Consider the following 57,671-nt stretch of genomic DNA (forward strand, 5'->3'; position numbering starts at 1 on the left):
TTATCTCCGGATGGGGCATATAGATATTGTCCCGGGTAATTCACAGATTCAAAGGAATAACATAGATTATTGCTCATTCCTTTTCTCACAGTAAATGTAGCATCTATACGATCTCTTGCATCACTCTTAGAGTCAATTTTGCCTGTCCGGCCTTGTCCATCTGTACCTCTAAGTACATGATCAGTAAACCCTGAGGTCGTTGCCTGAAGCGAGATTGGTTTGTCTAACGCCAAATTGGTTACGGGCTCTACATTCCATAATGGGGTAACAATCTTCCACAACATAGCTTTATCAGAAAAACCTCCAGCTGGTGATGCCCAAATTTTGTCATTTTCATGCCAGATAAATTTCGGTTTTTCATATATTCCTTTTTTATTTACACTTAAATTTGTAAACATAATCTCATCTTTAGAATTTTTAAAAGCATGAAATGTTGATGCTGCGGCATTAGGGTTATTACTCATTTGAACTTTGTTATCTTCTGCAACATATAAATAGTTCCCCGGTCTATTTATTGATTCAAATGCGTATCCATTATGGCTTGCACGAATAATAAATGTAGCATCAATACGATCTCTTGCATCACTTCCAGAATTAATTGAGCCAAACCAGGCTTTGCCATCCGTACCTCTAAGCACATAATCTTTCAATGAGGAATCCGCAGACTGTAAAGTTATGGCCTTATTTAGCTCCAAATTGGTTATAGGCTCTACATCCCATAACGGATCTATGATGTCCCACTGGGCATTCTTTGGGAAATTAGGTTCACCACTCGATGAATTCGCTGCCCGAAGCGCCCGTCCTTTATCTAAATATTGTGCTTTCATCAGATAAAGTCCGTCATTTTCAAGCATAATTCCCTTACCTTTATTTTTATCTTTAATCATACAGAATGTTGAAGCTTTGGCATCCGCTGTTCTTCCAAGCTTAACCTGCCTGTATTCATGCTTGCGATTCACATACAGCCATTGTCCCGGGTAATAAACGGCTTCCAGTGAATAACATGATTTATCAGAATTACCTTTCCGTAAAATAAAAGTTGCATCCATACGATCCTGCATCGAACCGGAGCTATTAATCTCATCCACCCAGCCTCTACCATCCTGTTGCCGGATCTTCCAACGTGGATTATCCGTCATTTGCAAGGTTACTACCTTATCGATAGGAAAAAGTCCGGTGGTGGTACAAACCTTCAGAGCTCCGGTTACCTGTATATCTCCGATATTCTGCCCCCCATCAGGGTCTGATATATAAACATCCTTCAAGACTCTTACCCCATTTCCCGAGGCCAGACATTTATTATGTGGAGCATCATCATTTACCTTTATTTTCGGCATAAACTTGATTAATTCCTCCTCCTTTTTATTTCCCGATCTGTCACCCAAGGCTCCTTTCCACTCAAATTTATGATTTTTATTATCGATCCCTACTTCCTCACAGGTAAGGACTTTACCAAGCTCTGAAACTACACAGTTCTCCAGGGCCTTAACGTTCCCAATCCCATTTACTGACATAGCAGTCACAGATCTTTGCTGTGGAAATGTTGTCTGCTCCGGAGCGGTGAACCTCACCATATTCCGTTGGGCAGTCAACTCATAACCTGTATTACCTACCACCCACGGCACTATTCCTTCACTACCGGGAGCAAGTTTTACAATCTCAGACCTGTCTACGGCACCAGGGAAGCCGGTAGTACATACTTTTAAAGCACCTGCTACCGATACATTTCCCAGCTTCTCTACTCCATTAGAGGTAGTCACCGAAGTATTAACCAATGTCTCTACACCCCGGCCTACTGTACATTTTCCTTGAGGAGCATCTTGATCTACCATAAGTGATACATCATACCAAAAAGCTTCTTTCTTTTTATTTTTCCCCTCTGAGTCTCCTTGCATTCCGTGCCAAATTAAATCTTTCTGGCCCGTATCATTGCATGTCAGCTTTTTGCCATTGTCAGAAACTACACAGTCTTTAAGTTCCTGAATATCACGTTTACTTCGACCTCCACCACCAGAGATACGGATTGAGACTGTACTTGGTTCCGTGAACTTGGTTCCTTCTGGAGCTGTGAATTCCACTTTTCCTGTATGATCAGCACTAATCTGCCCTCCCTGGTTAGCTATTCCCATCGTTACTGTAGTCTTCTGTCCGGGGGTCACATTTATCTCTTCTGACTGATCTTCTAGCATTAGGGTTCTTAAAATTCCCCCAATCTCCCATTGGCGGTTGATTTCCCATTTCTTACGTTCGGCAGCATCCGCCGGCTGAGGCTTAACAGATACTATATCACTATTATTTCCCTCACGTACTAAAAACCCTAGACTTTCTTTATTCACTAGCATGGATTCCAGTATGACTGAACCATCTCCACTTGTAGCTGCACAAAATCTAACGGCTCGGTCAGCACGCCGGTTGCCTATTGTTACATACTGCTCTCCAAGTTTGACCCTATTTCCGTCACTCACGTCTACAAATAAAAATCTTCCCGGATAATTCACCGATTCAAATGAATAACACGACCGTCCTGAAACTGATTCTGCTGAACGGGTTATAAAACCGGCATCCTGTTTAGCTGACATAGGGCTCTTTTCAGAGATAAGATCTACCCGGGCCAAGCTGTGTTGATGCCTTAAAAACTTATCCTGTCCCGGAACTTTCAATGAGGTCTCTTTCCCGGCTTCCAGCTTCCGGGGAGCTACGTGAACTTTTAGAACACCGGTTACGGGTACATTTCCAAGTAGATCCCACCCGCCCGTTCTGGCTATTTGGGTATTCGTTATCATTATATTACCCCGCCCTAAAAGGTCTTCTCCCGGCTGAGCCAGATCGTCTACCCGAATCTTTGGTTCATATCGTAAAAGATACTCTTCTTTATTTTTACCTTTATCATCCCCCTTAGGGCCATGCCATCCTCGCTCTTTTCCAACATTATCACACAGCAGTTTTTTTCCTCCTTCAGACACTACACATCCTGTTAATTTATTCCAATTTTCGTTAGTTATCCAGCTTTTACCACCGTCTTTTGAAATACCCTGGCTTACTTCAGCTTGTTCTACAAAGCGGGTTTTATCAGGTGCGGTAAATACTACCTTGTTATTGAAATCTCCTTTCACATGATATCCGGTATTAGCTACCAACCATGGAACAATCCCCTCTTGTCCGGGAGCAATATTTGCGTTTTTAAAACGATCAACCGCCCCCAGGAAACCTGTTGTATGCACTTTTAATGAACCTTTTATTTTAATATCTCCCAGCTGATCCCAACTGTGAGGTCTGGCATTCAAAGCATTTTTTATCTCCAGCTCACCATTTCCTTCATCCAAATATTTTCCCTGAGGAGTATTATCATCAATCCGGATTCTTGGCTGATACCGGAAAATATTTTCCTTTTTGTTTTCTCCTTTATCATTACCCTCGGGACCCCACCAACTGTGATTTTTCACCTCACTTATATCACAGCTCAGGCCTGTTCCTCTATCAATAACTTTACACCCGGTTAGGCCGCGCTCTTCTTTCCAATTTTGTCCCCCATCCTCTGTGTAAGAAAACGGCACGGTAGCCTGTGCTGGGAAGGTAGCCCCAACCGGAGCTTTAAATTTCATCTTTCCTGAATAATCTCCCCGTAGTTCGAATCCGGTATTGGCCACCATCCAAGGGACAGTGCCCTCACTACCCGGAGCTAATCTTACAGCCTCTGAGCGATCTTCTTCTACAAAGCCTGGCGTGCATACTTTTAAAGCTCCACCTACTGATATATCCCCTAGCTGATGCCATCCACCAGTCCAGGCCTGTTGGGCATCCCTTATCTTCATCTCACCTCTTCCCAATCCTAAACATTTCCCTTTTGGGACATTGGCATCTACCTTTACTCTTGGCTGATAGCGGACAAAATATTCTGTTTTACCTTCTGTTTTATCATTTCCCAAAGCGCCCCACCAGCCTCTGTCTCTCCCGGTATCATCACAAGTCAAATATTTTCCTTTTTCTGATAGCTTACAACCAGTTAATGTTTTGTAATAGTCATCACTCTTCCAGGTCTTGCCTCCATCTTTAGATACGGTGTGCTTCACTTCATTTTGTTCTATAAACCGGGTATTATCCGGGGCTGTAAACAATACCTGATTCTGAAAGCTTCCATTTATCTGATGGCCGGTATTTGCCACCGTCCAGGGAACAATTCCTTCATTACCCGGAGCTATCTTTACCGGTTCAATCTGATCTCTCAATCCTGTAAATTCCCATTGCAACGGTTGTGTAATATTCCAGGCAATATCCCGGTCATAATCTCCTGTTCCTTTTTCTGCCTCTCCTTTTACCGCTGCCCATACTTCTCCTCCCATCCGTCGTAGATTTCCATCTGTTACATTATAAGTTTCCAGACGGGTTCTGTTTGTACCTAATTTGAATGCACAAAACGTCATGTTCCGAATATCTCCTTTCTCACGTTCAGAAAAGCCTACCTTTCTTGCGCCTTTATCAAGCTCTGAATGATAAAGGTAATTCCCCGGATTACTTACGGATTCAAATGAATAACAACTAGTCTTTGCAAGTCCCTGCCGGATAAAAAATGCTGCCCTTTGCTTATCTGAAATGGATGAAGTCTCAGACAGTTTATCAATTCGTGCACCATTAGCCCCGTAGTGTAAATATTCATCCGGCTGACCCGAAGCACCATCAACCTTGAGCATAGCAATTGTTCCCAGATTAAAATCTACATCACTAGCATACCAGGGATCAGAAATTCCCCATTGATCATAAAAATATCGTCCGACAGAAGTACCACCACTGTTTTTATGAATGTGAAATTCTTGTCTAACTACATCATACATCATAAAGGAGCCAGGACTTGAAAAAGCTTCTAATCTTGTTATAGAACCATCTACTTTTGGACAAAAAGTTGATTGTTCCAGATAGGTGTTATTGTTTGGTTTATCATTAGCCAGAGTAATCCGAGTCCACCCCGGATTGTTAACACTTCCTCTCCGAATAAATTTTCCTCGTTCCAGCTCAGATTCAAAACGGAAGCATCCTGCTTTTTTTGGACTGGCATGAACCCGAAATGTTGTTGCTTTTGCCTTTTGTTTATCATAAGAGCCAACTGGTTCCATACTTAAAGATTCTGAGTTAACATGCATATATTTGTCAACAACCCAAATTTGACCAGGTGGTTTATTCATATAGGTTGATCTATCTATTTTTAGAGAAATTAATATATTATCACGTAGCTTCCTTTGTTCACTAAACTGAGCATTAAACAGCTGAGATCCTTTAAAAAAATGTGTTATGTTATTTTCATCTTCCAATGCTGCATCAAATCCGGTTGATAAATCAAGACCTCCATAAATTTTCCATCGATTCACAGCATCCCCCACTTTCGTATCGGAATCTTTAAAATTATAAATACCAAACCGGTCTAGTGATAAAAAAGTAGCTTTTTCCCCTGTTTCATAATCAAATGTCAAAGCATCTATTTTGTCTGTGAATCTTTCGTCAATAAAAGGAAATTTTTGTTTAATAGGTATAATGCTGTCTTTTTTTGTTTTAATATTATAAGTAGCCACCTGACTTCCTTTTATTAAGTATACCAGATCCTTTTGATTCCAACTCATAGATGCAGCATCTATTCTTTGTGAAAATGATGTCCCGGCTGTGAAAGGGAAAGTCTCCGAAATATATTTTATATTTTTTTTCCCTCCTTCTATTGTATTTTCTATCGCATCATACCATAAAAATTTAGGCCCGCTAAAAAAACCTATTCTTTTATACTTTTTTTTGTCGGAATCCCAAGAGTTCACATCATAAAATGCTGCATCAATATTAGCGGCAAATACCGTTCCTACTAATCCCGGATATTTATTAGTAAGCCTCATTATTTTTAAATCTTCCCATATCAATTCTTTTTCTTTTAGTTTTTGACTATTCTTAAAAGGTATCGTAGTTCTATTGTGAACAAATGAGTTTGCTTCATATTTTGTCATAATACGCAACACTTTCGCCGAGACAAATGTCCCCCAGTTCTTTTTTATTCTATAATAGAAATCATAACTTTCCATCCTCTCTCCAACCTGTGCTTTAGTTGCCCAAGGGATAGACATGTTTATCATTTTTGAATCTTCTCCCGTTACTTCTACATCTTTAGTAATTTCTGTAGTTTCACCTTCATTATCCAGAATGACTCTTCGGGCTACAATCTGAGTTCCTGGTAGGATATTTTTCACCTCAAAGTTTACCGTAAATCCAGCTTGGGCATTGCCCTTAAAATCTTTAAGAGAAACAGGATCCAAGATTGTTTGGTAATCCTCATCTGGGATCGGAAGTGTTTTTTCAATTTTTGTAAACCAAGGACCTGCAGAGTATGCTTCAATAACCTTATCAATAAGAAACCTTGCAAACGGATAAATAAGAAAAGTAGGAGAAACTGCGGCAAGCGGAGGATAAACTATTGATACCAATAAAACTGTTACCGCAAGTGAATTAACAATAATTGCCTCCGGATCTCCACTCTGGATGGCTGCTATCAACCCTGTAGCTTCTCCGAAATATGGCACTATTCCTAAAATTGTAGCATACTTATCCATTGTTGTGCTATCTTGAGCATTAAGGAGAACTTGTGTATTATATACCCAAGCTATGAAACCAGCTTTTTGCAACGGACTTTTAAATTCAATTGTAGTTGTTTGTTTCACCCGTTTAACTATAAAATTGTAAGCGGTTTCCAACTCAGCTTTGCTCAATAGCTTTTTCCCTCGTTTTGGAAATGATCTCATAAACTTATCATCTTTGGTGATAATATCTAATAACCTGGAAGCATTGGCTTTCAAAGCACCTAAATCTATTCCGTGACAAATCCCTGCCGGACACGAAATACTCTTTGCCATTTTCATGAAATCTGCCTCTAAAGCACCACGGCTTTTATGGGTATCCAATTTATTCTTATCAAAAATTTTCACCTGGTCATTCCATCCTGATTTTTTATCTAAATACGGTGAGTATGCATTCCACATCGGGCGGTAGAATTCTGTATTTTCTATGACAGTTAACGCTCGTTTATAAAGCGGTTCCGGTTTAACATTTCCATCCGGAGTCACCTCATAGGCTGCCTCCCAGAAAGTAGCTTTTTCAATATTCCCCCCGTCGATCTTACGAATTGCACCCCATTCCTTCCGCTGCGCTGCAACTTCCAGTTCGTTAGGAAGCCCACGTGCCCGAGCTGATTCTTCAAAAGAAACAAAATAATCGGTCGCATCAATTTCATATACCCAAGCTCCACAATAGTAGATTTTGGGAGAAGATGGATGTCCTGGAATAACCCATCCACTTTTTTTTGTCGGAGCTGTCACTTTATCTACCAACTGATCAAGTGACTCAGTAGTTACCACCCAACCTGAATTATTAGACTCTTCAGAGCCTAACAATACGTCAGTAAAAACAGAATAATCCGTTCCATTAGAAAGAATTCCGTGACGGAATATTTCATTGGTGCCCCGTGAATCCGATAAATAGACCTTTTTAGGGCGGCCGATGGCCCGCTGTTCCATAAAGTCAGGATGCGTAAGTGCAGAGCCATCATATATCGGAGCATTGGGATTTTTCTTGAGAAATTCCCTCACCTTCTTAATACGGTCCCTCGTCTCATCTGTGACCTTGCCATTTGGATCAGGCTTGCAAGGCCTTCTAGCTCTATTCGGAGGACCACATGGAGGAACTGGATGTGGAATATTTCCTAACTTCCGAACCAAAGCATCCGGATCTCTCAGATCACTATTAGTAATATTTATTCCCTCTGGCACTTGATAAAGGCTTGATGTTACAAATCCATCATTCATATTCCATGCTATTCTGGCAGCGTCATCAGGAATATAATAGTGCCGACGCGGCTTTAAGCCACGTTCTTCCACAAGTATATTCTCTTTAATACCACTAACCAAACGTCGTCCGGTTTCAACATCATTAATGGCATTTATTTTCCCCCGATCATTAGGATATCTATCTGTAATTTCCTTTTTTTTATTTATAAGCTCTACATTTGACTTAATCGCAGGCCAATCTTCCAGTCGATTTTTTGTGGAACTCATTTGCGCTCCAAGGATATGTGAGTCCAATTCCCCCGTTGTCATAATCTCTGACCCTTCAATAGGCATTACAACCTCATATATTCCTCCACGTATCTTTTGCAATTTCTGCTCTACAGGAACTGTCTCATCAAACTCTGCACCTCTTAGGTTATCTGATGCATGAATCATTTCATGAGCCAGCATCAACGACTCGTTCATAGCATACCTGGAACGATCCGGATTAAAGCCCACTAACACGTTTGGCGTGTCCGGCATAATAATCATTGACTGGACACCCAAGCCGTTTCTAGCATTTAATCCACCCGTAGCAATATCATACGGAATAGTTACTGAACTTATCCCATAATACGTTCCACGAGTAATCAGAATATTCACATCCGCATGTCCTGTTGGTCCTACATTGTTTGAAACCACATCTTCAAGAGGACGCATCAAATAAATTCCATGAATCTGATTTCGTCCAAAAAAATAAGAGGCATTTTCTGTTAGTCCATCTGTAATACGCCTTACAAAACGCTTTGCTTCTAAGTCACTATCTCTTTCCACCCGGACATGATCGTCATCAACATACCATTTGTCCAGTGCTACTACAATTGTTGATCTTTCCTCAATATTAGGAACCGAAATACGCACAGCCCTTATTGTCTGCCCCAAGTTCAACACTTCTCCTTTATCATTTCTAAGCTGAGGAACGTTGACATTAATAACCGGGAATCCGTCGACGCGTTCTTGTGCATTCAGTAATCTTGTGCAAAATAATAAGAGTAACAAGAAATGTCTTAATAAAGTGTTCTTTTTCATGGTTTTTATTTTATTGTGAATTTATGAAAAAAAATGCATAAAACTGATTTGTATTCAATAAATATTGATTATTGTTTATTTTTTAATATTTATAACGCGTAATAGTGAGAATAATAAATCTAAATAGTGTGAATTGATTTTTATTTTTCGTAAAAACAATGAAATTAAATCCAAAGTAAGTGAATTGATTTTGGCTTTTCGAAAAAGTAAAAAAATAAATATAGAATATTAATGGGTGAAATTAAAAATAGGAGACTATTCTCAATAATAAGTGATGACGTATTGGACATTAATTGATTATAAATTTTGGTACAAAGTAATAAGTTATGCTGTACGTAATAAATGAATTATGCAATGATATACTTGAGTATACAATTAGATTCAAGGGTGATTTTGTAGAAAATCTAAAACATACCACAGTAAAAGCTTTTTCTCAATAATTTATTGATCTTCGTGAAGTATGGGTCTGTAAGAAAGTCTCTAAAGCCATGTTTTCATCCAATACGAATTTCTTTTTCAGTCGGTATTTGGTCATTCTCACACTTTTAGGCTCTACGTTTAGAAGATTGGCGATCTGTTTGGTATCCATTCCCAGGTAAATATAAGCGCAGTATTTAAGATCCAGAGGGGTTAATTTTTGTTTGGTCTTTTCATTGATATTTTTGAAAAAGTCGGGATGTAATTCCTGAATGGTAAATCTGATCTTTTCAAAATCATTATCCACACGGTTTTGCTCTTTGACAACGTGGCTGATATTAATATCCTTATCCGAAAGCTGGGTCTGAAGCTGCTGAAGAACCTCATTTTTATGCTGAATATGAAGCTGACCGGCCAGTACTTCACTCTGAAGTTTTTGTTGCTGCAATGTGAGCAATTCCTGTTCTGCCTTCAATCTGGCTTGCTCTTCTTTTTGAAGTTTTACCAGCATTTCAGCTTCATGTTTTTCTGTATTTAGCTTTTTCTCTTGTGCTATAGAATAGCGTAACTTATAATGATAAGAACGGAACATGAAAAATGCTCCGATTAATCCAATGATTCCTAATCCGATATAGAGAAATTTTTCTTTCTTTAGGCTTGCTGTTTTTTCTGTGAGGGATTTTAGTTCCGACTCTTTTTTCTGAGACTGAAACTGAGCTTCAAGCCTTTTGGCTGTTTCTGCCTGCCCTTCGTTATAAAGAAGACTGTTGTATTCTGTTACCTTCGCCTGATATTCGTATGCTTTTTGATAGTTTTTCCGTTTTTCATACAATTTAGCCAGATCACTTACTACATTGATCATGACATGATAGTATACAGGGTGCTGAGTAAGTAAAATCTGTTCAGCTTTTAAAAGATATCTTTCTGACAAGGAATCATTCTGATCACGGGTAGCAAGGTTACTAAGAATTCCTAAAGCTCCGGCTTGAATCCCTTGGTTTAAGGTAGTATGCTGAGTGAGTGTCAGTATTTCATTAGTATTATCCTGAATTTCCTTACGAATTTCCGGGGTGATCACCGGATAACTCAAATTGTAATTGGCTAGATTTAATAAAGCCATAGCATGAACATGGGCTGAAACCTGTCCCGGAAACTGATGATAAAGAGCAACGGCTTTTTTACACATTGCTGTAACAAGCTTTAGATCCTTTATGTCTCCGGTTTTCTCATAAGGAAAATAATAACAGACCGCCATGGCAGAATAAGCTGAGCTGAGCATATTTTTATTTCCTGACTTTTGGGCTAGTTCCACTGCTTTTTGAGCATATAATGTGGCATTTTTAGCATCATTCCATTCGGAATGAATGCCATAGAGGAGGTAATTGAGTTTTGCATTCAGTAAAACTTCTGAAGGAAGCTTTTCAACTTGTGGAAGTATTTTCTGAATAAGTTTCATGGTGATTTCTGCTTCTCCCAGGGAATTGTTATAGTAAATATTTAGATAATCAGCGTATAATAAAGCCGTTTTATCATTCGCTTTTTGAGCAGTGGCGTTAGCAGCATCAATAAGCTTGGGAACCTTATCATATTGTGATTGATTAAGCTTAATAATTCCACTTTGAACCAATGCTTTTACTTCCTCTGTATAATTATGTTCCCTTTTGGCCAGACCTATTTGCTCTTGAATATATTTTTCAGCAGCAGAATACTGATCACTGACTCTGTAATATTCTGAAAGTTCATTATAAACTTTAAATTTTTCTTCAGCAGATCCGTTGCCCTTCAATTGATTTTTAAGACCATCAATAAATGCATTTTGGGCCGGGCAAAGAATACCGATGAAAAATAGAAAGAATAAAAAAGTGAACTGCAATTTCATAAGGTGAAAATACAAAAATTGCAGATACCTATCGACGATTATCATAAAAAAACACACCACGACATTGTATTTAATCACTTGTTAATTAATTGTTTAGAATGTTTTGTAGACAATTTGTAGACACTTTTATTTTGAGCTGAGGTTGTTTTGTAGTAACATGAAAAATTGGAATTATAACTTTCTGTTGCAATTTTGATTCAGAGAAAAAATCAAAAAATATTAATTATAAAAAAAATTATCATGGACAACAAAACATTATCTATCGTATCATATATTACGATTTTCGGATGGTTGATCGCTTTTATATCAGGAAAGGAAAAGGCAGATAATCTTTTAAAGTATCATCTTAAACAGTCTTTAGGAGTAGCAATTCTTTCTTTTATTTTACCCACTATTCTTGGGATTCTTATTTCAGTTACTCACATTGGTATTTTAGGAATATTTGTTGTGCTGCCATTGGTATTGATGATTATTGGAGCGATTAATGCAGCCAATGAGGTGGAAAAACCTTTGCCACTGATCGGGAAAATAGCAGACGACCAATTTTCTTTTCTAGGATAGAAATTTCAGATACTTACAGGTATGGAAGATTTTAAACATTTAAAAAAAGAAGGAACAGGCTATCAGGTAAAACAGTACTTATCTTTACAACATATAGTGATGGTTGCGTGGTTGCTAATTTCAATCATCGTGATTATTAATACCAGTTATCTTAAAACAGGAATTATTATGCTGATATTTTCAGTATTGCTAACGATTGTTTCCTTTATGCCTCCCAATGTTTGTTTTGATCCGATGTCAAAGAGTCTTATCATTGCTCATACAGGATTAAATCGTCGGAAATTTACTTATGATCTCAGTGATTTTGAAGGGTTTGAGCTACAGACGATTCGGATGGGTTTTATTCCCTTAGGATATTATCTGTATGGTAACTTTAAAAATATTTCACATTTTAAGCGCCCGGTAATTTCACAATCTTTCAGTAAGAAAGCGATGCAGGAAATTGTGAATGAATGGGAAGACCTTAATGGACGGTACAAAATAACACCTATTTAACTTTTAATATTAGATTATGAAAAGATCATTAATCATTGCAGGAATACTCGTCATAGGACTTTCGATGACATCCTGTGATAAATTTGAGAAAATTAAAGAAAAACTTTCACAAACCGGAAATAATAATCAGGTCAATCCTTTTAGTGTTAATTCTGGGGATGAAAACAGAGATATTGTTTCTTTTAATAACAAGGTGGTGAAAATGGATGATGCCCAGGCAGATTTTATTAAAAATTTTAAGGAATCATTGAGCCAAATGGAGGAATATGTGAAAAGTGTAACGGCGAATCCACAGTATATTGGTATGTCTCCGATATTTACCCCTACAATAATGATGTGGATCAACCAGGATATTAAGGCACCAAGTGTATTGGGGAAAGAATATCAGGTTCTTGTAGATAAAATGAAGGATACGGCTACTCAGCTAGAAGTATTGAAAAAAGAACTGGAAGCTTATAAAAATGCTGAAGACTGGAAGGATGATAAAGGAAAAAAAATTAGCGAGATCAGTGAAAAGGGCAATAAACTGATTCAAGAGAATCGTAATGCAGCCAATGAACTGTTTACTAAACTTTCTCCAAAGGCTGATAAAGCGGAAATAGCAGTTCTTAAAGACCATCCATTGAAAGATCAAATCATCCATTCAAAAGAAACAATGGAGCTTACCCAAAAGATTATCGATGATTCTTATGCTATTAAGGATATCAATGTTTATAAACAGAAGTTTGCCCAGCAATATCAACAAATGGAAACCCTATATAAACGAAATGTTGATGAAAAGATTCCATCATCTGAAAAACAGAAAGAGGGAAGCTATATCGCTTTTAATAATTCGGTGAATGATTTTCTTGGAAAAATGCGAATCGTTCAAAGAAGTTTGAATGAAAACAATACCGAACTGAACCGGGATCTTGATAATCTTGAAAGTGAGGCTGGTACTGTATTGAGCCGCTACAACAATTTTGTAGATTAAGTATTGGTAACAATTAAAAAGAAATCGTATGAAAAAGATATTAGGAATTATCATGATTATTATAGGCTTTTGTTTGGCCGTTGTGGTAAAAATAGGCCCATCTAAAGAAACTTCCTGGCTATTCAGTTATGGAGAATTAATTCCATTACTTATTGCAGGAGTAATTCTAATCCCGGGATGGATCATGTATAACAAAAATAGATAACCTTGAAGGATATAAGAAGACTAGCTATAATCATGAAACTGGCTGGACTTTTAATAAATAGAGTCATGTCATTTCAAAGGATAAAGGTAATTTTACCGCCCCTTTTAAAAGAAGAAAGATAGCGTAGATTTTAGGGTGTTGAAATAATAGATAGAAGAAGCTGCAAAAAAGCTTTTTTAAATAGCATAGAGAAAGATATTTTCTTGATTTTTACTGGTTCAGATGATGAATTTGAGAAGCAGGATCTGAAAAACATAATTATCAGGCTCAATGATAATGAGTATAGAAGTGAATATCTGGAGTGGATGGAAAGCTGAGGCAATTAAAGGATGAAGAATAAAAAAACACATTTCATTATATATTATGAAGCAGGATAAAATAATTGTCTCAGACACATCTTATAAGAGTAATGATCCACAATGGTTGACAAGTCATCCTGATTTGCTGGTATTACCTATCGATGAAATGTTTTCGGAATTTTTAAAAAAACAGTCGGAAGGAAAATTGACAGATCATCATCTTTTAAACAGAATCAGCCATGGAAGATCTTAAAAAGCTTAATCTTGAATTTAAAAAATACCTGGAAGAAACCAGTATACAGCTCACAGAAGACCTGGTTCATCTGTTGAATGGAGAAAATATCGTCTATCTCGACCATAGCGGGAAAACTGATATCAAGGCATTTTATTTTGAGTATGAATATGAATATCTTGATATTGTATGCTGGGGAGTAGACCAGAAAGGAAAAATAATGACGAATACCATTTTTTTGCCTACCCAAAAGCTCAGTAGTGCTGATGAAAATGGAGATTGGGACGCGCTTATTCCTGAAAAAATATGGAAGGCTGCCTCCGATTTTCAGGATCATTATGAAGAAGACGATTTTGATGATATCCTGGATGAGTATGATGATGAAAAGTATAAGTTGTTTGAACAATGGTTTTTTGACTGTTGGAAAAAAGCTTCAGCATCCTCAAACGTTAAAATCGATGCTTACTTTTCTATTCATGATACATATTTCAGAACAGATTTAAATACCCTGAAAACGATTAATGAAGATGAAATTGCTCAACGTTATGAATAATAAATAAACGCCTTAATACCTCAATCAAAATATATATAAAACAATTTACTATGAACTCTTATCAATTTTACAAGCAGGAAGGAAATCAATACATTTTTAAAAATCAACCGGTTTTCGTCACTGTATTATGTCTTATTTTTTTAATAATAGCTGGGGTAATCTTTAACAATGCAAGAACTGTAAGTCTTATTATCATTGCTGTTGTTGCCCTTATCGTTATCAATTTTTTTACCAAGAAGTTGATCATCGATATGGATCGAAAAACGATTACCGGTAAGCATACTATTTTTGTTGCAGCCCGAACTTATAATTTAAAAGATTTTACCAATTTTTACGTATTATCTACAAAATATATGGGCTTTATTACAACCAATGTAGTGCTGTCTATTTACTTTGAAGTAGATGGAAAAGAAAAATATCTGACCATCGGCCAGGCACTCACTCAAAAAGGGATACAAAAGATGGTAAATGAAACAGAAGACATTATGAAAATTAATGATCAAAACAATGAACATAACAGATCGTTATAAATTTGAAGAGAACGGAAGCGAAATAAGCATTATGCCCAATTATAATTCCCTTCGTACTTTGGTCTGGTGGCTGGTATTGGGAATTGTTGCTGTTCCTGTCATCATATATTACTTGATGGATAAGATGTCCGGAGATAGTTTTAAAATCACCTTTGGAATCTGGGTTCTTTATATAGGATACTTCCTGTTTGATCTGTTTTTCAGAATTCCTGTAAAATATATTTTTGATAAATCAGAGAAGTGTATTTATAGGAAACTAATGCTCTCTAAAAAGCTGATGACCTTTGATGAAATGACTTATTTTATCCATAATGAAAGTGGAGGGTATTACTATTCTATCGGAAAGAAACGCAACCAGTTTGTGAAGAACTACAGAATCAGCAATTATTTTTCAGGGTCTAAGGCTTCCCATAAAAGAGAGGATGATTATATAAAAGAAATATTATGCCCCATCCTGATTGCCGTAGGAATTCCTTTTAATGAAATAGAATAATAAAAACAAACGATAAGTAGGGTAGAAGCTACAACCATGACAACTATGTGTATAACCATTCTTCTCCAATAGAGGAGTGTCAGAATTCAAAGAATTTTCGACGGCTGGTTCACATTCAATAAAACTCCAACATTGAATCACTATTCAATAAAAGACTGCGGGCTGTTTCTTAGAAACAGCCCGCAGTTATTATAATAATGCTAATGGTTAGTTAGCTAAAATTCTCTTTACAGCTTCTTTCACTGCTTCAGCATCAATCTTATACTTCTTCATCAATTCAGCTGGTGTTGCAGATTCTCCGAAAGTATCATTTACTGCTACGAATTCCTGTCTTGTAGGTCTTTTTCTTGCAAGCATTCCCGCAACAGATTCACCTAAACCACCAAGATAGTTGTGCTCTTCAGCGGTTACAATCTTACCTGTTTTTTCAACAGATTTTAAGATGATCTCTTCATCAAGAGGCTTAATAGTGTGGATGTTGATCACTTCACAAGAAATACCTTCTTTTTCAAGTTCATCAGCAGCTACAAGAGATTCCCATACAAGGTGTCCTGTTGCAACAATCGTTACATCTGTACCTTCTTGAAGCATAATTCCTTTTCCGATTTCGAAAGGCATATCTTCAGGGATAAATACAGGAACAGTTGGTCTACCGAATCTTAAATATACAGGCCCTTCATGGTCAGCAATAGCAAGAGTAGCCGCTTTGGTCTGATTGTAGTCACAAGGGTTGATTACGGTCATTCCAGGAAGCATTTTCATCATTCCGATATCTTCCAATACCTGGTGAGTAGCTCCATCTTCTCCTAAGGTAAGACCTGCGTGAGATGCACAGATTTTTACATTCTTTCCAGAGTAAGCAATAGACTGACGAATCTGGTCATATACTCTTGAAGTAGAGAAGTTAGCAAAAGTTCCGGTAAAAGGAATTTTCCCCGTAATGCTAAGACCTGCAGCAAGTCCCATCATGTTAGCTTCTGCAATACCTACCTGAATAAATCTTTCAGGAGCTTTTTCAATGAATTTTTCCATTTTCAAAGATCCGATAAGGTCTGCGCAAAGTGCTACTACATTAGGGTTTTTGTCAGCAAGTTCAGCTAGTCCGGCTCCGAATCCTGAACGTGTGTCCTTTTTTTCTGTATATGTATATTTCATTTTTATTTTTATTAATCGAGAGTTTAACAGATGGTTAGATATTAGTAGTCAGCAGGAGCTTCTAAATACAATTGTTTGAATGCAGTTTCCAATTGCTCATCATTAGGAGCTTTACCATGCCAAGCGTGAGATCCCATCATGAAATCTACTCCAGCACCCATTTCTGTGTGAAGCATGATCGCTACAGGTTTTCCTTTTCCTGTTTCAGCTTTTGCTCTTTCAAGAATACCGATTACAGCTTCAAGATCGTTACCATTCTTTTCTTCCAAAACAATCCATCCGAAAGCTTCAAGTTTAGCATGAAGATTTCCAAGGCTTAATACATCATCTGTATCACCGTCAATCTGACGACCGTTGTAGTCGATTGTAGAAATAATGTTATCAACTTTTTTAGCAGCAGCAAACATCAGTGCTTCCCAGATCTGACCTTCCTGAAGCTCACCATCTCCGTGAAGCGTGTAAACTAAAGATTGATCTCCGTCCATTTTTTTACCTAAAGCAGCTCCCAATGCTACAGAAAGCCCTTGTCCTAAAGAACCTGAAGCAATTCTGATTCCTGGAAGACCTTCGTGAGTAGTAGGGTGTCCCTGTAATCTTGAATCAAGCTTTCTGAAAGTACTCAATTCTTCTACCGGGAAGAAGTTGAATCTTGCCAAAGTAGAGTAGTATACAGGAGAAATGTGTCCGTTTGATAGATAAAAATGATCCTCATTTTTGCCTTCCATCGTAAAAGGAAGATGATAGTTCATTACTTTTCCATAAAGTGCTGTAAAGTACTCTGTACAGCCTAAGCTTCCTCCCGGGTGTCCTGAATTTACAGCGTGAACCATTCTTAAAATGTCTCTTCTGATCTGTGTAGTAAGAGATTTTAACTCTTCGATACTTTTACTCATTATATCTGATTTATTTGCACGCGAATTTACAATTTTTTACCGGCTTATGGAAATGCAAAAATCCGGACATGAAAATCCGGATTTTGTTTGATTTGAATATTTTCCAGCTTTTAACAGCCTTCATTGATGTAAACTGTAATTTCAGTCACAATATTATTAATAAATTTAAATGTTAACTGTGTTCCGGCGTCATAGTCCTCAATATTAAAGTATCCCGCATCTTTAACGCGTTTACCATTGTCATCAACCTCCGGACGAACACTAAATATAGGATAATTTCTATAAGCATTAATCAATTCATCTCTGGTACTTCCAACACCCATTCCGCTTTTGGTTTTGAATTTTTTACTGGTAGTGGTCATTCCGGCAATGGTAACCGCATCGGGTTTTGCCTCACCGCCATACCCCTGAAAAACCTCGATATTAATCAGCTCTCCATTATATTTTACCCCATTCTTCTGCTGTCCATCAGAAATTTTGAGCTTAGTTCCTGCAATTTTTTCTGCTTCACTTTTTTCCATGAAGATCTTGTAAGGCCCAATCCTTAAAGTAGATACTTCAAAATTCTCTTGCGCTGCTACAGATCCGAAGGTTAATACAAAAATGAAAAGTGAAATAATTTTTTTCATAGTTTTTAATACTGTTTTTTTATTTTAATTTTTGCCTTCAAAGATATTGAAATAGATCCCTCTATAAGGAAGAATTACCAAATATTTAAAGACTTTCTGATAAAATAGGTAGATTTTTTAATGTTTAGGAGTAAAATACAATAATTGTTTTATTGATATTTTTTATGATCTTTTATTTTTTTTAAATATTTAATTTTCAAATAATTACAATTTGTATTATTTTGTAAATCAATAGAGAATATTTGTTTTTTTGTATAGGTTTATTGTGTTAGATTTATAATTATTTTTGGCTAAATAATTTATTTTTCATCCTTTTGATTATTTATTTGAAAATTAAACCATATAAACAATGAAAATTAAACAATTACTTTATTTAGGGATATTTGTTATATCCATTTCTTTAGGGAAAGCGCAGGATTTTTTTACAAGAGTTAATGAAAGGTCTGTCGGAGCTAAACAGGAAGATAGATTGATACAACCTGAAAAATTTTTCACCTACAAATTGGATGTAGCTGGAATGAAAAGCTATTTTCAATCAGTTCCGGAGTTGAGGGATACTGATTTTAAAGATAAAGCTCCTATTATTATTTTGCCTATGCCTGATGGAACAAAAGCAAAATTCAAAATCTGGAAATCTGCAGTAATGGCTCCAGAGTTAGCTAATAAATTCCCCCAGTTGGTTACTTTTACAGGGCAAGGAGTTGATGATCAATATGCCACTTTAAAATTAGATTTTACAGAATTAGGATTCCATGCTCAGATAAAATCTGTGGTGACAGGGGATACTTATATTGACCCTTATGCAAAAAATAATATAGATCATTATATTATTTACAAAAAAGAGGATTTAATTAACAAGAACCCCATGATTTGCGGAACCAAAGATGAAAAATTTGAAGTAGAAAAAAAAAATTCCCAAAAAAGCGTTACTCCAAGCGTAGGAAATCAAATTAGAATTTTCCGTTTTGCAGTAGCCTGTACAGGTGAATATGCAAAAGCGGCAACAGGGCAATCTTCTCCCACTGTGGCTCAAACACTTTCTGCTATTGTAACAACTGTAAACAGGGTAAATGGTGTTTATGAGCAAGAGGTAGCAGTGAGATTGGTATTAGTGCCAAATGAAACCAGCCTTATTTTTACCGATCCTAATACCGATCCTTTCAATGGTAATAACAATTCAGATGTATTAATTGAGGAAAGCCAGACTCAGATTAATAACATAATTGGAATTAATAGTTATGATATAGGACATACTTTTAGTACAGGCGGCGGTGGATTAGCATATTATGGTATATGTGATCCTGATTATAAAGGAAAGGGAATCACAGGTAGAGGGAACCCGGTGGGTGATCCGTATGATATTGATTATGTTGCTCATGAAGTAGGACATCAATTTTGGGGGCCACATACTTTTAATGCAGTAACCGGAAGTTGTGGAGGTGGTAACCGGGAAGCGAGTGATGCTGTAGAACCTGGAAGTGGAATTACGATTATGGCTTATGCAGGAATTTGCGGAACTTTAAATAATTTAGCAAATAACAGTATTCCTATTTTTCATACCAGATCATTTCAATCTATTACCACAGCAGTGGCCTCAAAAACTTGCCAGGTGACAAACCCTGTTAGTAACACTGCTCCTACGGTGAATGCAGGAAGTAATTATACAATACCGAAAGGAACACCATTTAAGCTTACGGGTTCTGCAACAGATGCTGAAAACAATGCACTTACTTATTGCTGGGAACAAAATGATAACGGGCCTGAAGGAAACTGGAATACTCCAACTGGAAATGCCGCTATATTCAGGTCATTTGTACCGGAAACGGTTTCTTATAGATACTTTCCAAAACTGACAAGTCTTATTAATAATACAACATCAAAAGGAGAAATTCTGCCATCTTATGCAAGAACAATGGAATTCAGACTTACAGTAAGAGATAATAATGCAGGTTGTGGAGGAGTTGCCAACGATGATGCAATCATTACGGTAGATGGAAACTCTGGTCCATTTAAAGTAACTGCACCTAATACTGCGGTAACATGGGCTGCTAATTCTACACAGACTATAACTTGGGATGTAGCCAATACCACCGCTGCCCCTGTAAATTGTTCTAATGTAAGTATTTTACTTTCAACGGACGGAGGTCTTACTTATCCAACTATTCTGGCTGCTTCCACTCCAAATGACGGATCCGAAGCTATCACTATTCCTGATGTAAATACAACAACGTCCAGAATTATGGTAGCAGGAGCAGGAAACGTATTTTTTAATATTAACCCTGTCAACTTTACAATCAGTAAAAATGTATTGGCTGTAAATGAAGTAACCGGAAAAGATGTATTTGTAATATATCCTAACCCAGGTAAAGGAATTCTTAATATTAAATTTCCAAATACAAATGAAGTTTATGATGTTACCATCTATGATGTAAGTGGAAAGCTTGTATTCAGTAAATTGAATAACACACCTGATCAAAATAATCTAGGCACTTTTAATGTGGCTCAGCTTATAAAAGGAGATTATTTGATTAAAGTTAAAACAAAAACTTTTGACAGAACCATAAAATGGATTAAAGAATAAAGAATAAGCAATTCACAAAAAAGGCTGTTTTCAACGAAAGAAAACAGCCTTTTTATTTTTATAAAGATCCAAAAGTTGGATACTGAAGTTTTTTAACCCCTAAACAACTCTTAAATGCTGTTTATCCTTCACCAGCCATAGTCCAATGAAGGTCAATAATCCATTTAGAACAATCAGCTCTACACCAATTCTGTAATCTGTGTAAGAAGTCACTGCAAAATTGATTATATAAGTGATAATAGGAGCTAAAATAGTCACCATAAGAATAGAGTACTTTTTGGAAATCTTGAACTTCGTAAAGATTCCGAAAGCAAAAAGTCCTAATAACGGGCCATAAGTATATCCGGCAATTTCCATAATCAGGTACACGATAGATTTGTCATTCAGAGCTTTGAAGACCATAATTAAGATGAAGAACATAACCGTAAATGTTAAATGGACTTTCATACGAAGTCTTTTCTTTTCTTTCTCAGTTTTGGTTTTATCCTCATTAAGGTTTAATAAATCTACACAATACGAACTCGTTACAGCCGTTAAAGCTCCATCAGCAGAAGGGAACAATGCTGAGATTAATCCGATAATGAATATAACGGAAATCATCATTGGGAAATGTCCATTAAGTGATAGTGCAGGGAAAAGGTCATCCCCCATAATATTCTTGATATTTCCTGTTGCATCTTTGAAACCGAAAATATTGGTAATAGGATCTGTGCCTGTTGTTCCATATTCAGCCCCATGTTGCAAGGCGAAAAGATAAAGCAGCCCTCCTAAAAATAAGAAGGCAAGATTAACCAGCAGAAGTGTTCCTGCAAAAGTTAGCATGTTTTTCTTTGAATTTTTAAGATTATCTACAGATATATTTTTCTGCATCATTTCCTGATCCAGCCCTGTCATAGCAATGGTAATGAAGATTCCTCCCAGTATGGTTTTAAGGAAAAATGTCTTGGAATTAGGATCAGAATTGATAAAGTGAGTATAATTCTTTTGTTCCAGAATAGTATAGGCTTCACCAAAAGATAAGTTCAGATTAGATAAAATATAAACAATGCAAGCCACCAAACTGATAATCATAAAAGAGGTTTGCAAAGTATCTGTGATGACAATAGTTTTTACACCCCCTTCAAAAGTATAGAGAAGAACCATTAGTAAAAGAACCATTGAAGTTACCCAGAACGGTACTCCTAATCCTTCAAGAAGGAAGATTTGCAATACATTCACAACCAGGTATAATCTTGCTGTAGCTCCAATCGCTCTTGAAATAATAAAGAAAATAGATCCGATCTTATGAGCCTCCACATTGAATCTTTTTCCCAGATAGGTATAAATGGAAGTCAGGTTCATCTTGTAATACAGAGGCAGCAGGATAGCGGCTACAATAAAATATCCAATGAAGAAACCGATCACCATCATATAATATTCAAAACCTCCGTAGATGTATTCGGAACCTGTCATTTTTCCCACAGTCCCGGGAACTGAAATAAAAGTAACTCCACTTAAACTGGTACCTATCATCCCAAATGCCACAAGCCACCATTTACTTTTTTTATTACCGATAAAGAAAGACTGGTTGTCAGAATTTCGGCTGGTAAAATATGAAATTACCAAAAGACCAATAAAGTAGATAAAGACAAACAGCAAAAGGATAGTTCCTGAATTCATGCTTAGATTTTAAATTTTAGCAAATATATAAAAAAGAACCATCGTGAATCGTGTATTTCGTTCAGTCGCAATTTTTATGTAATTACTCTTTGGAAGTAACTTAAGATCGGGATAAAACTTATGTTTTTCAGAAAGGCTTGAAGCGGGGAGCGGGAAGCTGGAGGTTATGAAGCTCATAAAAGCAATTATTCTTTATATTTTCAGTGATAATGAATAGCAGTTTGCTTCATCAAATCGGTTGAAAATCGATTCCGCCTTTGCTTACTTAAAATCTGCCGTAATTTAAATAAAATCCTTGCGAACCTAGCGTTAAAATGAAAAGAATAGGCCATAAAAAAACCTTCCAGATTTACTCTGAAAGGTTTATATTGTAAGGGTGGAAACAGTGATTAATTCACTAAAACATCCTGCAACTCCGCACTCTTCTGGAAACTAGCTTTCGCAAAAGGGCAAAGCGGAATGATTTTCTTTCCGTTTTTTCTTGCAAAATCTACAGCAGCCAAAAGCATTTCCTTACCTACGCCTTTTCCGTTGTAAGCTTCTTCCACCTCCGTGTGGTCAATAATAAATCTTTCTTCTCCTGCCCAGGTGTACGTCATCATTCCTGCGCGTCTTCCATCTATGAAAGCTTCAAAACTTCCGTGTTTTTCGTCGTTGTTTTGTTTTACTTCGATCATGTTTTATGAGAATTTAGTTAGTATTTCGATATCATTGGTTAATATTTTATGTACCGGGCACGCATCAGCAATGGTATGAAGTCTTTTCATCTGTTCATCATCCAAAACCCCTTCAAAAGTAATATCTCTTTTGAAGATGGCTCTTTTGGTCAACGGATAATTTTCAAGTTCCACTTCTACATTGATATTTTCCACATCCCATTCTTTTCTTTCAATATACATTCTTAAAGTAGCTGCTGTACAGCTTGCTAAAGAAGTTGCCAGAATTTCCATAGGATTGAAACCTTTATTTTGCCCGCCTTTATCTAAAGGTTCGTCGGTAATAATTGTGTTTTCACCTGCTGTTACCTCTGTATAATATTTTGTTTTTCCTAAACTTGCTTTTACCGTTACTGCCATTATTTTTCAGTGTTGAATTTATAACTTAATGCTCCTGATGGGCATTGATCGATCTGTCTTTTTAGTTCCTCAGGAGTTGCATTGGTCGCTTTTATCCAAGGTCTTTCTTTCGGATTATATACCTGAGGAAGTAGTTTTACACATACAGCCGAGTGGATACACTTTTGAGGCTGCCAGATAACAGTAATGTCGCCGTTGGGATATTCGTGTGTTTCCATATTAATTGTCTTTTAATGTTTTTTCGATTCTTCTGTCGGGAATCAGCCATATAAGAGCCACAATGTAATAAAAACCTATGGCAATATAAGGATAAAAAAATGAAGTAGCGATTCCCAGAATATAAAATATAATGGATATATTCTCTTTATACTTTGAATGAATAGCTTCTTTTAGCTTAGAGCTTTCCCCTTCATATTTGATGATAAGATTCTCCAGAATAGTATAGGCTATTGCACACATGATCAGCCCGATTCCATAAGTAGCTACAGGATTTTTTGCAAAGCCTGTGGTGCCAATCCATTCCGTAGCAATAGGCATCATGGAAAGCCAGAACAAAAGGTGAAGATTCGCCCAAAGAATAGTGCCATTCACTTTTCTTACTGTCTGAAACAAGTGATGGTGGTTGTTCCAATAAATTCCTACATAGATGAAACTGAAAATATAAGCTAAAAATTTAGGAAGAAGAGGCTTGAGACTTGCCCAGCTGCTCCCTTCAGGTACTTTAAGCTCAAGAACCATAATCGTGATAATGATGGCTAGAACTCCATCACTGAAAGCTTCCAGTCTTCCCTTAGTCATGAGTTGTAACGATGTTTTTAAAGTTTTCAATCTTTGTTTTCAACTCGCTTAGCAGGTCAGGATTAATGACTCCGCTTTCAAGATCAAAATTCTCATAGAACTTCGGCAATGAAAAAGTATCCTTGATATCAGCAGCAAATTGTGGGAAAAATGTCTTGGCTGTATTCATCACATTTCCGCCACCATATCCTCCGGGAGAAGTACTCATCAAAAGCATAGGTTTATTCTGAAAAACCTTTACATTAATCCTTGATGCCCAATCAAAAACATTTTTAAAAGCAGCACTATAAGATCGGTTATGCTCTGCAAGAGAACAAATAATGAAATCACATTCCCCAATGACCTTTAAAAACTGATGTGCCTCATCCGGAAATCCTTTCTTTTCAAGATCCACGGAAAAAACAGGCATGGTGAAATCATTAAGGTCAATGAGATTGATCTCTTCGTGCTGGAAATCTTTTAGAACAAACTTTACCAGCTCCCTATTGATGGAAGTAGAAGAACTACTTCCTGCAAATGCTAATATTTTCATGGTTTTTTATCGGTGGGGATTATTTTCTGTTTAAAATGGCTTTGGGAAGAGGAACATATTCTTGCTCATCACCCGGAACCAATGGAAATGCCTCATGATTCTGATCATTCCAGTTTACTTTTGCCTGATCGATGATCTCTTTATCAGAATTTACAAAGTTCCAGAAGATAAAGCGCTCCTCATCGAAAGGCTCACCTCCGAAAAGATATACTGTGCCGTTTTCACTCATATCAAACTCACAAAGTTTAGTGTCTTTTGCGATCATCAACTGTTTTGATCCATACGAATTCCCTTCTGTACTTACTGTGCCGTCCAGAACATACATGGCTACTTCACCATAAAGATCCTTTCCGATGCTTATTTTCTTAGCCTCTTTGGTTTTGATTTCGATGAAGAACAACTTACTGTGTACCGGAACTGGAGATTTTTTTCCAAATGCTTCTCCGGCAATTAATTTATACTGAATCCCATCATCTTCCCAAACTGGGATGTCATTTTCTTCAATATGATGGAAGGTTGGCTCGGATTGTTCAAGATGCTTAGGAAGACCCACCCAGATCTGAAATCCATGAAGTTTTTTATCACTGTGTCTTAAATACTCAGGAGTTCTTTCAGAATGTACCACTCCTTTTCCGGCAGTCATCCAGTTAACAGCACCAGGTTTGATCTCAAGGGCACTCCCAATACTGTCTCTGTGGAAAATAGAACCTTCAAGAAGGTAAGTTAAGGTAGACAATCCGATATGCGGATGCGGTGGAACATCGAGATTTTGATAATCCTTTAATTCCGAAGGCCCCATATGGTCGATAAAAACAAAAGGCCCCACAGCTCTTTTTTCACGGAAAGGAAGAAGTCTTCCTACCAGAAAATTTCCGATATCTGCTGCTTTTTCTTCGATGATAAGTCCAATATTTGACATAATGATGTAATGCTTTTTAGAATGTTAATTAATGATTGTTACAGTTTATCGTATCCGTCAAATTTTTCATCTACGATACGTTTCCACTCAGGATGTTTTTTTATAAAGGCAAAAACATAAGGACAGAAAGGAAGAAGTTTTTTACCACTTTCTTCGATATAATTCAAAGTCTTTTCTACTACTGCCGCTGCTGCACCAGTTCCTGCAAGCTCAGGTTCTGCTTCAGTATGGATCAAAGCAATCTGATGAGAGGTTTCACGATAATCAATGAAAGCATAATGTCCATTGAGTTCTATCTCGAATCTTTTTTCAGCTTTTACAAGAGGGATGTTTTCAAATTCCGGTTTCATAATTTTCTGTATTAAAAGTTGATAGGTGAAGTTGTAAGAGATTGACATCTTTTGTTTGTATGCGAAAGATCTTGTTAAGAAAACAAACCTTATAGGTTTCAAAAACCTATAAGGTTTATCTCCACACATTACTTAACATTAATCTTTTACACTTCAACCTGATATAATGATATATAAAGTTAATAAAAAAGGAGTAATTTAAGATTAAGGAAAATTTAATTCTATTCTTTTAATCTTCAAGATATCCGAATTTTCCTGTATTGAAATCTTCAAATGCCTGCATAATTTCCTCTCTGGAATTCATGACAAAAGGGCCGTGAGGAAAAATCGGTTCATTAATGGGTTCTCCACTGATAATTAAAACAATTGAATCTTCTCCAGCTTCAAGAGTAAAGACTTCTCCTTCATTTTTAAAGAGTGCAAAATGATCAGCTTTCACCTGGCTTTCTCCATTGATGGTTGTATTCCCTTCGATGACCAAAGCTGCAGTATTGAAGTGAGCAGGAAAATTAAATTCTGCCTTACCACCTGCTTTAAGCTTAGCATTCATCATATGAACAGGTGTGAAGGTGAATGCAGGGCCTTTGTGCCCATCATATGCTCCGGCAATCACTTCTATAAAACCATTTTCACCAAGATCAACCTTTTCCATTTTAGAATTTTCGATAGCCTGGTATTTTGGATGGCTCATCTTATCTCTTGCAGGAAGGTTCACCCAAAGCTGCACCATCTGAAAGATTCCGCCCTTTTTAGCCCATTCTGTTTCATGATATTCTTTGTGAAGAACTCCTTTTGCTGCTGTCATCCATTGTACATCCCCTTCTCCGATAATGCCACCGCCTCCAGCACTGTCATGATGTTCTACTTTTCCGTTATATGCTATTGTTACCGTTTCAAAACCTCTATGTGGATGAACGCCAACACCTCTTGGTCTATCAGAACCATTGAAATGAAATTTTGAATTATAATCAAGCATAATGAACGGATCCATTCTTTTCATATCTAATCCATGTACGCCTGGAATAAAATTATGAACTCTAAAACCGTCACCTACAAAGTGTGCAGGTCTTGGAGATACTACCATTTCTACTTTTTTAGTTGCCATAATATTGTTGATTTTATGTAAACAAAATTACCATACTTAAAAGGCAAATGCATTGATCTGTGATAAGTTCGTAAAGGATGAATAAATGAAGCTGTAAAACAGTGTTTAAAAGGTGAAATATAGGGCTTCTGCCTATGGGTTATTCCTCTTTCGATTTCATGTTTTTTCCATCCGAAATATGCAGCCTTCTGAACACCAATCCTGATAAGATCGTCAATATTCCTACAGTAAGGAAAGTGTATCGGAAAGCATTGTGTGTTTCTCCCTGGATGAGGTCTGAACTTTCAAATATTTTTAGAACAATTAATCCGAAAGCAATTCCGAAACCGATGGCGAGCTGTTGATTAACGGATATTAAAGAATTACCACTGCTGGTCTGGAAATTCCTTAGATCTGCAATGGAGATTGTATTCATTGAGGTGAATTGAATCGAGTTGAAAAAACCAAGAACCGCAATAATAGGAACAAACCAATATAAGGAGGTATGAATATCTGGAATAGCTAACATACAGATCAATGTTCCGATAATAAAAGTATTCACCATTAATGTTTGTCTATAGCCGTATTTATCAAGAATTTTAATCACAGATGACTTCCCGAATATAGCCGTTAGAGCCATAGGCGCTATAATCCAGCCTGAAGTGACTGCGGACTGTTTGTAAGCAATCTGAATCATTAAAGGAAGCAGCAAAGGAACAGAGCTGATCCCTAATCTTGTGGCAAGATTTCCTATAATTCCTACCCGGAACGTTCTTACCTGAAACAGATTTAAAGGAAAAATCGGGTGACCTTCTTTTTTTGCGTGCTTATAGTAATAATACAGAAATAAGAATCCAAGGATAAATACAATGAGAACCGGTGTTATATTTTGCATGTCTCCAAAAAGCTCGAGTGAAACGGAAAGAAGGAGAGATGCTGCTGCGAAAATTAAAAATCCTTTCAAATCAAAATCTACATCAGTGGATTTGTAATCAGGCATGAATTTTAATCCTAAAATAATGCCCAGGAATCCAATCGGAATGTTGATGAGGAATATCCAGTGCCATGATAGATAGTCTACCATATAACCTCCTACTAAAGGCCCTAAAACAGGTCCTATAAGTGCTGGAATGATAGCAAAGTTCATCGCTTTAAGCAATTCATTTTTGTCAAAAGTTTTAATGAGTGCCAGCTTTCCAACCGGGGTCATCAAACTCCCTCCAACTCCCTGAATGACCCTTGAAATAACCAGATGGGTGAGATTTTGAGATAAAGAACAGAATAGAGAACCCAAACTGAACAATACCAATGAAAAAATAAACACTTTTTTAGTTCCGAAACGATCCGCCAGAAATCCGCTTGCAGGCATGAAAACAGCTAATGTCAATACGTAGCTAATGATGGCGTTCTGCATATTCAGAGGAGACTCATGAAGATCCTTTGCAATGGATGGGAGAGAGGTGTTCAGAATTGTTGAGTCCAGCATTTGCATAAAAATAGCCGTAGCCAGAATCAAAGGAAGAATTTTCTTTATTGATGTTTGTTGAGGAGTTGCTTCTGTCATTTTTGTATAGGCTGGAACATCTAAAAATTTCCAGACTTATTTTATGTGAAGAAAGTGCTTACTTTAAGCGGTTTTGATCCTTAGATAAAGAAATCCATATAAAATTAAAAAAGTCCTGTGAAATATCACAGGACTTTTTGATTTATTTTTTAGTCTTTTCTACTCCTTTCCATTCGTCACCGGCTTTTCTATACTGGCTTAAAGTGAAATTTTTGAAATCCTTTGTTTTGTATTCAATATTATCGGTATTCTGCTCGAAAGGCATGATGTAATAATATTCTATATCTGTTTTATCAGTTTTATTTCCTTTTTTTACAGTCGGAACATATTTTGAAAACTTATAGCTTGGAAGATATTGTCTTAATCTTGTGTAGAATGATTTATCATCTTTTTCACTAGGAATAATATCTACAATGTTCAGATCATCTTTTTTCTTGTCAACCCAAAGATAGGAAGTCTTTTCCTCGCCTAGGTTTCTGTTGAAAGAATTGAATGCAAATAATTCCTTTGGAACCAGTTCTTTGATTTTTTCAGGATCTACCTTAGTGTAAAACTGTCCTTTTGATGGATCTACATAAGTTTCAAGATTATACATCAGGACAGAATTGTTCTCAAAATTTTTGTTTTTGAAGTATTGATTTAAAGATAATTCTGCAGTAGCTCTCAATTCTTTATCTCTTTTATCCAGTTTTTTTGTCGGATTTTGAGGGTTTACGTATTTTACAAATTCATATAGAACTACAGGCTTTATATCCTTTAGGTGAGGATAAGTCTTAAGTTGCTCAGCTTTTACCAGCCAGTAAAACTGTTGATAATAATCATCCTTATCAGCATCTTTCACGCTTTTATAAGCTAAAGCAAGCTTTTTTGAGTTCAGATATTTGCCATATTTTCCCTGTCCAAAAGCAAAACTGATGGATAATAAGGCAAATAAAACAGTAAGGTTTCTTCTCATTTTTTTATAATTGATATTTTCGTTTTCCAAATATAATTATTTATTAGATATTATTTTTGATTGTCAGTTAAATTATGCCATATTGTTGTAGTTAATTCAAAAAATAATCCCGTATTGCTACAGGATTAATAAATTATTGTGATGAAAGTTAAAAACAAGAGGGGAAAGTAGATGATTTAAATAGTAAATGTCAATATTTAATTTTACTTTGTAAGTGAATCGTGAATTGATTGAGTATTACAATAACTTTAAACCTTAACAGTAAGTTGTCGATTGACAAGCACAGCAAATTAACCATTCATTATTCACTCTACAACACTCACCCTCTCAAACCCTCAAACTTCTAGTATGAAGTCTCGTGCACTTTCACTGCTCTTCCGCTTGGATCATTCATCTTTTTGAAAGCTTCGTCCCATTCCAAGGCGATGGGTGTGGAACAAGCAACCGATGGAACCGACGGAACAGTGGCAGCAGCAGTTTCACTAGGGAAGTGCTCTTCAAAAATAGTTCTGTATCGATATTCCTCTTTGTTTTGAGGTGTGTTTAAAGGGAATCTGAATCTTGCATTAGCCATCATCTCATCCGTAACTTCTTTCTCAGCTACCTCTTTTAAAGTATCAATCCATGAATATCCTACACCATCAGAAAACTGTTCTTTTTGTCTCCAGGCGATAGAGGCAGGAAGAATATCTTCAAAGGCTTTTCTTAATACCCATTTTTCAATTTTTCCTTCAGCAACGTTAATCATTTTATCCTGAGGATTAAGAGTCATAGCAATATCCATAAATTCTTTATCAAGGAAAGGAACTCTTCCTTCTATTCCCCAGCTCATCAAAGCTTTGTTGGCTCTCAGGCAGTCATATAAGTGAAGCTTTCCAAGTTTTCTTACCGTTTCATCATGGAATTCTTTAGCGTTAGGAGCTTTGTGGAAGTACAGGTATCCACCAAATAACTCATCAGAACCTTCTCCGGATAATACCATTTTGATTCCCATTGATTTGATAACTCTCGCTAAAAGATACATTGGAGTGGAAGCTCTGATGGTGGTTACATCATAGGTTTCCAAATGATATATTACATCACGCACTGCATCCAGCCCTTCCTGAACCGTAAAGTTAACCTCATGGTGAACAGATCCGATGTGTTCAGCGGCCTTTTGTGCAGCAGCTAAATCAGGAGATCCTACTAAACCTACCGCAAAACTGTGTAGTCTTGGATACCATGCTTCCTGCGTATCACCACTTTCTATTCTTTGTCTGGCAAACTTTGCTGTAATAGCTGATATAACAGAAGAATCTAAACCACCGGAAAGTAATACTCCGTAAGGTACATCACTCATCAATTGTCTGTGTACTGCATCCTCAAGACCTTTTCTCAATTTAGAAATATCTGTATCATTCTCTTTTACATGATCAAAGCTTTCCCACTCTCTGGTATACCACTGTTGAAGCTCAATACCATCCTTGCTATACACCAAATGGCCAGGCAGGAAGGTTTCGATAGTTTTGCATACACCTTCCAGTGCTTTTAGTTCAGAAGCTACATAATAGTTCCCGTTCTTGTCCCATCCCTGATAAAGAGGACAAATTCCCATGTGGTCACGAGCAACCAGGTAAATATCATTTTCAGTATCATATAACGCAAATGCGAAAATCCCGTTTAGCTTTTCAACAAAGTCTTTTCCATATTTTTGGTAAAGTGCCAGAATAACTTCACAATCAGATTGAGTCTGGAACTCATAGTCGGTAAATTCTTCTTTTAATTCTCTATGATTGTAGATTTCGCCGTTTACCGCTAATACTACTTTTCCGTCTTTAGTAAATAAAGGTTGCTTTCCGGAGGTTGGATCAACAATAGCAAGTCTTTCATGGGAGAAAACTACTTTTTCATCCTGATACACTCCACTCCAATCCGGCCCTCTATGACGAATCTTTTTTGACATTTCTAAAACCTGAGGTCTTAATATCTCGGTTTTTTGCTTGGCATCAAATAAACATACTATACCACACATATTTTTATTATTTATAGTGACAAAAGTATAAGGGATGTTTATAAATCACAATTAAAAATACGTATAAGTTTAAATTTTTAATTAATTAATTTATTTTGAAGAAAAAAATTAACTATTTGAAGTAATTAATATGTTTTTAATTGATTTTTTTCGCTGGGATAAAATGATTGTAACCTCTATACGAAATAAAAATGACATATTTCTTAATATATGATAATTTATTCTGCGAATTTTAGCCCTTACTTTGTGGCTCGAAATAATTTTTTTTCATCATTTGTGTTTTTACCTTCTTGCAATTCTCATGCAAGAAGGTTTTGTTTTTTATAGACTTTTTTAATCGGTCATATTATTCCATTGGTACAAATAAGATTTCTCTTCATACCAATAGATTTAAAGCTTACAATGGTTTCTTTGCTTAATAAGATAGCAAGAGTGTGCATTGTGGGCCAACTTTTTTAAATGAGTAAACGTTTTGTATTCTTTATAGGATGAATTCCGGGTGGTTTTTGTGTTTCCGGAGTAGAATCACTATTTAGGGGTAAGAACTGATATATGGGCTTCCATAGCCCTGCTTAGAAGGCTGGGATGATGAAAAGCTAGACTTAAAATTAAGTACAGTTCTTTTATTCATAATAATATTTGCCACAAAGTAATTTATAGAGTTTATAAATTTACTTTACAACATCAAAACGGTTAATCTATAGAGTTAGTAGGGAATATGGAGGAAATGTTACATCATGAGCTGTAAAAACAAAAAAACTACCCCTTGGAGTAGTTTTTTATTGTTATTTTGTAAAGTCTGTTAAGACACTCTTTCAATTAAGGCCATATAGAATCCATCATAACCTGTACTTGGCATTACCTTTTCATCTTTAACCATTTTGAATCCAGGATTATTTTTTAGGAATTCCTCTACCTGCAGATTGTTTTCTGATGGAAGGATAGAACATGTTGCATATACCATCTTTCCTCCCTTTTTAAGCATTTTAGAATAATCCTGAAGGATTTGTTGCTGCTCTTTTTTGATTCTGTCAATAAAGTCCTGATCAATTTTCCACTTACTGTCAGGATTTCTTTTTAAAACTCCAAGACCTGAACATGGTGCATCAATCAATAATCTGTCTGCTTTATCATGAAGACGTTTGATCACTTTATTATCTGCAATCATACGGGTCTCAATATTATGAGCTCCGGCTCTTTTAGCACGACGCTTCAATTCAGCCAGTTTCCACTCAAAAATGTCTAAAGCTATAATTTGTCCTTTATTTCTCATTAATGCTGCAAGGTGAAGCGTTTTCCCTCCTGCACCCGCACATGCATCAATAACTCTTTGTCCTTCTTTTACGTCAAGGAAATATCCGATCTTCTGAGAAGAAGCATCCTGAACTTCAAACAATCCTTCTTTAAAAGCTGTCGTAAGGAAAACATTCTTTTTCTCTTCCAATTGTACTGCATCAGGATAGTTTTTGATAGGGAAGGATACTACTCCTTCATCTGAAAGGTCAGAAATAAGTTCCTTTGTAGTTGTCTTTAATGAATTTGTTCTCAACACTGTAGGAGCTTGCTCATTTAAAGCAATCATTTCTCTTTCCCAGTTAGCTCCCAATTCTTTTTCCAAAGTTTCTGCCAACCAATCTGGAATAGAATGCTCAATTGCTTTTGTAGGAACTGTATTCTTTTTAAGTTTAGTAAGGATGTCCGCAATTTTGATTCCGTCAAACTCTTCAAACTTTTTATAATTGGTCTTGCTCCAAAGAAGGTAGGCAATGATAAGTTTATAGATATTGTTAGGTTTTACCCCTTCGCCCATATAGTATTCAAGGCGTTTTTTCCAACGGATAATATTGTAGAAAATCTCAGAAACAACGGCTCTGTCCTGGCTTCCCCATTTTTTGTTTGCCTTTAAAAGTCTTTCAATCACTTTATCGGCATATTTGTTTTTTTCAAAAAATGTCTCCTGTAAGGCATCGTGAATTCCGATTGCCAAGTTTCTGTGAATAAGTTCCATAAGTTTGCTTCGCTGTTTGAATCTGCAAAAATACGAATTAAAGTTGAGAGTTCAGAATTGAGTTGCAGAGTTTGAAGGTGAAAGGGGATTTGAGAAATAGGGAAGAAGGTTTTAGGCTTAGAATAAATGATGAATAATGTTATACATCACTTATTTTTTTTAATGAATAAGAAAGATAATGTTGAATCTGCAATGATTTTTTCAGAAGATTTTTATTTTTTTATTCGGTTACAATACTTTTTCTTCTAGAGATGAATGAACTTATCTCTTTGCTTAAATGAAAAGTTTTTTTGAATAAAACGTGCACGGTTTATTAATATGTGTTATTTTCTTTACATTTAACTAATCGATATTGGTATAATTCACTTAATGGTGTAAAATAAATGGTGAATTATAGAGTGTTTATTATCTATTATACTGATCTTTATCTCTTGACTTCAACCTTTAAAAAGCCCTACCTTTGCAAAAAATTAAAATATGAGTGATACAGTAATTTGTCCGAAATGTAGCTCCGAGTTTACTTACCCGAGTGATAACATGATGGTATGTTCTCAGTGTTTCTACGAATGGAATCCTGAGGAAGCAGCTTCTGAAGCAGCCAACGAGGGAAAAATATTGGACTCTAACGGAAATGAACTTCAGGATGGTGATTCTGTAGTAGTGGTAAAGGATCTTCCTGTAAAAGGAGCACCGAAACCGGTAAAAGCTGGTACTAAAGTGAAAAATATCCGACTGAGACCGGGAAGCGATCATAATATCGACTGCAAAATTGATGGTTTTGGAGCAATGGCTTTAAAATCAGAGTTTGTGAAGAAAGCTTAATGGCTATTACAGAGCTTTTGGCTGAATACCATAAAAAAAGGAAAGAATTGGACAGTGTAATCTTTCAAAAGACTTAATTGCAAGATTGCTAATGTCCGTCTAGAAGGCAGAAAGAGAAATAACCAATAATTTCCTTATGCTGTGGAAATACAAATGTAAGAAAAAGTTTAATAACAGATTCTTATGTTTGTATTTTTTTTATAGATAAGTATAAGGAAATGTATGAGTTATGTTTTGTTTTGAAAGGGTGCGAAATTTGAAAAATTGAGTAAATAAAGGCTCTGAAGTTAAAGAATAGAATGCCAAATTTACGGATGGTTTCTCTTCGCTTTTTTTGATTTATATAAATGAAATAGTAACAGAACCGGATAACTTTTCATCTGTATAAACCACCAATTCCTTATCTTTTGCTTTTACTTTGTTCCAATAATAATTTCCTGCAAATCTGCTTTCCAAAACTTCTGCTTCAAGACCATTTTCGGAGATCTTTATTCCCTTCGGATAATAGAAAAACTTTGAAAGATTAAAATGAGCTGCTTCTTCCTCATCGAAGATATTAACTTCTCCAAATAATTTGGCAACATAAGAATTGTAAGGATTTCTATAGGTTTCCTCAGGGCTGTCATTTTGAATAAGTCTTCCATCCTGAAGAATAACGATCTGATCCAGCCATGGCATAATGTCCTGAAGTTCGTGAGTAGAAATAACTAGGGAGATCTGATGCTCCTTTACATATCGGAAAAGCCTTTCTCTAAGCTCTATTTTTCTTGGAAAATCCAGATTACTGAATGGCTCATCTAAAATAAGGAGTTTAGGTAAAACAGATAGCGCTCGGGCAAGGGCAACTCTTTGCTGCTGCCCTCCACTTAAATATTTAGGAAGTATATCGGCATATTCCTGAAGCCCGACTACTTCAAGAAGTTCAAGAACCGTTTCTCTTTTTTTTGCTAAATTGATATTTGAAATAAATTTACCTACATTTTCGGCAACGGTAGCATAGGGCATAAGGTCAAAATTCTGTGCTACAAACTTCATTTCGGCTTCTCCGGGAACAAGATTTCCTTTGGGACCTAGTAATCTGATTCCATCAAAGGTAATGTCTCCGCTTTCCCAATCCAGCAAACCATACATCAGGCTTAAAAGGGTAGATTTTCCACATCCACTTTCTCCGGCAAGAGCAATGATTTTATTGGCTTCAAATCTTAAATTAAGGTTTTGAAACAACGGTTTTTCTTTGGTGTGAGAGAAGAATAAATTGTTTATTTCTAAAAGCATATTACAAATGTAAGGTTTTTATGAAAACATAATTTTTTTTATTATATTAGCGGGAGTAATAAAAATAAATCAAAAATGAGAAAAAAACTGTTTTCGTTAGCTATTCCTGCTTTATTCGTTACTGCCGTAATGGTTTCTTGTAAAAAAGATAAACCGCTTACCAGTGAAAGTAATGAAGTGACTACAACCAAAGATGGTAACCAGTACACTTTGGATACGCTAAACAGTAAGGTTGAATGGAAAGGATACAAAGTATTTAAATCTGAAAATACGAGCCACTTCGGAACCATTAAGTTTGAAAGTGGAGATGTAACAGTGAAGGATGGAAAACTGGAAAGCGGTAAATTCGTTGCTGATATGAACTCTCTTACTTCTGTAGACCTGAAAGACAGTCCTGAAGATATGGGGAAATTAAATGGTCACCTAAAGAGTGGTGATTTCTTTGAAGTAGAAAAATTCCCTACCGCTTCTTATGAAATTACAAAGGTTACTCCTGCTACCGAAGGTGATTATAATACTCTTTTGGATGGTAATTTAACAATTAAAGGAATTACGAAGCCTGTTCAGTTTAAAGCAAATGTTTCTGTGAAAGATGGAGACGTAAGTATTGCTACTGAGCCAAAGGATATTAAGAGAGAAGAGTTTGGCGTGAAGTTCCAGGCTCCTGCTGAAAACGGAGTGATTAAAGATGAGGTAACTCTTCAAATCAACGTGAAAGCTTTAGAAAAGAAATAATTTTTTTATTTAAGTGAAATAAGTGATTGAAGTCTGCCTCTCGAAAAAGAGGCAGATTTTTTTATGACGGACTTATTATTCAACTTAAAAGTCGTATTTTTGCAAAACATTTTGAAAGGGTAAAATAATGATAGAAAAGATAGAAGAACTACTGATCGAAGTAAACGGCTTCAATGCTACCTCTAAGGAAGAGATAGAGAACTTCCGTATCAAGTACAACGGTAAAAAAGGAGTTCTGAATGATTTTTTTGAAAAATTTAAAGAAGTTCCTAACGACCAGAAGAAAGAATTCGGACAGAAGATCAATACTTTGAAGCAAGCAGTTGCTGTGAAATTGGAGGATTTGAAAAGTGCTTCCGCATCTTCTGTGGTGGTAGAAAAAGAAGATCTTACAAGACCGGCATTTCCATTGGATTTGGGGTCAAGACATCCGATCAACCTGGTAAAAAACAGAATCATTGAAATCTTTAAATCGATTGGATTTGCAGTGGCAGATGGTCCTGAGATTGAAGATGACTGGCATAACTTTACCGCATTGAATCTTCCGGAATATCACCCGGCAAGAGATATGCAGGATACATTCTTTATTGAGCAGAATCCGGATATTCTTTTGAGAACGCATACTTCTTCTGTACAGACTCGTTATATGGAAGAAAACCAGCCGCCTATCAGAATTTTATCTCCGGGAAGAGTATTCAGAAATGAAGCAATTTCTTCACGTTCTCACTGTATCTTTCACCAGATTGAAGGATTGTATATCGATGAGAATGTAAGCTTTGCAGATTTAAAGCAAACAATCCAGTTCTTTACTACTGAACTTTTCGGAAAGTCTAAAATCAGAATGAGACCTTCTTACTTCCCATTCACTGAGCCTAGTGCTGAGATTGATGTATATTGGGGATTAAACTCTGAAACAGATTACAGAATCACAAAGGGAACAGGATGGTTAGAAATTATGGGTTGTGGAATGGTAGATCCTGCTGTATTAAAGAATGTAAATATTGATTCTGAGAAATATTCAGGATATGCATTCGGAATGGGAATTGAAAGAATTACCATGCTTCTGTACCAAATGAGCGATATCAGAATGTTCTTTGAAAATGATATAAGAACCTTGGAGCAATTCAAGACATTATAATAAATAAACCTCCGGAGCTCCGGAGGTTTTTGTTTTTAATTACTGACCTAAGAAACAAAACGTAATTAAAAACTGATCTTATTGAAAATTTACACGTGTCTGTTTCTTATGTCCATACTTCGGTTCGAATCTGCTAGGTATCTCAAAGAAGTATTGACATTGAAGCCCCTTTGCTGCTCCTATAATAAAGACAACACTGGTTGAAAATATATTACATGGACTATTGGAAAGTTGAAATATTTCTAATAATTCTCATCTAACTGTTTTATTTTTGTTTGGATTTAATTATTTAGTCATTTTCTTTGGCATTACTTTTAGGTTTATATATTTTTATGAAACTAAAATAAATACTGATGAAAAAATTATTATTTCCACTTTTACTTGTAGGAGTGAGCATTAATGCACAAAAAATTGAAGTTTCTGCCAGTTATGGAACCCCTTCTGTATATGGAGTTGCCTATGATCTGGGTTCGTCTATTGTTGGTTCTATAACAGATACCCAGGCACCTTCCAGTAACGGGGTGTTGGCATTTGGACTGATGGTTTACAGTAAAGATATGAAATGGCGCTATGGAGCGGATGTAACTAGTGAGCTCTATGGAAAAACCGAGTCTATTTCGAAACAAAATATAATATCCATTCTTCCCAAAGTAGATTATTTCTGGCTTCGGAAGCAAAAGTTGGGATTGTATTCGGGAGGAAGTATTGGAATTAATTTTATCAATACAACCTATACCAGCACAGATAGGATGAAGCGTAAGGATAACAGTACAGGATTTGGGTTTAATGTTGTTCCTATAGGTTTAAGATATGGAGGTGATCTAAGTGTTTTTGTAGAGACCAATATTGGAATGAAAGGAATTGTACAAGCCGGCGTTTCTTATAGATTTTAGTCAACCATATAAAAAAGAGGTCATCAGCTGCTCTGATGACCTCTTTTCGTATTTTGGAATCTAATAATACTTTATTTGGTAAACTTTAAAGGATATTTTACATTTTTGTAATCGTCAATACTAGCCTTCAGTGATCCTACTGCTAATTCCGCTTTTAACAGCATAGGAATATGGTTGGCATCATTAGATACCCACATCGTTACCCCTTCTTTTTCTTTAAAGACTCTTCCGCTTTTTACAGATGGAATAATTTTTAAACAGTTGATTGTTCCGAATTTTGTCTTTAAGTCCTCAGTTCCTATCACTTTAAGCTGAAAAGGAAACATTTCATCATCAATCCATACATTCATATTGATTACTGTTCCTACTTTTAGCTCATCCTGGCTCTTGCTTCTAAGGTAATAAAAACAGGAAAGCATATCCTGAACTCCTTTTACAGATTTGATTACTTTTGAACCATTAGCTGGTGTTTTCTTATCAGTTAATATTAAAGTATTGTTATCGTGATTAAATGCTGTTTCAAAATGCTGACGATAGCTTCCCTCACGTACATTTCGAACATAATAGCTAGGCAGACTTGTCGCGGAATCAATAAAACTTTCGTATAAATCTTCTACTTTAAAGAACGCTTTTACAGCACCTGTCGTTTGGCCTGTTCCTTTTACATACAAATGCGGCGCTCCTTTGTAAGTCGTTTTTTTGGTGGTAAGATTAGCAGTTCCAGCATTTAAGAATCCATAGTGAATTCTTAGGGTGATAGATTCACCGTCTGCTACGTTATCAATCTGGGCTGAACCTAGAAAGAAGATAAAGACTGCTAAAAGGTTTAAGATTTTCTTCATGGTATGTCGTTTACAAAAATATTGCCAAATTTAAAATCTTAATTGCTAGATATTTGACAAATCTCAGGTTTTTATTTAGAATCAATTAAATATGCTTCGCATTAAAATTAGTAAATTTGCAGTTACATGTATAATTAAATTATCTTAAATTATGATAACCACTGATATATTGATCATAGGTGCAGGGCCTACAGGACTTTTTGCAGTTTTTGAAGCTGGTCTTTTAAAAATGAAGTGCCATATTATTGATGCACTTCCACAGCCGGGAGGGCAATTGGCTGAACTTTATCCTAAGAAACCTATTTTTGATATTCCGGGGTATCCTTCAGTAAATGCTGGAGAATTGGTAGATAATTTGATGGAGCAAATCAAGCAGTTCCAGCCTGGATTTACGTTGGGAGAAACAGCTGTTTCTTATACAAAAGTAGACGAAGAGTGGTTTGAAGTAATTACCAACAAAGGAACGGTTCACAGATGTAAAGCGATTGCTATTGCAGGTGGATTAGGAACTTTTGAACCTAGAAAACCTACTTTCGAAAATGTTGCGGAGTATGAAGAAAAAGGATTGGAATATTTCGTTAAAGAACCTGAGCACTTCAGAAATAAAAAAGTAGTGATTGCAGGAGGTGGAGATTCTGCCCTTGACTGGAGTATCTTCCTTTCCAATGTAGCAAGTGAAGTTACTTTGATTCACAGAAGAAACGAGTTCAGAGGAGCTTTAGATTCTGTAGAAAAAGTTCAGGATCTGAAAAACGAAGGGAAAATCAAATTAATTACTCCAGCTGAAGTTACCGGCATCAGAGGTGACGGAAAAGTAGAAGCAATCACTGTACAAAAAGATGGTGAGGAAGCTTTTGAAATTGAAACTGATTATTTCATTCCATTATTCGGATTGACTCCAAAATTAGGAGAGATCGGAAACTGGGGATTAAATATTGAAAAGAATGCGATTGTGGTAAACAACGCTCTTGATTATCAAACGAACATCGATGGTATTTATGCGATCGGAGATATTAATACTTATCCTGGTAAATTGAAGTTGATTCTTTGTGGTTTCCACGAGGCTACTTTAATGTGTCAGAGTGTTTATAACAGACTAAATCCTGGTAAAAAATTCGTATTAAAATATACTACCGTAAGTGGAGTAGACGGATTTGACGGAAGCCGTAAAGAAGCAGAGAAGGCTGTTGTGAAAAAAATTGACTAATTTTGCAGAATTATGTCAGATATTAATATTAAAATCACCGACAGAGAAGGTGTAACCCACGATGTTATAGCTCCTACGGATATGTCCATGAACTTAATGGAGATCATTCGTTCGTATGAATTGGCTGAAGAAGGTACTATTGGTGTATGCGGCGGAATGGCGATGTGTGCTTCATGCCAGGTATACGTAATCAATGATCCTGGTCTGGAACCAATGGGAGATGAAGAAGATGCAATGCTTGCTGAAGCTTTCCATGTGAAAGATAATAGCCGATTAGGCTGCCAGTTGCATATTGCAGATGCTATGGAGGGACTTGAAGTGGAAATTGCTCCTTATCCTTAGAAAATATTTTTTAATCTTAATAAGAAACCCGTTCGAATTTTTCGAACGGGTTTTTGTTTTTAATGAATTATTTAATTTTATTTCTTAGCCGGCTGAAATTTCGGGTGTCCCACCTGCCATAATGCAAAAGCAAAAATATCTGAATATTCTTTGAAAACTACATCCAGGTCACTTGTAAAATGACCGTTTTCGTAATTTACATACAATAAAACAGGTTTCTCAGATGCTGTATTGTTTTGTAGTACTGCTGCAAATTTTGCTGGTTCCCAAGGGGTAGTTCTGGAATCATTCATTCCGGTGCGAACAATCACTGCTGGATATTTTACTCCTTTTTTAACTTTGCTTTGTGCATCCATTTCGATCAGACTTTTAATATCCTCAGCATTGTTTATATTTCCTACTTCCGGAATTTGATTATCTCCATTGGCTGAGTTTTGAGAACGAAGAGCATTAGTCATTCCTACTTCAGCGATAGCAACTGCAAATAAATCCGGTCTTTCCGTAATGGCTCTTCCGATAAGAACACCTCCCATACTGACTCCGTTACCCATTAATTTTGAAGGAGAAGTGTATTTTTGGTCAACAAGATATTCTGAACAGGCAATGAAGTCTTTCCATGTATTAGGTTTTTTAGCTTTCATTCCGTCTTTATGCCAGTTTTCGCCTTTTTCTCCACCTCCTCTCACGTGAGCAATAGCAACCACTACGCCTTGCTCAAGCAGTACAGATAGTCTGTTGGAAAAGCGTGGAGTAGAAGAAATCCCGTAGCCGCCATATCCGGTGATGTAAGCAGGAGTACTGCCATCCATTTTCATGTTTTTAGGATAGATAATAGAAAGAGGAACCATAACTCCATCGTGGCTTTTTACTTCTACTTCTTTTACCTCATAGGATGCATAATAATCCGGATAATTGCTATCTCCATTGAAATATTTACTTTTAATAACTTTCCCATCCTGAGGGGTATATTCATAGAATGTATTCGGGGTAAGCCAGTTGCTGTTATTGCACTGTAGGTGATCGTTTTCACGGGAGTTAAGGGAGGCAGAACTATTGACTCCACCAGGCAATGGTACCTTTTTTATTGCTAACGTTTTAAGGTCAATTTGATATTTATCCTGAGTAATACCATTGTTTAAAGCATAGAATAAATAATTTTTAGAATTGTGTATTGATGTGATTACAGCATTACCCTCCGGAACGATGATTTTAGCATTATCAAAGTCAGGGTTGGAAAGACTTGTAAGTCCTATTTTATAATTCGGTGCATTTTTGTGACTAAGAAAAAATAGCTGATCTCCTTTAACGAAGGTTTGGACAATGTCGTCCGAAGCTTTTACAATCTGTTTCCACGTGATTTTTTTATCCTTTAGAGCAGAATAAGGAGTATAGAATTGAGGACTTTCCAATTTAACAGAGCCTATATTAAGTAAGATGTATTGATAATCGTCAGAAAACTCAACCATTGGGAATTGTTCTGTTAGCATATTAATTTCGGGATTTGCCTCCCTTGATGCCAGTACAATATCCTGATCAGGATGGGTTCCGATCTTGTGCAGCATTGCTTTCATTTCTTTCAGGAGCATATTGCTGTTGGGATCTCCGGTGCTCATCTTGGTGTAAATAATAGACTGATCATCTGGGGTAAACTCAAAGTTGAACTCACTCCAGATAGGGCTCAGTGTATCGTCAAGTATTTTTTTTGTTTGCAAGTTTAAAATCTTAATCTCACAAATTTCACCACCGGACTGCGAAAATAGTAATGCTATTTTATGGCCTTTAGAATCTATTGAAAAATTAGTGATCTGCGCATTCTTTTTATACGTTTCGGGGTCAAATATCAATGTTTCTTTTCCTGTAGAGGCATCCCTGGTATATAGCTTGGAAAGTTTCTCGTTCTTTTTTGTTTTAAGATAGAAATAAAAATTACCTCTTTGTTTTGCATAGCTGTAAGAATCACCACCCATTTCCTGAACCTGTTTCATACGGTTATAAAGAGTCTCACGATTAGGAATTTTATCAATAATAGTATGGCTGTAGTCTGATTCAGCCTTAAACCATGTTTGTACTTCAGGGCTTTTCAGGTCTTCCAGCCATTGATAATTGTCTGTAATCTTTGTTCCAAAATAATCATCCGTTACAGGTTTTTCGGGAGTTTTTGGGTAATTATATTGAGCGAAACTGATCTGACTCAACAATAGACAGCCTGTTAGAAATATATTTTTCATGGTATTATTTCTTTTGATAGTGATAAAATTTTAATTACAAAAGTACTAAACTATGTCTAAGAAATGGTGATAATAATATAAATAGATAAATAAAAAGAAGGAATATTCTAAAAATATTCCTTCTTTTTATAATTAAATTTCCTCTTTAGAAATCCATTTTCCAACCGTAGGAGCCTGGTAATTTTTCATTTTTTCAAGCAAATCATCTATATGGTCACTGATGAGAAGCATATCCTGGTTTACGGCCTTTAAAAAGCCTTTATTCACCATATTCTCAACCAAATTAATAAGGTCATTGTAGAAACCGTCAATATTCAGAATACCGATGGGCTTTTTGTGAAGACCAAGCTGTGCCCAGGTAATCATTTCGAAGAATTCTTCCAAAGTTCCATAGCCGCCGGGAAGAACGATCACGCCATCACAAAGGTCATTCATTTTCGTTTTTCTCTCATGCATGGTTTCTACGAGAACTAGCTCAGTAAGGTTTTTATGAGCAATTTCCTTAGCTTGTAGAAAATGGGGAAGAACACCCGTTACTTTTCCATTTTCACTTAATGCCCCATTGGCTATTGTTCCCATCAAACCGGTTTCTGAACCACCATAAATAAGCTGTATATTTTGTTTTGCTAATGTCTGGCCAAGTAAAAATGCCTGTTCTTCATAAATCTTATCTGTGCCAAAACTTGAGCCGCAGAATACTGTAATACTTTTCATATTTAAATGTTTTTTCCCATTAAAGCTAAATAAGTTAGTGAAATATTCAGAATATATTTAAATGTTACGTTCTTTTAATCTGTGAGCTACTAATTATTTTTAATGGGTTAATATTGGATGTAATGATGTAAATTAAAAATATCCAAAATCATAAGACTTTGGATATTCAATATAGTTATTTTACTATTTTATTTCTGAGGGATATTCGCTAAAATATCTTTCAGGAAGCTCCAGAATTTCTGAGCAGATGGAATGTTTGCTTTCTCATCAGGAGAGTGTGCTCCTCTGATGGTAGGACCAAAACTTACCATTTCCATTTCCGGATAGTTGGCACCGATAATACCGCATTCTAAACCTGCGTGACAAGCTACAACATGAGGCTTCTCATTGAACTTCTCTGTATAGATTTTTTCCATGATCTGTACGATTTCAGATCCTGGTCTTGGTTTCCATCCTGGGTAAGAACCACTGAATACGACATTCATTCCTGCTAATTCTGCTACAGATTTCAATTGTTCTGCTGTAGAATATTTAGAAGAGTCTACAGAAGATCTTGTAAGGTTAAGGATTTTTAATTCTCCACCTTTCAATTCAACTCTTGCCACGTTGTTGGAAGCTTCTACAAGGTCAGCTACATCCGGACTCATTCTGTATACTCCGTTGTGAAGACCTTTTAAAGTAAGAATAACCTTTTTAGAATCTCCTTCTGAAATAGCTTTGTCAGAAGATGTAGAGTTTTCAATATTGATTTGAAGACCTGCTTCTACAGAGGCAAATTCTTCTAGAATTTCTGCTTTAAGAGTAGTAGCATCCTGGATAAATTCTTGTGCATTTCTTACAGAAATAATCGCAACACCTTCTCTTGGAATGGCATTTCTTAATCCACCACCATCAATAGAGATCAATTCTACATTCTGATTTTCCAATCCTTTGTAAAGAAGTCTTCCTAAGATAATGTTGGCGTTTCCGAAACCTTTATGGATATCCATTCCGGAGTGACCTCCCTGTAATCCTTTTACTTCAATTCTTACAACCTGCCCTTTTGGAGCTTCTGTTGCATAGTTTTGAGTGATAGTAACATCTACACCTCCAGCACAACCTATATCAATTTCGTCATCTTCTTCCGTATCAAGGTTTAATAGGATCTCTCCTGTAAGCTGCCCTGGTTTTAAACCAATTGCACCTGTCATTCCTGTTTCTTCATCAATAGTGAACAGAGCTTCTAAGGCAGGGTGAGGAATATCAGAACTTTCAAGGATAGACATAATCGTTGCTACTCCTAAACCGTTATCAGCTCCTAAAGTAGTTCCTTTTGCTTTTACCCAATCTCCATCAATCTCCATTTTTATCCCTTCTGTTTCAAAATCGAAATTAACGTCATTGTTTTTCTGGCAAACCATATCCAAGTGTGACTGAAGCACAATCGATTTACGGTTTTCCATTCCTGCAGTAGCCGGTTTTTTAATAATTACGTTTCCTACTTCATCTACAGTAGTCTCTAAGCCTAGATCTTCACCAAATCCTTTGATGAAAGCAATTACTTTTTCCTCTTTTTTAGATGGTCTTGGAACTGCATTTAATTTGGAGAAGTTTTTCCAGATTATCTGCGGTTCTATATTAGATAATGCCATTGAAATTTATTTTTCTCAAATTTACAAAATAAAAAATGCTTCCGTGGAATACAGAAGCATTTTTATGAGTTTAAAAAGAAGGAATAAGTAAATTTTAGAATGAACTTATTCACATTTTGTTGTTAACAACCACATTCTCCGTAGATCGGTGTTGTAATTATACTGCCATCCGGTTTCTCAATAGTTAAAGTACCTTCAAAGAGTAAAGCTTCTTCACCTTTTATCTTTTTACCTTTTACAGAGATTTTGTAACCTTCATTTTCGATTTCTTTCGTCAATTCTTCATCCACTTCCATATCGCTTGAAGAGATAAGGTTCATGGCAAGTCTTTTACCATCCAGCTTCATATAGGCTGTTTTTCCGGCATCATCTGCATAGATGTATTTTTCAGCTTCAAAATCAGACTTGTTTCTTGCGAAATAGCATGAGCATTCTTTAATTTCTTCAGGAAATGAAATGGTTTCAATCTGAATTTTTCCAGAAGGAATACTTGCCGTAGCAGAATCTTTAGTGATGCTTGAGGAATCTGTTGCAGTGTTGGCAGAAACTGTTTCTTTGTCTTTTTTACAAGCAACTAAAAGAAGTGCAGAAAATAAAATGATTAGGTATTTCATGTGTTTGTGGTTTTGAAATGTTAGCCTCTTGCTCTTTCAAGAAGGGTCATCATTAATAGTGAAAGGATTACTAAACTTTCCTCCTCATCATCAATGTCGATCATTCTATCTAATTGGAATCTTCTTCCAAAGAACGAAGGCATTTTTTTAAGTTTGAAATATGCTTTTCCGTCAATACCGGTAACAGTATATGATGGATTCAGGAAATATCCTGTAAACATTCCGATGATAGGAAGTTCACCTACGAAGCTGTCCCACACTCTTACCCATGCACTGTCTTCCTGTATTTTGAATTTAGGCTGATCTTTAGAATCAAGGATGTCATAGCTTGCTTTCCAGATAGAACGCATTCCTTTTCTTGCTAATCTACCATAGTTTTTGTTGTCTACAATATCATTTAATGAATAAGAAGCATTAAAATCAATCCATTGATTTGCTCGGATTCTGAAAAGTTCTTTTGATTTGCTTTCGTCATTGAAAACGATAACGTCTTCTTTTAATTTGAACATTTTCTGACGTACGTATGCTACGTAATTCCCATTTTTGTCCGTAATGTTGAAGTCACTGGCCAATGTCGAAATTTTAAACTTAAAGTCCAGTGGATAATTTAGGTTGTTGAGTACCATGTGTTAGTTTATTTTTTTTTCATATTTAATTTAAGCCGCAAATATAACTGTTTTTTTAGAGTTACGGAGTATAACGGCCGAATTGGATTTTAAAATATCATGATGAGACATTAAGTTAGGGGAATTTAGATAATAGATGAAAAATAATAGACATGGATTGCAAAAATATCAAGGGAAGTCTTTAAAGTCTAAATGTGAATGGTGAATTTTGCTTCGCAAGTGAATAGTGAATTGTTAAACTGTAATAACCTTAAACTTTAAATATCCAAATTAACAAGCAAAGCGAATTGACAATTGATCATTCACTTTTCGACATTTTAAAACTCAAAAACTCCTCTTCAGGATAGATTGTTTTCCTCAAATATTGCTTATTTTTGTAGCTATGGATTACCCAAGTAAAGTGCTGGCAAAGGCAGTTGATGAAATTTCAGGGTTACCTGGTATTGGAAGAAAAACAGCTTTGAGATTAGCATTACATCTATTAAAGCAGCCCAGTTCCAGAGCGGTAAGTCTTGGAAACTCCCTGATTAATCTTGTCAACGATATAAAATACTGTAAAGAATGTCATAATTTTTCTGATTTTGACATCTGTGAAATCTGTAGCAATGAGAAAAGAAGCGGTGAGTTGATTTGTATTGTTGAAGATGTAAGAGATGTGATTGCGATTGAGAATACAGGGAAGTATGGCGGAAAGTATCTGATTTTAGGAGGTAAAATTTCTCCAATGGAAGGAGTAGGGCCAAGCCAATTGAATATTCCAAGTATCGAGAGAAAGCTGAATGAAGGGATCGTGAAGGAATTTATTTTTGCATTGAGTGCTACCATGGAGGGAGATACAACCGCTTATTATATTTATAAAAAATTTAAAAACTTCAATGTAAATTTTTCAAGCATTGCCAGAGGAATTTCGGTAGGAGATGAACTGGAATATGCAGATGAAATTTCACTAGGAAGATCTATTATCAACAGATTACCATACAACGAAAAGGATTAATATGAAGCTGTCTATTATTATTGTTAATTATAATGTTACCCAACTGCTCAGGAGCTGTCTTTTATCTATTCAGAAATATGTAAAAGAAGTGGAGTATGAGGTTATTGTAATAGACAATGCTTCTACAGACAGTTCATGGAGGGATCTTATCACTGAATTTCCTGAAGTACACTTTATCGCGTCAGAAATTAATGCTGGTTTTTCAAAGGCTAATAATACTGCAATACAAGCTGCAAAAGGCGAATATGTATTACTTTTAAATCCTGATACGGAACTGGAGGGCTTTTATATGAAAGAATTATTAGATTTTTCAGATAATCAACCCGATTTCGGATGCCTTGGAATACGAATGCATGATGCAGACGGACATTTTTTGCCGGAAAGTAAACGTTCAGTTCCGGATATGTTCAATTCTTTTGAAAAGCTATTTACCAATTTTAAGAAAAATAATTCGAAATCTTATTATAGGAACGATCTTGAAGAAAATGCTGTTGCTGAAGTTGAAGTGATGACAGGAGCTTTTCTTCTGCTGAAAAAAGAAGTTTATGAAAAAGTAGGCGGATTAGATGAAGCATATTTTATGTATGGTGAAGATATTGATCTTTGTTATACTTTAATAAGGAACGGATACAAGAATTACTATTATGGTAAGGTCTCTCTACTTCATCATAAAGGGGAAAGTACAATCAAGAATGATGTTTATCTGAACCGTTTTTATGGTGCTATGCAGATCTTTATTGACAAATATTATAAGGAGTCCAAACCTATGCAATATTCCTTTTTAAAAGCTGGACTGAAACTCCGTTATCAGATTGAGAAGATTAAATTGAAATAAGCAGACTGGAAGCTGAAAGAGGGAAGCAGGAGAACATGTCTGAAGTATTGATCAGGTGCTTTGTAATTTCTAGATACGATTCTACAATCTTTAAGGTTTCCGCTTATAGTGAAAGTGGAACGAAAAATCTGAATGATGGATAAGATTCCTTCTTCATCGAAATGATAGTGAGCATAATCTCATCAATTAAATATTGAAAATATAGGACAATAAAAAAAGCAACTCGATGGGAGTTGCTTTTTATATGTAGAAAAATAATCTTCTTATTTAGCCGGTGCAACAGGTGTTGATGCCGGAGTTGTAGTTGTAGAAGAAGCCGGTGCAGATTGTTTTGCCGGAGCTTCTTTTTTAACTGGTTGTTGTTGAGCTGGAGCCGCTTGTGACGGTTTACCAGTGATAACAACGCTGATAAGGATAAGAACGATGATAGTTCCGCCTAGAGTCCATGTTGCTTTTTCCATGAAATCATTGGTTCTTTGTACTCCAAACTGAGCGGAAGATGCCCCTCCGAAAGTACTGGAAAGACCTCCACCTTTTGGGTTTTGAGCCATAACAACAATTACCAATAAAACACTGGCAATCATAATAAGAACCATCAATAGTGTAAATATAGTATCCATTAATTCTGATATCTTTTTGAATGGGCAAATTTAATCTTTTTTTACTGAATGACAAAAAAAGATATCGGTAAATATGGCACAACCGCAAAAAAATAAAAATTAAACAATGATTTTGAGCTTAAAATGTAGGGTGAAGTAAATAGAGAATATGAATTGCCGGATTCAACATACAGACTCCTTGTGAACTTTCCCTTCAATTTGAGTAATAGCAGTGTCTTTTTGTGTTCCGGTTTCTAAAATTAGGGTAAGAGAAAGGCTACCCCAAAATTGAGATAGCCTTTTCTGTAAATATAGTTTGTTTATTATTTGAAATCAGTATCCTTAGCTTGGTTAAGTTGGTAAGACTGTACCGCCAGGTTAATTTCCATTCCACCCATATTTTGGATAATAGTGAAAGGAAGTTTTACTCCCGACACGTCTTTATAATCCGCAAAGTTTGTAGGCATGGCTCCACCTTCTCCTAATTTGATTTCACCGGTTTTTAATCCGGTTTTTACACTGTAATAATAGGTTTGTTTGGATCCTTTTATCACATAAGAATCTTCATTATTGTACTTTTCAATGCCTGTTAATTTTAAATCTGCAGATTTAGCAAAAGTAAGTTCCGGGAAAAGTTCCGGTTCTGCCATAGACGCTTTCTGTTTGTCATTCAAAGGCATTTTTTTGCCTTGCGCTTCCATATAGCCGTCTTTACCATCAAAAACAATCTTTTGAAGAGTATTGCCCATCATTTTCATATCCATCATCATTTTTCCTCCTTTCCCTTGAATGAGCTTCATATTCATATCCATTCCCTGAACTTTGGTAGTGGCATCTGCGGTAATGGAAGTTACTTTTTGAAGAGCAGCTAATCCTCCGATCGCATTAATATATTTGTCGGCTACAGAACCAATGGTAACACTAGCATCTACTTTTTGTGCTGCCGGTTTGGTTACCGGATTGGCTTCTTTATCAAAATATTTTACCGGATAGCCTAGTTTTTCAAGTCCTTCAGCAATATCTGAAGCTTTACCTGCAATGAAGATCCTGCTTTGGTTCGGAAGAATAGTTGATTTTACAGCAGTAGAAATATCAGCTGCAGTAACTTTGTCAATAGATTTTAAATAATTGGTATAAAAATCTGCTGGAAGATCTTGAACTTTTTGATTCAACGCAAATCTTGCAATGGTTTCAGGTTTTTCCAGAGACATAATGAAAGCTCCTTTAAGTTTAGCTTTAGCATTGTCTAATTCCTCAGGTTTTACGGTAGAAATAGCATTAAGTTCATTCATCATTTCCTTCACCGCTTTATCTGTTACTTCATTTCTTACGCTGGTTTCTGCTTCAAAATTCGGAGAATATTTGCTTGCATTCATGCTTGAATAAGCTCCATAAGTAAATCCGTTCTTTTCTCTAAGATTCATGAAAAGTCTTGCTTCACCACCACCACCAAGAATATAATTGGCCATCGTAGCAGGGAAGTAGTTGGGATCTTTCATCTTAAGGTTGTTCAGGTTGCCAACAGACAATACAGATTGTACAGCAGATGGTACATCCACCACATTGATCTCTGTTTTAGTAACATTCGTGGCAGGTTCTAAAGCAGCAAACTTTGTGTTTGATTTTTTCCAGCTTCCAAATGCTTTCTCAACCAAAGGTTTGATCTGATCATATTTTACATCTCCAACAATCACTAAATAAGCATTGTCCGGAGCATAATATTTATTGTAAATGTTCTGAACATCGGCCAGTTGAATTTTGTTGATCGATTCAATGGTTTCGAATTCTCCCCTTGATGTATTTTTTCCATACATCAAAGCTTTGGACACTCTTTCAGCGATGGATGACGCATTTTTTTCATCAGCTTTCAATCCTTCAATAATTCTTTCTTTCGCATTTTGAATTTCTTGTGCTGAGAATTTTGGGTTTACAATTGCATCAGCCATCAATCCTATTACTTCAGGGAAATATTTCGAAAGAGAGTTTGAAGAAGCACCGCTAGAAGAGAAGCTGATATTGGCTCCAAGGAAATCAACTTTTTTATTAAACTCATCTTTGCTTAGGTTGGTTGTTCCGTTATCAAGCTGTTCTGCCATCAGCATGCTTACTCCTGTAATATTTCCTTCATAATAAGGCGGTCTGTCCATAGAAAGAGTAGTATTTACCCTTGGCAGTTTATTATTTTCAACCACCATTACAGTTAATCCGTTACTAAGTTGAAATGTTTTTGGCTTGGCAATGTTGATGGCAGGAGTAGGCCCTGGTTTTGGCATTGCATTAAGATCAATTTTTTGGGCAGAAAGCATTCCTGCAAATAAAAATGCCGCTGCTATATAAGTGAATTGCTTTTTCATGGGTAAATTATTTTTTCTCAGGAACGTAGTTGATGATGATTCTTTGGTTAGAATTCAAATACTTTTTAGCTGCATTTTGAATATCTTGTTTGGTGATTGATCTGTAGATGTCAATTTCCTTATTGATAAGATTGGTATTTCCCATCAAAACATGATTGGTAGCTAAAGAAGCAGCGATTCCCTGAATGCTTGAGTTTTGGTTGACAAATTGGTTTTCAAACTGGTTCTGAATCTTTTGATAATCTTCATCAGAAATTAAAGTGGTTTGAAGCTTTTTGATTTCTGCATCAATGTCTGCTTGTAAAGCTTGTTTAGATGTTTGTCCCATTGGGATCGCAAAGAAAGCGAAAATACTGTAATCTTCAAGTCCTTGGTTAAAAGCCGCTACCTGAAGTGCTTTTTTATCCTGATCTACCAATTTTTTATATAAAACTGAAGATTTACCGTTGCTTAAATAGGAAGACAACATATCTAACACATAAGCATCTTTCTCTTTATTAGGAGGAGTTCTGTAAGCAAAAACATAAGCCGGAAGCTGAATATTCGGATCCGTTGCCGTTACCTCTTTTTCCTGAGTGATTGGAGCATCTTTAGGGAAATCCTTTGGATAAACTGTTCCTTTTGGAATCCCGCCATAGTATTCTTCAATCCATTTTTTAGTCTGCTCTGGTTTAATGTCTCCGGCAACCACTAAAGTAGCATTGTTCGGCACATAGAATTTCTTATAAAAAGCTTGAAATTCCTCTAGTTTTGCTGCATTCAGGTCTTCCATAGACCCGATGGTTGGCCAATTGTATGGGTGATTGGTAAACAGATTCTTTTGGATCGTTGGGAAAAGGTTTCCATAAGGCTGGTTATCCATTCTTAATCTTTTTTCTTCCTTTACAACTTCTCTTTGGGTATCTACTCCTACCTGATTGATTACGGCATGACGCATTCTTTCTGCTTCCATCCAAAGTCCAAGCTGTTCGTTGTTGGAAGGAAAAGTTTCGTAATAATAAGTTCTGTCATTGGTTGTATTGGCATTATTTTGTCCACCGTTTGAAGAAACAATCTTAAACCAATCTCCTCTCTTGATGTTAGGAGTTCCTTCGAATAAAAGATGTTCAAAGAAGTGGGCAAAACCGGTTCTTCCTTTTACTTCGTCTTTTGCTCCTACATGATACATCACACCTGTAGTTACTACCGGAGCCGAATTATCCTGATGAAGAATTACATGAAGACCATTGGGAAGATCATACTCTTCGAATTTAATTTGCTGTGCATTCAGCATGAGCCCGAAGAAAGCTACGGCAGCAGCCGAAAGAAATCGCTTTTTCATAAAGTTAGAAATTGTTTAACAATGAGTAGGGAAAGTGAATTAAATGTTACAGAAATTTGGAAGTTGGTAGGTCAATGGTGAATGGTCAATTCGCTGCGCTTGTCAATTTTTGAGGACTGTAATCATTCACATTTTTAGTTACAAAACAAAATTCATCCGTTGAAGTTCAAGGTTGGAGACTAAATAAGTAAAAGTCAATGGTCAATTCGCTGCGCTTGTCAATTTTTGAGGACTGTAATCATTCACATTTTTAGTTACAAAACAAAATTCATCCGTTGAAGTTCAAGGTTGGAGAATAAGTAAAAGTCAATGGTCAATGGTCAATGGTCAATTTGCTTCGCTTATCAATTTTTGTAGACTACAGCCATTCACTATTCACCTGCGAAGCAGAATTGACCATTCACATTTAAAATTATCGTTTAAGAAAAGGACTAATAACCAATTCATGATGCTTGTTAACTTTTACCGACTACAATCATTTACTATTGACTTGAGAAGCAAAATTGACTATTGGCATTTCATAATTTGAATTCTCCTCTGAATATCTTAATTTTGTGATCCCAAAAATTTTTTTGCTGTATGGATTATCTGAAAGGACTCAACGAATCACAATATGAAGCCGTTACCTCTTTACAAGGCCCTCTGATGGTACTTGCTGGAGCAGGTTCCGGGAAAACACGTGTGCTTACCATGCGTATTGCCCATCTTATCCATAATGGGATAGACCCTTTCAATATCCTGGCACTTACCTTTACCAATAAAGCGGCTCGTGAAATGAAAGAACGTATCGCAAAGGTAGTAGGAGATAGCAATGCAAGAAGTCTTTGGATGGGAACATTCCACTCTGTTTTTGCAAGAATTTTAAGAATTGAAGCTCATTTGTTGGGGTATCCTTCCAATTTTACCATCTATGATCAGCAGGATGCTCTGAATGTGATCAAGAAAGTATTGAAGGATATGAATATTGATGCTGATCTTTATAAACCTAAAAAAGTTCAGGCAAGAATATCAACCTATAAAAACAACCTGATTACGGTAAAAGCTTATTTCAACAACCCCGAATTAATGGAGGCTGATGAAAAAGCAAATATGAAATTTATCGGGCAGATCTACCAAAAATATGTAGAAGCATGTTTCAGAAATGGATCGATGGATTTTGATGACTTGTTGTTGAAAACCAATGAATTGTTAACCCGTTTTCCGGAGGTTTTAGCCAAGTATCAGGACAGATTCAGATACATTATGGTAGATGAGTACCAGGATACCAACCATTCTCAGTATCTTATTGTAAAAGCACTGGCTTCTAAATTTGAAAATATCTGTGTGGTGGGAGATGATGCTCAGTCCATTTACTCTTTCCGTGGGGCTAATATTTATAACATTCTGAATTTTAAAAAGGATTATCCGGATGCCATCACGGTATCTTTGGAGCAAAATTACCGTTCTACACAAAACATTGTAAATGCTGCGAATGTTGTTATTGCTAAAAACTTACAGCAGTTCAAGAAAAATGTTTTCAGTGATAATGAAGAGGGAGATAAGATCAAAATATATCGTTCGCTTTCTGATGCAGACGAAGCCAACTTTGTGGCCGGAAATATCTGGGAACTTCGTAACCGTGATCAGAGAAAATATAGTGATTTTGCTATTTTATACAGAACCAACTCGCAGACCAGAGCCTTTGAAGATGCGCTGAGACGTAAGAATATTCCATACAAAGTATATGGTGGACTTTCATTCTACCAAAGAAAAGAAGTAAAAGATTTAATCGGTTACCTTCGTCTTTTAATCAATGAAAATGATTCAGAAGCATTAATGCGAATCATTAATTATCCTACAAGAGGTATTGGTGAGACTACGCAGAACAAGTTGATTGTTTTTGCTGATGCTCAGAATATTGCGGTATCAAAAGTACTGGATAATCTACCAATGTATGCTCCTCAATTAGGTCTTAACAACGGTGTTTTAAACAAACTGAATGATTTCTGGTCAATGATCAAAGCATTCCAGGTACTGTTAAAAACTGAAACGGCCTATAGTGTTGCGATGGAAGTTGCTAAGCGAAGCGGTTTGATTAAATTTTTAAAAGATGATCAGACTCCGGAAGGGATTTCAAGAGTAGAAAACGTCCAGGAATTGATGAACTCTATGCAAGGGTTTATTGAAGAACAGATGCAGTTGGAAGATGGAGATCCGAGTCTTTCTAATTTCCTTGAGAATATTGCTCTTTCTGCAGATACCCAAGATAAAGAATTGGAAGATGACATGGTTTCATTGATGACTATTCACCTTTCCAAAGGACTGGAATTCCCGGTTGTTCACCTGGTAGGTCTTGAAGAAAACCTTTTCCCAAGTTTCATGAGTTCTGCGACCAGAGAAGATCTTGAAGAAGAAAGGCGATTATTCTATGTCGCGTTAACCAGAGCAGAGAAACAAGTGTTTTTCTCTTATGCGGTTTCTCGTTTCCAATGGGGGAAGATTACAGATGCAGAACCTTCAAGATTCCTTAGTGAGATTGATGATGAATATATAGAATTCATGAATCCTGCTTTGGAGAAGAGATTTATCAATAATTCAGGAGTGAAATCCAATATTTTTGATGAACATCCGTCTGAAATGAAATCTTTTAAAAGGGTCGAGAAGAAATCGATTAATAGAAATGAAGACTCTAAGCCTGCTCCGGAAATAAAAAAACTAAAACCGGTAAGTACAGCAAGAATTATCAATCCAAGCGGTGCTTCTTCTCAGGATATTGAAGTAGGAGATAAAGTGAGACACGATCGTTTCGGAATAGGAGAGGTAGCTTTCTTAGACGGAACAGATCCGCAGAATATCAAAGCAAAAGTAGTATTCATCCATGAAGGTGAGAAAAACCTGATTCTGAAATATGCTAAACTTACAAAGATTTAATGCTGTAAAACAGCTTTCAAATAATATAAACGGATTCATTTTTTGAGTCCGTTTTTTTATGAAAATATCTAAACTTATGGTAAAAAGTAGTAATTTTAATAAGGGATAGAAAGAAACGATTATCATTTTTTATAAAAACAAAGTCTATTATTTTTGTGGACTAATAAATATGCTTTACATTTGCACCTGCAAAAAACATAAATGTTTAATCAAATTGATGAAATGATATGAGCAATAAAAAAACTATTTTTTCAGCATCCGTTCTTTTCTTTCTGGGAGTTTTCACTTATGGACAGGAAAAAGGCGGAACTATAAAAAAAGACAGCACGAAAACTAATGATGTAGAGGAGGTTGTCATTCTGGGATCCAGAGCCGGAGCAAGATCAAAAACAGACAGCCCAGTTCCTGTGGATGTATTCAATTTAAAGGAAGCTTCAGTTGTACTGCCTCAGTCTAATATAGGGCAGATTCTAAATGCCATTGCCCCTTCATTTACTTCTACAGTTCAGACCAATTCAGATGGGACAGACCATTTGGATCCTGCACAATTGAGAGGCTTGGGGCCGGATCAGGTGTTGGTATTGGTGAATGGAAAAAGAAGACATACTTCTGCCTTGGTGAATGTAAACGGAACACCGGGAAGAGGAACTGTAGGGACAGATTTGAATGCTATTCCATCCTTTGCCTTAAACAGAATTGAAGTTCTGAGAGATGGAGCTGCCGCACAATACGGATCTGATGCCATTGCAGGGGTAATGAATCTGGAGCTGAAAAAAGATACCGGAAAATTGACGGGGCAAATCAGCTATGGTGGAAATTTGACACCTACCGCCAATGATCACACCGGAAATTTTGATGGTCAGAATATTCAGCTAGATCTTAATTATGGTCAAAAAATAGGAACTAAAGGCGGTTTTTTCAATATTACATGGTCTTCACAATTCAGAAATCCTACATATAGAGCAGGAACCGAATCGGGAGCAATCTATAATGCTTATAATGCAATTGAACAACGCGCATTGAAAGATGGAGTGAATCTTTCCTCTCTGTTTAGTAATATAAACAATACTCCCAATTCACAGCAGATTATAAATTATATTCACCAATATGCACCACAAGTAAGTTATTTTTCTCAGGATTTACAAAATGCTATACAAGGGGCTAACTCTATTTCTGCTTTACAGGGTGTTTTGTCGGATCCTAAAGTGTTTACGGCGAGTCAACTGAATTATATCACAGATCAGGAGCTGGCATACAGAGGACAGACAAGGAAAGACTTCAATATGCAGGTAGGCCAGTCTAAGCTTAACAATCACCAGCTTTTCATTAACGCTGAGCTACCGGTAAGTGATGACTGGAAGGTATATACTTTTGGAGGGTACAGCTTAAGACACGGAGTTTCCGGAGGATTTTACAGAAGACCCAGAGAAAGCAGGACTTTTACAGGTTTATATCCTAATGGCTATTTACCACAGATTGGAACCGATATTCAGGATATATCATTAGCGGCAGGAATCAAAGGAAAATGGGAAGGCTGGAATATCGATTTCAGTAATACTTTTGGACAAAATTCCTTTACCTATAATATCAGAAATACAGGAAATACTTCTTTAAGATTTGCTTCTCCTAACGAGTTTGATGCAGGAGGTTTACGATTTACTCAAAATACCATCAATTTGGATTTTTCTAAAAAATATGATGTTCTGGAAGGAATGAATGTGGCATTTGGAGGAGAGCATCGTTTTGAAAACTTTAAAATGACAGCTGGTGAAGAAAGATCTTATACAACTTATGATCAGTTTGGAAATGTATGGGATGGTGTAAATGCTTCCACAAGAGCTACAGACTTCTTCGGAGCACCTCT

At 36.2% G+C, this 57,671-nt stretch carries 47 protein-coding genes (1 of these 47 running past the window's edge); 19 read left to right on the plus strand and 28 right to left on the minus strand.

What is annotated here, in order from left to right:
* Together GTR01_RS18380 and GTR01_RS18385 are read right to left on the minus strand one after the other, a co-directional pair.
* Positions 1-8,876 (minus strand): AbfB domain-containing protein (locus GTR01_RS18380; RefSeq protein WP_160139222.1); only part of this gene is annotated, 8,876 nt, incomplete at its 3' end.
* Between the two features lie 433 nt (positions 8,877-9,309).
* On the minus strand, positions 9,310-11,172 hold the full coding sequence (locus tag GTR01_RS18385; protein ID WP_160139223.1) for a helix-turn-helix transcriptional regulator: 1,863 nt from the start codon (positions 11,170-11,172) through the stop codon (positions 9,310-9,312).
* 240 nt (positions 11,173-11,412) lie between these two features.
* Here GTR01_RS18385 and GTR01_RS18390 point away from each other — a divergent pair, with 240 nt between their 5' ends.
* The 8 genes from GTR01_RS18390 to GTR01_RS18425 all read left to right on the plus strand — a co-directional run bounded on the left by GTR01_RS18390 (position 11,413) and on the right by GTR01_RS18425 (position 15,513).
* Entirely contained in the window at positions 11,413-11,733 is a 321-nt protein-coding gene (locus GTR01_RS18390; RefSeq protein WP_160139224.1) for a DUF4870 domain-containing protein, read from the plus strand.
* A 21-nt stretch (positions 11,734-11,754) separates the two neighbouring features.
* Complete coding sequence (locus GTR01_RS18395) at positions 11,755-12,228, plus strand: hypothetical protein (RefSeq protein WP_160139225.1); 474 nt, start codon at positions 11,755-11,757, stop codon at positions 12,226-12,228.
* 16 nt (positions 12,229-12,244) lie between these two features.
* Positions 12,245-13,201, plus strand: a complete 957-nt coding sequence (locus GTR01_RS18400) for a DUF3829 domain-containing protein (protein ID WP_160139226.1) — start codon at positions 12,245-12,247, stop codon at positions 13,199-13,201.
* Between the two features lie 28 nt (positions 13,202-13,229).
* Entirely contained in the window at positions 13,230-13,406 is a 177-nt protein-coding gene (locus GTR01_RS18405; protein WP_160139227.1) for a hypothetical protein, read from the plus strand.
* Between the two features lie 363 nt (positions 13,407-13,769).
* On the plus strand, positions 13,770-13,958 hold the full coding sequence (locus tag GTR01_RS18410) for a hypothetical protein (protein ID WP_160139228.1): 189 nt from the start codon (positions 13,770-13,772) through the stop codon (positions 13,956-13,958).
* Positions 13,945-14,490 carry a hypothetical protein gene (locus GTR01_RS18415; RefSeq protein ID WP_160139229.1) on the plus strand — a complete coding sequence of 182 codons (546 nt, stop codon included), beginning with the start codon at positions 13,945-13,947 and terminating at the stop codon, positions 14,488-14,490. Before GTR01_RS18410 ends, GTR01_RS18415 begins: the two co-directional genes overlap by 14 nt.
* Positions 14,491-14,540: 50 nt before the next feature.
* On the plus strand, positions 14,541-15,020 hold the full coding sequence (locus GTR01_RS18420) for a hypothetical protein (protein ID WP_160139230.1): 480 nt from the start codon (positions 14,541-14,543) through the stop codon (positions 15,018-15,020).
* Complete coding sequence (locus tag GTR01_RS18425; RefSeq protein WP_228452283.1) at positions 14,998-15,513, plus strand: hypothetical protein; 516 nt, start codon at positions 14,998-15,000, stop codon at positions 15,511-15,513. The genes GTR01_RS18420 and GTR01_RS18425 overlap by 23 nt, the downstream gene beginning before the upstream one ends.
* A 207-nt stretch (positions 15,514-15,720) precedes the next feature.
* Here GTR01_RS18425 and GTR01_RS18430 read toward each other — a convergent pair whose 3' ends face one another.
* The 3 genes from GTR01_RS18430 to GTR01_RS18440 all read right to left on the minus strand — a co-directional run bounded on the left by GTR01_RS18430 (position 15,721) and on the right by GTR01_RS18440 (position 18,190).
* Complete coding sequence (locus GTR01_RS18430; RefSeq protein ID WP_160139231.1) at positions 15,721-16,668, minus strand: transketolase family protein; 948 nt, start codon at positions 16,666-16,668, stop codon at positions 15,721-15,723.
* Positions 16,669-16,709: 41 nt separating this feature from the next.
* Positions 16,710-17,564: a transketolase gene (locus GTR01_RS18435; protein WP_262885759.1), complete on the minus strand. Its 855-nt coding sequence runs from the start codon at positions 17,562-17,564 to the stop codon at positions 16,710-16,712.
* A gap of 107 nt (positions 17,565-17,671) precedes the next feature.
* Positions 17,672-18,190, minus strand: a complete 519-nt coding sequence (locus tag GTR01_RS18440; RefSeq protein ID WP_160139233.1) for a hypothetical protein — start codon at positions 18,188-18,190, stop codon at positions 17,672-17,674.
* A 349-nt stretch (positions 18,191-18,539) separates the two neighbouring features.
* On the opposite strand from GTR01_RS18440, the gene GTR01_RS18445 reads away from it, so the two are divergent.
* Positions 18,540-20,771 (plus strand): reprolysin-like metallopeptidase, encoded by a 2,232-nt coding sequence (locus tag GTR01_RS18445; protein ID WP_160139234.1) that lies wholly within the window; start codon positions 18,540-18,542, stop codon positions 20,769-20,771.
* A 99-nt stretch (positions 20,772-20,870) separates the two neighbouring features.
* Here GTR01_RS18445 and GTR01_RS18450 read toward each other — a convergent pair whose 3' ends face one another.
* From GTR01_RS18450 to GTR01_RS18510, 13 genes are all read right to left on the minus strand, one after another.
* Positions 20,871-22,430, minus strand: a complete 1,560-nt coding sequence (locus GTR01_RS18450; RefSeq protein WP_160139235.1) for a sodium:solute symporter — start codon at positions 22,428-22,430, stop codon at positions 20,871-20,873.
* 389 nt (positions 22,431-22,819) lie between these two features.
* Positions 22,820-23,107 carry a GNAT family N-acetyltransferase gene (locus tag GTR01_RS18455; RefSeq protein WP_185155147.1) on the minus strand — a complete coding sequence of 96 codons (288 nt, stop codon included), beginning with the start codon at positions 23,105-23,107 and terminating at the stop codon, positions 22,820-22,822.
* Positions 23,108-23,110: 3 nt separating this feature from the next.
* The gene (locus tag GTR01_RS18460; protein ID WP_160139236.1) at positions 23,111-23,506 is read right to left on the minus strand and encodes an OsmC family protein; all 396 of its coding nucleotides are present in this window, start codon (positions 23,504-23,506) and stop codon (positions 23,111-23,113) included.
* Complete coding sequence (locus GTR01_RS18465) at positions 23,506-23,724, minus strand: (4Fe-4S)-binding protein (RefSeq protein WP_123859226.1); 219 nt, start codon at positions 23,722-23,724, stop codon at positions 23,506-23,508. The genes GTR01_RS18460 and GTR01_RS18465 overlap by 1 nt, the downstream gene beginning before the upstream one ends.
* Position 23,725: 1 nt before the next feature.
* Positions 23,726-24,304, minus strand: coding sequence for a TMEM175 family protein (locus GTR01_RS18470; protein WP_160139237.1), 579 nt, complete (start codon positions 24,302-24,304; stop codon positions 23,726-23,728).
* A complete protein-coding gene (locus GTR01_RS18475; RefSeq protein ID WP_160139238.1) occupies positions 24,297-24,836 on the minus strand; it encodes an NADPH-dependent FMN reductase in 540 nt (179 codons plus the stop codon). Before GTR01_RS18475 ends, GTR01_RS18470 begins: the two co-directional genes overlap by 8 nt.
* A gap of 19 nt (positions 24,837-24,855) precedes the next feature.
* Entirely contained in the window at positions 24,856-25,755 is a 900-nt protein-coding gene (locus tag GTR01_RS18480; RefSeq protein WP_160139239.1) for a pirin family protein, read from the minus strand.
* Between the two features lie 38 nt (positions 25,756-25,793).
* Positions 25,794-26,105 carry a GNAT family N-acetyltransferase gene (locus tag GTR01_RS18485; RefSeq protein ID WP_160139240.1) on the minus strand — a complete coding sequence of 104 codons (312 nt, stop codon included), beginning with the start codon at positions 26,103-26,105 and terminating at the stop codon, positions 25,794-25,796.
* A gap of 229 nt (positions 26,106-26,334) precedes the next feature.
* Positions 26,335-27,210 (minus strand): pirin family protein, encoded by an 876-nt coding sequence (locus tag GTR01_RS18490; RefSeq protein ID WP_160139241.1) that lies wholly within the window; start codon positions 27,208-27,210, stop codon positions 26,335-26,337.
* A gap of 139 nt (positions 27,211-27,349) precedes the next feature.
* Positions 27,350-28,753: an MFS transporter gene (locus GTR01_RS18495; protein ID WP_160139242.1), complete on the minus strand. Its 1,404-nt coding sequence runs from the start codon at positions 28,751-28,753 to the stop codon at positions 27,350-27,352.
* A gap of 142 nt (positions 28,754-28,895) precedes the next feature.
* Positions 28,896-29,738: a hypothetical protein gene (locus GTR01_RS18500; RefSeq protein WP_228452284.1), complete on the minus strand. Its 843-nt coding sequence runs from the start codon at positions 29,736-29,738 to the stop codon at positions 28,896-28,898.
* Positions 29,739-30,051: 313 nt separating this feature from the next.
* On the minus strand, positions 30,052-31,719 hold the full coding sequence (asnB, locus tag GTR01_RS18505) for an asparagine synthase B (RefSeq protein ID WP_160139243.1): 1,668 nt from the start codon (positions 31,717-31,719) through the stop codon (positions 30,052-30,054).
* 802 nt (positions 31,720-32,521) lie between these two features.
* The gene (locus GTR01_RS18510; protein ID WP_160139244.1) at positions 32,522-33,727 is read right to left on the minus strand and encodes an RsmB/NOP family class I SAM-dependent RNA methyltransferase; all 1,206 of its coding nucleotides are present in this window, start codon (positions 33,725-33,727) and stop codon (positions 32,522-32,524) included.
* Positions 33,728-34,204: 477 nt separating this feature from the next.
* On the opposite strand from GTR01_RS18510, the gene GTR01_RS18515 reads away from it, so the two are divergent.
* Complete coding sequence (locus GTR01_RS18515) at positions 34,205-34,549, plus strand: zinc ribbon domain-containing protein YjdM (protein ID WP_160139245.1); 345 nt, start codon at positions 34,205-34,207, stop codon at positions 34,547-34,549.
* A 339-nt stretch (positions 34,550-34,888) separates the two neighbouring features.
* Here GTR01_RS18515 and GTR01_RS18520 read toward each other — a convergent pair whose 3' ends face one another.
* Positions 34,889-35,824 carry a sulfate/molybdate ABC transporter ATP-binding protein gene (locus tag GTR01_RS18520; RefSeq protein ID WP_160139246.1) on the minus strand — a complete coding sequence of 312 codons (936 nt, stop codon included), beginning with the start codon at positions 35,822-35,824 and terminating at the stop codon, positions 34,889-34,891.
* Positions 35,825-35,899: 75 nt separating this feature from the next.
* On the opposite strand from GTR01_RS18520, the gene GTR01_RS18525 reads away from it, so the two are divergent.
* From GTR01_RS18525 to GTR01_RS18535, 3 genes are all read left to right on the plus strand, one after another.
* A complete protein-coding gene (locus GTR01_RS18525; RefSeq protein ID WP_160139247.1) occupies positions 35,900-36,559 on the plus strand; it encodes a YceI family protein in 660 nt (219 codons plus the stop codon).
* 127 nt (positions 36,560-36,686) lie between these two features.
* A complete protein-coding gene (gene pheS / locus GTR01_RS18530) occupies positions 36,687-37,697 on the plus strand; it encodes a phenylalanine--tRNA ligase subunit alpha (RefSeq protein ID WP_160139248.1) in 1,011 nt (336 codons plus the stop codon).
* Between the two features lie 353 nt (positions 37,698-38,050).
* Positions 38,051-38,590 carry a hypothetical protein gene (locus tag GTR01_RS18535; protein WP_160139249.1) on the plus strand — a complete coding sequence of 180 codons (540 nt, stop codon included), beginning with the start codon at positions 38,051-38,053 and terminating at the stop codon, positions 38,588-38,590.
* 71 nt (positions 38,591-38,661) lie between these two features.
* On the opposite strand, the gene GTR01_RS18540 is transcribed toward GTR01_RS18535, so the two are convergent.
* Complete coding sequence (locus tag GTR01_RS18540; protein WP_160139250.1) at positions 38,662-39,432, minus strand: DUF3108 domain-containing protein; 771 nt, start codon at positions 39,430-39,432, stop codon at positions 38,662-38,664.
* A 151-nt stretch (positions 39,433-39,583) separates the two neighbouring features.
* Between GTR01_RS18540 and GTR01_RS18545 the strand changes: the two genes are divergently transcribed.
* Both GTR01_RS18545 and GTR01_RS18550 read left to right on the plus strand, forming a co-directional pair.
* Positions 39,584-40,639 (plus strand): NAD(P)/FAD-dependent oxidoreductase, encoded by a 1,056-nt coding sequence (locus tag GTR01_RS18545; protein ID WP_160139251.1) that lies wholly within the window; start codon positions 39,584-39,586, stop codon positions 40,637-40,639.
* A 12-nt stretch (positions 40,640-40,651) separates the two neighbouring features.
* Positions 40,652-40,981 (plus strand): 2Fe-2S iron-sulfur cluster-binding protein, encoded by a 330-nt coding sequence (locus GTR01_RS18550; RefSeq protein WP_045493683.1) that lies wholly within the window; start codon positions 40,652-40,654, stop codon positions 40,979-40,981.
* Between the two features lie 77 nt (positions 40,982-41,058).
* Here the strand turns inward: GTR01_RS18550 and GTR01_RS18555 are convergent, their stop codons facing one another.
* From GTR01_RS18555 to GTR01_RS18575, 5 genes are all read right to left on the minus strand, one after another.
* On the minus strand, positions 41,059-43,209 hold the full coding sequence (locus GTR01_RS18555) for a prolyl oligopeptidase family serine peptidase (RefSeq protein WP_160139252.1): 2,151 nt from the start codon (positions 43,207-43,209) through the stop codon (positions 41,059-41,061).
* 132 nt (positions 43,210-43,341) lie between these two features.
* Positions 43,342-43,923, minus strand: a complete 582-nt coding sequence (locus tag GTR01_RS18560) for a TIGR00730 family Rossman fold protein (RefSeq protein WP_160139253.1) — start codon at positions 43,921-43,923, stop codon at positions 43,342-43,344.
* Positions 43,924-44,111: 188 nt separating this feature from the next.
* Complete coding sequence (locus GTR01_RS18565) at positions 44,112-45,554, minus strand: aminoacyl-histidine dipeptidase (RefSeq protein ID WP_160139254.1); 1,443 nt, start codon at positions 45,552-45,554, stop codon at positions 44,112-44,114.
* 122 nt (positions 45,555-45,676) lie between these two features.
* Entirely contained in the window at positions 45,677-46,168 is a 492-nt protein-coding gene (locus tag GTR01_RS18570) for a hypothetical protein (RefSeq protein ID WP_160139255.1), read from the minus strand.
* Positions 46,169-46,188: 20 nt separating this feature from the next.
* A complete protein-coding gene (locus GTR01_RS18575; protein WP_160139256.1) occupies positions 46,189-46,794 on the minus strand; it encodes a hypothetical protein in 606 nt (201 codons plus the stop codon).
* Between the two features lie 382 nt (positions 46,795-47,176).
* Between GTR01_RS18575 and recR the strand changes: the two genes are divergently transcribed.
* Positions 47,177-47,788 (plus strand): recombination mediator RecR, encoded by a 612-nt coding sequence (recR, locus tag GTR01_RS18580; RefSeq protein WP_160139257.1) that lies wholly within the window; start codon positions 47,177-47,179, stop codon positions 47,786-47,788.
* Positions 47,784-48,623 (plus strand): glycosyltransferase family 2 protein, encoded by an 840-nt coding sequence (locus GTR01_RS18585; protein ID WP_160139341.1) that lies wholly within the window; start codon positions 47,784-47,786, stop codon positions 48,621-48,623. The genes recR and GTR01_RS18585 overlap by 5 nt, the downstream gene beginning before the upstream one ends.
* A 263-nt stretch (positions 48,624-48,886) precedes the next feature.
* Here the strand turns inward: GTR01_RS18585 and secG are convergent, their stop codons facing one another.
* The 3 genes from secG to GTR01_RS18600 form a co-directional block, all read right to left on the minus strand.
* Positions 48,887-49,243: a preprotein translocase subunit SecG gene (secG, locus tag GTR01_RS18590; RefSeq protein ID WP_160139258.1), complete on the minus strand. Its 357-nt coding sequence runs from the start codon at positions 49,241-49,243 to the stop codon at positions 48,887-48,889.
* Between the two features lie 302 nt (positions 49,244-49,545).
* Positions 49,546-51,576 (minus strand): M16 family metallopeptidase, encoded by a 2,031-nt coding sequence (locus GTR01_RS18595; RefSeq protein WP_160139259.1) that lies wholly within the window; start codon positions 51,574-51,576, stop codon positions 49,546-49,548.
* Positions 51,577-51,583: 7 nt separating this feature from the next.
* Positions 51,584-52,897, minus strand: a complete 1,314-nt coding sequence (locus tag GTR01_RS18600; protein ID WP_160139260.1) for a M16 family metallopeptidase — start codon at positions 52,895-52,897, stop codon at positions 51,584-51,586.
* Positions 52,898-53,476: 579 nt separating this feature from the next.
* On the opposite strand from GTR01_RS18600, the gene GTR01_RS18605 reads away from it, so the two are divergent.
* Positions 53,477-55,807 (plus strand): ATP-dependent helicase, encoded by a 2,331-nt coding sequence (locus tag GTR01_RS18605; protein ID WP_160139261.1) that lies wholly within the window; start codon positions 53,477-53,479, stop codon positions 55,805-55,807.
* Between the two features lie 227 nt (positions 55,808-56,034).
* Positions 56,035-57,671: the 5' portion of a TonB-dependent receptor plug domain-containing protein gene (locus tag GTR01_RS18610; RefSeq protein ID WP_160139262.1), read on the plus strand. It continues 1,138 nt past the right edge of the window; only the first 1,637 of its 2,775 coding nucleotides appear in the window; it begins with the start codon at positions 56,035-56,037; its stop codon lies off the right edge, out of view.

The organism is Chryseobacterium sp. c4a, from assembly GCF_009900745.1.
Lineage (GTDB): Bacteria > Bacteroidota > Bacteroidia > Flavobacteriales > Weeksellaceae > Chryseobacterium.

Coding starts and splice junctions, on each gene's coding strand:
- asnB (WP_160139243.1), bottom strand. CDS start 31,719: ATGTGTGGTATAGTATGTTTATTTGATGCCAAGCAAAAAACCGAGATA.
- GTR01_RS18440 (WP_160139233.1), bottom strand. CDS start 18,190: ATGAAAAAAATTATTTCACTTTTCATTTTTGTATTAACCTTCGGATCT.
- GTR01_RS18400 (WP_160139226.1), top strand. CDS start 12,245: ATGAAAAGATCATTAATCATTGCAGGAATACTCGTCATAGGACTTTCG.
- GTR01_RS18605 (WP_160139261.1), top strand. CDS start 53,477: ATGGATTATCTGAAAGGACTCAACGAATCACAATATGAAGCCGTTACC.
- GTR01_RS18475 (WP_160139238.1), bottom strand. CDS start 24,836: ATGAAAATATTAGCATTTGCAGGAAGTAGTTCTTCTACTTCCATCAAT.
- GTR01_RS18525 (WP_160139247.1), top strand. CDS start 35,900: ATGAGAAAAAAACTGTTTTCGTTAGCTATTCCTGCTTTATTCGTTACT.
- GTR01_RS18385 (WP_160139223.1), bottom strand. CDS start 11,172: ATGAAATTGCAGTTCACTTTTTTATTCTTTCTATTTTTCATCGGTATT.
- recR (WP_160139257.1), top strand. CDS start 47,177: ATGGATTACCCAAGTAAAGTGCTGGCAAAGGCAGTTGATGAAATTTCA.
- GTR01_RS18460 (WP_160139236.1), bottom strand. CDS start 23,506: ATGGCAGTAACGGTAAAAGCAAGTTTAGGAAAAACAAAATATTATACA.
- GTR01_RS18410 (WP_160139228.1), top strand. CDS start 13,770: ATGAAGCAGGATAAAATAATTGTCTCAGACACATCTTATAAGAGTAAT.
- GTR01_RS18390 (WP_160139224.1), top strand. CDS start 11,413: ATGGACAACAAAACATTATCTATCGTATCATATATTACGATTTTCGGA.
- GTR01_RS18495 (WP_160139242.1), bottom strand. CDS start 28,753: ATGACAGAAGCAACTCCTCAACAAACATCAATAAAGAAAATTCTTCCT.
- pheS (WP_160139248.1), top strand. CDS start 36,687: ATGATAGAAAAGATAGAAGAACTACTGATCGAAGTAAACGGCTTCAAT.
- GTR01_RS18455 (WP_185155147.1), bottom strand. CDS start 23,107: ATGATCGAAGTAAAACAAAACAACGACGAAAAACACGGAAGTTTTGAA.
- GTR01_RS18490 (WP_160139241.1), bottom strand. CDS start 27,210: ATGGCAACTAAAAAAGTAGAAATGGTAGTATCTCCAAGACCTGCACAC.
- GTR01_RS18535 (WP_160139249.1), top strand. CDS start 38,051: ATGAAAAAATTATTATTTCCACTTTTACTTGTAGGAGTGAGCATTAAT.
- GTR01_RS18540 (WP_160139250.1), bottom strand. CDS start 39,432: ATGAAGAAAATCTTAAACCTTTTAGCAGTCTTTATCTTCTTTCTAGGT.
- GTR01_RS18550 (WP_045493683.1), top strand. CDS start 40,652: ATGTCAGATATTAATATTAAAATCACCGACAGAGAAGGTGTAACCCAC.
- GTR01_RS18575 (WP_160139256.1), bottom strand. CDS start 46,794: ATGGTACTCAACAACCTAAATTATCCACTGGACTTTAAGTTTAAAATT.
- GTR01_RS18520 (WP_160139246.1), bottom strand. CDS start 35,824: ATGCTTTTAGAAATAAACAATTTATTCTTCTCTCACACCAAAGAAAAA.
- GTR01_RS18470 (WP_160139237.1), bottom strand. CDS start 24,304: ATGACTAAGGGAAGACTGGAAGCTTTCAGTGATGGAGTTCTAGCCATC.
- GTR01_RS18395 (WP_160139225.1), top strand. CDS start 11,755: ATGGAAGATTTTAAACATTTAAAAAAAGAAGGAACAGGCTATCAGGTA.
- GTR01_RS18545 (WP_160139251.1), top strand. CDS start 39,584: ATGATAACCACTGATATATTGATCATAGGTGCAGGGCCTACAGGACTT.
- GTR01_RS18465 (WP_123859226.1), bottom strand. CDS start 23,724: ATGGAAACACACGAATATCCCAACGGCGACATTACTGTTATCTGGCAG.
- GTR01_RS18445 (WP_160139234.1), top strand. CDS start 18,540: ATGAAAATTAAACAATTACTTTATTTAGGGATATTTGTTATATCCATT.
- GTR01_RS18510 (WP_160139244.1), bottom strand. CDS start 33,727: ATGGAACTTATTCACAGAAACTTGGCAATCGGAATTCACGATGCCTTA.
- GTR01_RS18595 (WP_160139259.1), bottom strand. CDS start 51,576: ATGAAAAAGCAATTCACTTATATAGCAGCGGCATTTTTATTTGCAGGA.
- secG (WP_160139258.1), bottom strand. CDS start 49,243: ATGGATACTATATTTACACTATTGATGGTTCTTATTATGATTGCCAGT.
- GTR01_RS18430 (WP_160139231.1), bottom strand. CDS start 16,668: ATGAAATATACATATACAGAAAAAAAGGACACACGTTCAGGATTCGGA.
- GTR01_RS18420 (WP_160139230.1), top strand. CDS start 14,541: ATGAACTCTTATCAATTTTACAAGCAGGAAGGAAATCAATACATTTTT.
- GTR01_RS18485 (WP_160139240.1), bottom strand. CDS start 26,105: ATGAAACCGGAATTTGAAAACATCCCTCTTGTAAAAGCTGAAAAAAGA.
- GTR01_RS18480 (WP_160139239.1), bottom strand. CDS start 25,755: ATGTCAAATATTGGACTTATCATCGAAGAAAAAGCAGCAGATATCGGA.
- GTR01_RS18600 (WP_160139260.1), bottom strand. CDS start 52,897: ATGAAAAAGCGATTTCTTTCGGCTGCTGCCGTAGCTTTCTTCGGGCTC.
- GTR01_RS18450 (WP_160139235.1), bottom strand. CDS start 22,430: ATGAATTCAGGAACTATCCTTTTGCTGTTTGTCTTTATCTACTTTATT.
- GTR01_RS18560 (WP_160139253.1), bottom strand. CDS start 43,923: ATGAAAAGTATTACAGTATTCTGCGGCTCAAGTTTTGGCACAGATAAG.
- GTR01_RS18405 (WP_160139227.1), top strand. CDS start 13,230: ATGAAAAAGATATTAGGAATTATCATGATTATTATAGGCTTTTGTTTG.
- GTR01_RS18570 (WP_160139255.1), bottom strand. CDS start 46,168: ATGAAATACCTAATCATTTTATTTTCTGCACTTCTTTTAGTTGCTTGT.
- GTR01_RS18565 (WP_160139254.1), bottom strand. CDS start 45,554: ATGGCATTATCTAATATAGAACCGCAGATAATCTGGAAAAACTTCTCC.
- GTR01_RS18515 (WP_160139245.1), top strand. CDS start 34,205: ATGAGTGATACAGTAATTTGTCCGAAATGTAGCTCCGAGTTTACTTAC.
- GTR01_RS18555 (WP_160139252.1), bottom strand. CDS start 43,209: ATGAAAAATATATTTCTAACAGGCTGTCTATTGTTGAGTCAGATCAGT.
- GTR01_RS18425 (WP_228452283.1), top strand. CDS start 14,998: ATGAACATAACAGATCGTTATAAATTTGAAGAGAACGGAAGCGAAATA.
- GTR01_RS18415 (WP_160139229.1), top strand. CDS start 13,945: ATGGAAGATCTTAAAAAGCTTAATCTTGAATTTAAAAAATACCTGGAA.